We start from the raw sequence: 54,012 nt of genomic DNA, 5'->3' as shown, positions 1-54,012 counted from the left end.
CGATGGAAGCCGGCCCTGAACGCCTTCGCCATCAGCTTCGACGGAAGAATCAACTAAATGCCAACCGTGGATCCACCGAAAATCGGACAGTCCCGAACCGCGCCAGCCCAGGCACCGCCGGCCTTGGACCGGCGGTGTTTCTGATTGCTGGACCGGCGGTGTTTCTGATTGCTGGACCGGCGGTGCTCCTGGCTTCCTAGAACGGGGGTGGGTCTGGTTGCTTGAGCGGATAGTGGACTTTTCCGGTGTCCGCTGTTTCGGTGGTGTATTGCCGGCCCAGCGGTGAACGCCATTCAAGGTCCCCGGAAGGGGACGCATGTTGATAGCTCCAGGCACCGATGGACTTCAGCGCGTGGTGCCGGCGGCAAAGCATCGCCAGGTTGCCGGGGTCGGTGGTGCCGCCGTCCTGCCACTCGATCGTGTGATCGGGCTCGCAGCCTGTGGCAGGGCGGGTGCATCCCGGGAACCGGCAGGTCCCGTCGCGGCACTGCAGGTACCGGAGGAGCGCCTTCGGCGGACGATATGCCCTGCGCGCCACGCCCAGCGCCTGGCCGGTGGCGCCGTCCGTGAACAGCAGGTACCAGGCAGGAGCCAGGGCCGCCAGACGCCGGGCGGTTGCAGCATCAACGGGGCCGTACCCTTCGAGTTCAGCCGTCCTAAACCCAACCGCCGCAGGTCCAGCCCCACCAAGATCAGCGGGCCCTGAGGCCACATCGGAGGGCTCGGCACCATTATCGGGATCCGGGTGGCCGCCAAATACCTGCCCCACCGGAATAGTCACCACGATCTCGGGCCGAAACACCCCGGAACCCACCCCGTCAGGCCCACCCAAAAGCTGGTCGGGCCCATCCGGGACAGGGCCGCCAAAGAGACGGTACGCCAGCGCCTCAGCACGAAACTCCGACAACGTACGCGAATCCGCAGCACCGCCAACTCCGGAATCAGCGCCAGGTCCGGAAACAATGCCGGCCCCACCAGCGGCGCCGTGCCCAGGAAGGTCCCTGAGCTCCGCAGCCCGCGCGCTGGCCAGCCGTGCATCATGATCGAGCCCGTTATAGATCGCCAGCCCAACCTCCGCAGTGAGGACCGCCGAGAGCGTGCACATGCCGTCCGGCTCGGCCCGGAACCATACGCCACGCTCCCGTTGGGCCGCCTGCTTGCGGGCAGCGAGGCTTTCGGGATGAAGCTGTTCACGCATCCGCCGCAGGCAGGCGCGTAGTTCAGCGGGCGTTCGCCTGCGGCCGTGCCGGGTCCGGGTGCGCCGCAGCGCAATCGATGCGAACCTCTCGGCCAGCCCGGCAGGGAGGGAACGGGCCTGATCGAGAATGATCCGGGCGTGCGCATCGGAAATTTCGCCTGCCTCAACCGCTTCGAGGACTTCCCAATGGGTTGTGGTCAGCTCCGCTGCATCATTAAGCACCCGCGCAGCCGTGCCCTCCGACAGCGCGCACGCAGTGGACACTTCGGTGACGGCGAGCGCATGGGCCTCGTTCCCGCCAAACCGTACCGGCTGGCTTTCCTGCCGCCCGGGAGCTTCCTCCGCAACAGCTTCCTCGACCCGGGCAAGGGCGCCCTGCTTCACGGCCGTGCCCCAGGCGATAAGCCTGTCAGCCGCCTGCACCATACGGACCGCACCATCCGCCGTCAGGAAGGCGGGAAGCGGGAAGCTCACCGTCCCGGCCAGAAGCGAATCCTCCCGGTCCGTGAACTCCAGAGCCGGAACCCACGCCTCGTCATCGATGACGAACGACTCAACCTCCACGCCGCACCTCCCTCCCGGAACACCACCAGCCCCTCCTCTTTGGGCCACTTTCAGACTAGGAGGAGGGTCTGACATTTATGCCTACCCTCGGATTGCGACGACGACTGCCCGTTCTGCCAGACTCCCCAAAACCAATGTGAAAACTTCCCCGGTGCGGCCCGGCATCACTGATCTAGGCGCGCGCCGCCACCACTCCCCTGCCGGGGATCGCTCCGATCAGCTGGCGGGTGTACTCGTGCGCCGGGCTGCCCAGGACCTCAGCCGTGGTCCCGATCTCCACCAGCTGTCCGGCGCGCATCACAGCGACACGGTTGGAGATCTGTTCAACCACGGCAAGGTCGTGGGAGATGAACAGGTAGCTCGGCCCGTCCCGCTCCTGCAGGCCGGCCAACAGGTCCAGGATCTGCGCCTGCACGGAAACGTCCAGGGCCGAAACGGCCTCATCCAGGACCACCAGCTCAGGACCCAGGGCAAGGGCACGGGCGATCGCCACCCGCTGGCGCTGGCCACCTGAAAGCTCAGCAGGCCGCCGTCCAGCAAAAGAAAAAGGCAGCTGCACCGAATCCAGCAGCTGCGCCACCTTGTCCGCCCGGTCCTTGGCACTGCCTTCGCCGAAGGCCCGGAGCGGCTCACCGATGCTGTCTCCCACGCTGAACCGGGGGTCCAGGGATGCGAACGGGCTCTGGAACACCACCTGGAACCGGCGCCGCAGCAGCCGGAGCTGCTCGCCCTTCGCCGACGAAAGATCCACCCCGTCGAACAACACACTGCCCGCCGTCGGCTTCTCCAGCCGCAGCAGCAGCCGGGCCACCGTGCTCTTGCCGGACCCCGACTCGCCCACCAGGGACAGCGTTTCGCCGCGGTGGATATCAAAGGAAACGTCGTCCACCGCCGTGATGCTTCCGGCGCCGCCGCGGGTCCGGGGCAGTTTGAACTCCTTGCGCAATGACGTTGCCGTGACCAGCGGAAGAGCGTCCGCAGGCGGCGCGGCTGCGGCAACTGCCTTGAGCCGCCGCGGTGACAGCCCCGGCGCGGCCGCAATCAGCTCGCGTGTGTAGGCCTCCTGCGGGTTCGCGAGCACGGATTCCGCCGGCCCCTGCTCCACAATCCGGCCATGTCGCATCACGATGATCCGGTCTGCACGGTCCGCCGCAACACCCAGGTCGTGCGTGATCAGCAGGACCGCCGTGCCGCGCTCGGCGGTCAGCAGCGCAATGTTGTCCAGGATCTGCCGCTGAACGGTGACGTCAAGGGCGCTGGTGGGCTCGTCCGCAATCACAAGCTTGGGCCGGGCCGCGAGCGCCGCGGCGATCAGGACCCGCTGCCGCATCCCGCCGGAAAACTGGTGCGGATACTGCCGGGCCCGCGCTTCCGGGTCGGTAATACCGCTCTCAGCCAGCAGCCGCACCGCGGACTCGCGGGCCGCCTTCCTGGACTGCAGCTTGTGGATGGTCAGCGACTCCGCCACCTGGTCCCCCACCTTCTGCAGCGGGTCCAGCGAGGCGGTGGGATCCTGTGGGATCAGCCCGATCTCCTTCCCCCGTACGCCCTGCCACTCCTTCGCAGTCAAGCGGCTGAGGTCGGCGCCGTCGAACCGGACCTGCCCGGCGTCGCGCCGCGCGTTGCCGGGCAGCAGGTTGATCACCGCATGCGCTGTGGTGGTCTTGCCCGAGCCGGACTCGCCGACGATGGCCACCACCTCGCCGGGATACACCTGGAAGCTGACGCCCCGGACGGCGGGCTGCGGCTGGCCATCCACCTCGTAGCTGACTTCCAGGCCCTCCACGCTGAGCAAAGGGACCGCGTTGGCGCCGGTGCTGGTCATCGGGAGCTCCTCGCCGTGGTCAGGAAAGCGTGGGAAAGCCGGTTGGTGGCGAGTACGACGGCGGCAATCACCAGGCCGGGCAGCGTCACCAGCCACCAGGCGGCCACGAGGTAGTCGCGGCCGCCTGCCACGAGTGACCCCCATTCCGAGGCTGGCGGCGGGGCGCCGAAACCGAGGAAGCTCAGGGACGAGATGGACAGGACCGCCATGCCGAACTCCAGGGCGGACAGCGCCAGGACGGGCCCTGCGGCGTTGGGCAGAACGTGGCGGAGCAGGATGGAGTGCCACCGCACCCCGGAGGAGCGGGCAGCTTCAACATAAACGGCCGTTCCCACGCGCAGTGTTTCGGAGCGCATGATGCGCGCGAAGTTGGCGATCGAGGCCACACCGACCGCTATGGCGATGTTGACCGTGCCGAATCCCAGCACGGTAATCAGGGCCAGGGACAGCAGCAGGCTGGGAATCGCCAGCAGCACATCCATCACGCGCATGATCGCGTCGTCCACCCAGCCACGGGCGGTTCCTGCCAGCAGCCCCAGCAGCGAACCGGCCACCAGGCCCACCGCAACAGCCACTGCGGTGGCGGCCAGGGATGTGGCCGAGCCGTGGACCACGCGGGAATAGAGGTCCCGGCCCAGGCTGTCGGTTCCGAACCAGTGCGTGGCCGACGGCGGTTCGAGCCGGTCGCCAGGTACCCCGTTGTCCGGCGCCCACGACGTGAAAGCGGTGGGGAAGGCTGCCCACAGCAGCACCGTGCCGAGCACCAGGACGGCCAGGACCAGTCCCGGATTCCGGCCGGCGTAGCGGGCGGCACGGACAAGGCGGCGGTGGGGCTCAGCGCCTGAAACGGCCGCCTCAGGCGCGGGCGGTTTACCGGCAGCTTGTCCGTCCAGCCTCGAATCCCGCGTCCGCTGCGAACCGGACAAAGCGGTTTCGACGTCAGTGGAGGGATCCTTTACTAGTTGCTGCGACATGCTGCCTCCTAGGCCTTGGCCGTCTTGCCCACGTTGATGCGGGGATCCACGAGCGGATAAATCAGGTCAACGATCAGGCTGGTGACCACAAAGATGGCCGCGGCCAGCACCACCAGGGTCTGGACCACCGGGATGTCCCTGCTGTTGACCGCCGTGACGGTCAGCCGGCCGATGCCCGCCCGGGAAAACACTGTTTCACTGACCACAGCGCCGGCCAGCAGGTTGCCCACCAGGATGCCGAGCATGGTGAGCGTGGGGATGGCCGCGTTGCGCAGGGCGTGGCCGAACTGGATCAGCGTCTCGCTGGCCCCCTTCGCCCTGATCTGCTCGATGTACGGCTCGCCCAGGGTCTGGTGCAGGCTGCGCGAGAGCAGCTGGGCGATCACGGCTGCGGTGGGAATGGCCAGGGTGAGCGCCGGCAGCACAAGGCTGGCGGCGCCGTCGTTCCCTATGGCAGGGAACAGCCGCAGCCGGAATGAGAACAGCTGCAGCAAAAGCAGCCCGATCCAGAACGTGGGCAGGGCGATGCCCAGCGGCGGCAGCGAGCCGAACACCTGCCGGACCCAGCGGTTCCGGCTGAAGGTGGCGGCGATGGCCAGTGCGCTGCCGAGCAGCACCGCCAGGGCAAACCCGGCGATGGCCAGCCTGATGGTCTCCGGCAGGACCTCGCCCACCGCCTGTGTGGCTGCCACGCCGTTCTTAATGGAGACGCCAAAGTCGAGCTGGAGTGCCTTGACCAGCGCTATGACGTACTGCTCGTGGAGGGGCCGGTCCAGCCCGTATTCGCTCCTGAGCTTCTCCACCAGCGCAGGGTCCACCGCATTCTGCTCATCGCCGCTGGCCATGATGCTCACGGCGTCCCCGGGCAGCAGGTACAGGATAAAGAAGGAGACGGTGTACGCGGCCCAGAGCACAAAGGCTCCCTGGAGCAGGCGTTGCCCGATATAGCGGATCATCTGGTGGCTACTTGCTGAGCCAGGCGTCGTAGAAGTCCAGGCGGCTGGAGGCTTCGAACTTCAGGCCGTGCACCTTCCCGCTGGCCGAGATGGTGGTGGACAGCTCGTACAGCGGGATCGAATGCGCGTCCTTGATCAGGGTTTCCTGCGCCTCGTCCACAAGCTTCTGGCGCGCGTCCTTGTCCAGTGCGGCTGCCTGGTCGGCCAGGACGGTGTCCACCGGCAGTGCTTCGCGGAGGTTGCTGCCGCCGCGGGCGGTGTTGGAGGCGAAGACGGTCCGGAGGACGTCCGGGTCGCTGCGGGTCAGGTTGCCGTAGGAGAAGTCGTAGTCCTTGTTGGCCTGTGCCGCGGTCACGTCGGCGATGGTGGTGAACTTCAGCTGCAGGTCCACGTCCACCGCCTTCAACTGCTGCTGCACCAGTTCCAGTACTTCCTTCGGCGACTGCCAGTACGTCACCAGGAAGGACAGTTTCTTCCCGTCCTTTTCGCGGATGCCGTCCCCGCCCGGCTTCCAGCCAGCGTCGTCCAGGAGCTTCTTTGCGCCCTCCGGATCGTGCTCCAGGAGATTGCTGAGGTCCGTGAAGAACGGCGTGGTGTGGGACAGGACGCCCTTGGCCGGCTGGTCCGCCTCGGTGAGCAGCGTTTCGGTGATTTCCTCCCGGTTGATCGCCTTGGAGATCGCCTGCCGCACCGCCGTTTCCTTCAGCTTGGGGCTGGATTCGTTCGAGTACAGGTTGTACACGACGCCCGGGTTTGCCCGGGTTTCGTTCCAGAAGCCGTTGCCGTCGAAGAGCTTGGCGTCCGCGGCCGAGATTGCCGCGGTGGCGTCGATCTGGCCGGACTGCAGGCTGCCGGTGCGGTTGCCCGCCTCCGGGATGATTTTGAACGTGACGGTATCAAGGTACGCCTCGCCCTTGTTGCTGTTCGTGGACGCCGGCCAGGCGTAACCGGCCCGGCGCGCCAGGACCGCTTCCTTGTCCACCGTGTAGCTCTGCACCGTGAACGGCCCGGAGCCGGAGAACTTGCCGGCGCAGCGGTCGGCTTCACTCAGGGCGGCCGACGCCGGGGACAGCAGTCCCAGCGTGAACGTGGACGTGGCCTGCAGGAACTGGGCATTCGGCTTGGAGAAGTCCACTACCACCGTCCTGGCGTCCTTGACCGTGACGGCCGTGACGTCGCTGAGGTAGGTGGATCCCAGGGTTGCCTTGGCGCCCAGTGCCTTGATGGCCTCGAAGTTCGTCTTCACCGACGCCGCATCAATGGGCGCTCCGTCAGCGAAGGTTGCGCCGTCACGGAGCGTGAAGGTGAAGCTGGTGGCGTCCGCGTTGGCCTCGAACTTCTCGGCCAGCCACGGGACAATCTCGCCCGTGGACGAATCCTGCGAGGTCAGGGATGCCACTGTCTGCCGGGCGATCGCGATGGCGTCGTTGTTGCCCACCTGCTGCGGATCGATGCAGCCGCGGTCCACCGAGACGGCGAAGTTCAGGTTGCCGCCCGCCGCCGGGGTGGCGTCGGCACTTTGCTGCGATCCGGCGTCGGCCGCTCCTGCGCACGAGGACAGCAGGAGGGACGCCGCGCCCAGGAAGGCCACCACGACGGCGGACTTCCGGGCGCTGCGGAACGTCGAGGTTCCGGAGGGGTTCAGGCGGTTCATGCTACGTCTTCGCTTTCTTGGCGGCGGGCAGGCGACAGGTCGCCGCGCCGGTGGGTGAGAGGGGCGCGGAGGCCCAGGTTTTCGCGGAGGTTGGTGCCCGGGTATTCGGTGCGGTACACGCCGCGTTCCTGGAGCCGGGGCACCAGGTGGTTGACGATGTCGTCCAGGCCGGTGGGGACAATCCAGGGGGTGATGTTGAACCCGTCCACGGCACCGGAGTGCGCGTATTCGGTGAGCAGGTCCGCGACGTCGTCGTAAGATCCCACCAGGCCGCGGCCGTTAATGACCGAGCGCTGGGAGACGAACTGCCGGATGGACTGCCCCTTCTCCGTGGCCTCGGCCCGCCATTCAGCGGCGAGTTCCCTGGCGCTCTTGCCGTGGAAGGCGTTGCCGCGGGTGGCGTTGGTGACGTCAACCACCGGGTCGATGTCCGGGAGCGGGCCGTCGGGATCGTATTCGGTGAGTTTCCGGCCCCAGAACTGCTCGAGGTAGGCGATGGCGGTCTGCGGGCTGACCTGCTGCTCGCGGACCCACTGGTGCTTCTCCTCGGCTTCCTTGGCGGTGGGCGCGAGGATGAATTCCTGGCCCGGGAAGATCTTGACGTCGTCGGCCGGCCTGCCTGCCTTCAGCGTCCGTGCCACGATGTCCTCGCGGAACTTCCTGGCCTGTTCCAGCCCTGCGTGGCGGGAGAAGATGACGTCCGCATTCCGGACGGCAAAGTCGCGCCCGTCGGCTGAATCGCCGGCCTGGAACAGCACCGGATGGTACTGGCTGGAGCGCGGCAGCCTGCCGGTGACCTCGACGTCGAAGCTTGCGTCCTGGCGACGTACCTGCGTGATGGCGTCGTCGGCCAGCCACCTCCGGGACTCGCGGGACCCGGCGATTGCGCCGTCAGCCCAGGAGTCCCAGATGGCTTTGGCCGTCTGGACGAACGCTTCGGCCCGGACGTACCGGTCCTCGTGCGCCAGGAACCCGCCGCGGCGGAAGTTGGCCCCGGTCCAGGCGTTGTCCGTGGTGACGATGTTCCACGCGGCCCGGCCGCCGGACAGCAGGTCCAGGCTGGCCAGCCGGTGGGCGAGGTCCGCGGGGTCGTTGTAGGTGGTGTTCTGCGTGGCCACCAGGCCGATGTTGGTGGTCACCGCGGCAAGTGCTGCGAGCGCCGTTTGGGCGTCCGGCCGGCCAGCGACATCCAGTTCGTGGATCCTGCCCAGGTGTTCGCGCAGCCGCAGTCCCTCGCCGAGGAAGAAGGCACTGAACAGGCCGCGCTCGGCGGTCTGGGCCACCCTCCGGAAGGATTCGAAGTCGGTCTGCGAGCCGCTTTCCGGTGCACGCCAGACCGTGGTGTGGTTGACGCCCTGGAAGAAGACGCCGAACTGGATGGTGCCGTCGCCGTCGATGCGGGAAGTGCTCATGAGGGTTCTCCCTAGTGGGCCGCGGCGGCGGCGTAGCGGTTGGCGGGGCGGGTCAGGCCGAAGGATTCGCGCAGCGTGCATCCCGGCGCGGGTGCGGTGATGATGTTGGCGCGGCGCAGTTCGGGCAGGACCGCGGCTGCCAGTTCCGGCAGTTCGGTGTCCAGCACCGCCGGGTGGATCCGGACGCCGTCGCTGTCCTTGAACAGGGCTGCGAGGAGATCCACCAATCCGGCGGCGTTGCCCACGTAGCGGGCTCCGCCGGTCCAGCGCTGGTGGGCATCAAGCTCCTCGAGCCGGTCCGCGGCGCGGCGGCCGCGGGAGTCCAGCACGACGTCGAGCTCCACCAGGGTGCGGGCCGCGCCTGCCTCGCGGGCTGATGCAGCGGCGGCAGCGAGTCCCTCGAGTGTTGCGGCGGATACGAGCGCCACGTCCGCTTCGACGGCGGGCAGCAGCGCAGCAACAGCGAACACCGGCAGCTGCCCCTGCAGCGGGCGGGGAATGATCGAGGGCCCCTTGACCGAGAACCGGCTGCCCTCAAAATCGGCGTAGTGCAGCTTGTCCGCGTCCAGGTACCGGCCGGCGGCCGCGTCGCGGATGACGGCGTCGTCCTCCCAGGAGTCCCAGAGCCGGCGTGCGGTTTCGACGACGTCCCGCGCCTCGGACTGCACGTCCGCCTCCGCGATGGCGTCCCTGCCCACGGACCGGGATTCCTGGACGGTGTTCTCCACATTGACCAGCCAGCCGGCGCGGCCGTGTGAGGAGTAGTCCAGGCTGGCCAGCTGGGTGGCCACGTGGAACGGCTCGGTGTAGAGGACGCCGGCTTCGGGGACCAGGCCGATGGACCGGGTCAGCGGGGCGCTGAAGGCTGCCCGCTGGATGGCATCGATCCGGCCGGCGATACCAGTGCCCTCGGTGTCGGTGGTGCGGGAATCGCGGAAGGTGGCCAGGTGGAAGCCGGCGATGTCCGCCGCCTGCACGGTCCCGCGGATACGGCTTCCGCTCAGGAGCGTTCCCGGCTCGTGGGCGGCGAAGCGCCACGCAGCCGGGTGGGCGCCATCGCCGTCGAGCTCGATGCCGAGCACGGCGGAGCGCTGGCTGGGTGGAGGTGTGGAAGGCATGGATCCCCTACTGTTCGGGCCGCGGACGGCCGGTACGACATTCGCTTGCCGCTGCTGCGGCCAGGTCTGTTTCCGGAGCACCCCGCCATAAAAATGCCTGAGGGTTGCCGCAGCACCAGCCGGTCCTTCGCGTGCTGTCTCTTGACCTGCGACTGAATCTAGGGGTCCGTGCGGGCGCTCCACAAGCGGCTGGTCTTGCAGCGTCAAGGGCGGAAATGCGGCGTCAACGGGCGCTGTATTCCGTCATTTATGAACCAGTCTTGGCCTGCGTTACCTGGCATTTCGGGAGGTTGAGTCCGGTGACGGCCGGGGTGCGGAGGCGAGGCGGAAATTCGTAGTGTCATCCCATGTCCAAGCCTCCCGTGGTTCCGCTCTCCGTCCTCGACCTCAGCCCGATCTCCGCCGGCAGCACCGCCGCCGATGCGCTGCGGAACAGCATCGATCTCGCCGTCTCCGCCGAGCGGCTGGGCTACAGGAGGTTCTGGCTGGCCGAGCACCACCTGAGCGCAGGAGTCGCCGGGTCCGCTCCGCACGTGCTGTCCGCCCTGGTGGCAGCGGCTACCAGCACCATCCGCGTTGGCACGGCCGCCACCATCCTGGGCAACTACCGACCCATCCAGGTGGCTGAGAACGTGGGCACCATTGCAGCGTTCCACCCGGGCCGCGTGGACCTGGGCTTCGGGAGGTCCGGGGTACCCAAGGCAGGGCTTCCCCATGCCGCCGGCGCACCGGCCACCGCTCCGGACGCTCCGGCAGACACCGCAAACCGGATTGTGGACGGGCTGGTGGTCCCGCCACCGCGGCCGCTGTTTGGCAGGGCCTTCCCGGAACGGTTCCAGCTTCAGGCCCGGCTGCTGGGCCGCGTCCCCGGGGATGTGGACAATTTCGAGAACGATGTCCAGGACATCATCGCCTTCTTCGCCGGGACCTACCGCGCGGAAGAAGGCGCGACGACGGCCATCCACCCCGCGCAGGGCAACCCTCCGCAGTTCTGGATCCACGGTTCCAGCGCCGGACCCAGCGCCCGGCTCGCCGGCAAGCTCGGGCTGCCCTACGGGGCCAACTACCATGTTGCGCCCTCGGCAGTCCTCGAATCCGTAGCAGAATACCGGGCACATTTTGAACCGTCCGGCCTTCTGGATAAGCCGTACGTGGCAGTCTCGGCTGACGTTCTGGTGGCCCCCACCGCGGCCGAGGCCGCCACTGTCGGGGCCGGATTCGAGCACTGGGTGCACAGCATCCGCTCCGGCAAAGGCGCCATTCCCTACCCGGCCCCGGAGGACGCCGCCGGGCTCCCGCCGCTGGAACCGGCCGAGAGGGACCTGGTCCGCGACAGGCTGGACACCCGGTTTGTGGGCGACCCCGCGCAGGTGGCCGAGGGGCTGCGCTCCCTGCGGCGGGCCACCGGCGCCGACGAACTCCTCATCACCACCATCGCCCACAGCCAGGCGCACCGCATCCGCTCCCAGGAACTCCTGGCCGCGGCATGGGGCCTGGGCTGACGGAACACTGCTTTCACCCACCAGCACACCTACCGAAGGAGCACCACAATGAGCGAGCAGAACACCCCGGTCGACCCCCAGCTGATCAGCGCCGAACAGGCAGCCCAACTGATCGAGGAGGGCGTCCTCCTGATCGATATTCGCAGCGAAGGCGGCCGGGCCAGCACCGGAAGCGTCCCCGGCGCCGTTGTGGTGGACCGCGAAAACGTGGCCCAGGACTTCGGCCCGGAATCGGACACCAGGCTTCCGCAGGTGACCGGAACCGACCAGAAAATCGTTGTGTTCTGCGGCTCCGTCAACGGCTCCGGCCCCGTGGCGCAGAAGCTCAAGGTGCTGGGCTACCCGCAGGCTGTCCATGTTGACGGCGGATTCCTGGCCCTGCGCGACGCAGGCGTGGCCACGACCGGCCCGGCTGTGGAACCCGCCGCCGTCTAGCCGTGGGCAGCCGCGGCTAAGTGCCGCGGCTGCCAACCCAGCGGTGGCGCCACGAGCGTGGCGAAGTCCGTGATGATCTGCCGGTAATCCTCGATGGAGAACTCGTACGGAAGGTTGATCTGCAACTCGGTGGCGGAGGCGGTCACCGGATCAGCCAGCAGCCCTTCCACGATTTCCTCCGCATTGCCTACCAGGTCCGGCGCGAACAGCGTGCGGCGTTCCCCCTGCGGGGCCAGCGTGCGCTCCTGGCGGCTCTCCCGGTAGGCGCGGTACCGGCCCCGCGTCTCTGCGTCGGCCCCGTCGGTGGGAAGGACCACCCTGCCCACCGCCACGCGCGGCACATGGCGCCCGCGGAAATCCTGGCGGTAGCGCGCAAGGTTGGCCGCCTGGGCCTCCACAAAGACGCTGCTTGCTTCGCCGGACACGATGTTGCCTACCACCAGGTTGACGCCGCTGGCCGCCGCCCAGTCCGTTGATGTGGCGGATCCTGCGCCGTACCAGATGCGGTCCCGCAGTCCTTCGCTGTAGGGCTGCAGCCGCGGCCGCTGGGTGTTGCCCGGGGAATGGATCACCGTATCCTCGTCGCCGAGGAAGCGGCCCTCCAGGTTCGCCAGGAGCCGCTCGATCCTGCGGTGGGAAAAGTCGATACTGCGCCAGTCGCCGTCGAACACCTTGTCCGCGAGGAGTTCCGCGTGCGGAGGGACGCCGGCGCTGAGGCCGATCTGGAGCCGGCCGCCGGAGAGGACGTCCGCCGTCGAAATATCCTCGGCCAGGCGGAAGGGGCTTTCGTACCCGATGGGGATGACCCCCGTGCCCAGCTCGATCCGGGATGTCCGCTGGGATGCGGCCGCCAGGAAAACGGTGGCGGCGGAGATGCCATGCTCCAGGTGGCGTTGCCGGACCCAGGCCCCGTCATAGCCCAGCTGTTCGGCGAGCTCGAACAGCTGCAGCGTCTCCTCCAGGCCCTGGCCGGGCGCGTGGTCGAGGTAGTTGCCCGGGGTCAGGAAGCTGACGGACTGCAGGCCGGAGTCGTGAGGCGTTGATGATGTCATGGTGTTGCTTTCTCGGTAGGGGCGGTTCTTGTGGAAGGTGCTGATATCCGGCGCCGGGCAACGGCGTCCCGGATCCAGTCGAGGGCTCCGGCCAGGATGGCGATGGCGGTGAGGACGGCGCACAGGACGATGGCGTGGTGGAAGGCACCCCTGAAACCGGTGTCCGGCAAGGCATTGAGGAACAATCCGGCGATCGCCGCCGAGCAGAGTGCCGCGGAAAAACGCTGGCTCAACTGGTAGAAGCCTGCGGCCACACCTGCTGCCCCGCCGGGTGCGTGGCCCAGCGTGAGTGCCTGGTTGGGTGCCACCACCAGGCCGGTGGCTACTCCCTGGACCAGGCCGACGGCGGCAACCGCCACTGCGGCTGCCGCATTGTCCAGGCCCTGGACGGCCAGGTCCTTGAGGACCAGGGTGGCCAGTGATGCCGCCAGGGCGAACACCACCCCGGCCCGGCCAAAGCGGCCCAGGAACCGCCAACTCTGGCTGGACGCCAGCAGCATCCCGGCGGCCTGCGGGGCGAGGATTCCGGCGGCTGCCAGCGGGGCGAGGCCGGTTCCGGACAGGAAGTAGAAGGCCGTCAGGGCCGCCATGGCGGCGCCGACGCCGAACTGGCACAGCGCCACTACGGTGCCCAGGAGGTAGCCCTTGGACCGCACCAGTTCCGGGCTGAGCAGGGGCATGCGGCCACGGCGGTGGTACAGGAACTCCCAGCCGGCGAAGCACAAGATGGTGCCTGCCCCGGCCGCCAGCCACACAAGCGAGGACCCTTGCGTGCCGTACACGGCAGGGGTCAGGAAGGCGATGACCGCGGAGCCGAGCAGGAGCGCACCTACGGCGTCAACGGAAGGCCTGCGGCGGTTGTTCCGGGCGGACAGGGCATCGGCGGCCTTACCACCGGGCAGGAGCCTGATGGCCAGCGGGACCAGGACAAGGACCAACGGCACGTTGACCAGGAAAAGGACGCGCCAGCCGGCGTCCGCTCCGGCGGCAGACAGGATCACCCCGCCGATGAGCGGGCCGCAGACCGCCGCGTAGTAGCCCAGGGCTTTGGCCCGCTGGGCGCCGGTGTAGAGGTCCTGCAGGAGTCCGAGGACCTGGGGATTGAGGCAGCCGGCGCCCAGGCCCTGCAGGAGCCGCGCCGCAATGACCACCCACGGGTCGGAGGCCAGGCCGCCCACCAGGCTGAAGACGCCGAACACCAGAATGCCCGCGACGAAGAGCCTGCGGCGTCCCAGCAGGTCCCCCAGCCGGCCCGCCGGGACCAGCGCGATGCCGAAGGCCAGTGAGTAGCTGGCCAGGATCCACTGCACCTGGGCGGCGTCGGCCTGGAGGGTTGCCGTCATGGCAGGTACGGCGAGGATGAATACTGACTGGTCGAGCAGGGTGATGAATCCTGCGGCGAGGCAGAGCCAGAGCGCGGTGCGGGCCTTGCCGGTTGCGGCCTGCCCGCGGAGGTTCTGTCCGCGGAGGTTCTGTCCGGGCAACGCAGGAGAGGCCCCCGTCGCCGTCGTGCCTGTTGCCGAAGTCTCTGTTGCGGTCCACCCCATATCCGGACTCTAGAGCCGGCTCCCGGGCCGGCGGGCATCGTGAGACCGCCCATTAACTGCCGTTACCGGGCGTGACGAAAGTGGCCGGGCCGCCGTCGTGTTTTGACGTGGAGCGCGTGACGCTGCGACGTTCCGGTACATATATCGACACCCGGGGCAATACGGCTTAAGCCACTTTGGGGCAGGCGGTTCCGCGGCCCTAGCGTGTGGCCATGACCGTTCACGAGTCCGTCCTTGACGCCATCGGCGATACCCCACTGGTGCGGCTGCGCCGCCTCGGCGAAGGGCTGCGCCCCAAAGTCTACGCCAAGCTTGAGTTCCAGAACATCGGCGGCAGCGTCAAGGACCGGGCCGCGCTGTCCATGATCCGGGCCGCCGAACGCGATGGCCTGCTGGCTCCCGGCGGAACCGTAGTGGAGGGGACCAGCGGGAACACGGGGATCGGTCTGGCCCTGGTGGCCGCGCACCTTGGCTACCGCGCGGTGGTCTTCGCCCCTGCCGCCACTGCCGCCGAGAAGATCCGGCTGCTGCGCGCCTACGGTGCCGAGGTGCACCTGGTGAGTGACTTTGTGCCGCGCAGCCACCCGGGTCATTTGGCCAACCGCGCTGCTGCCTTTGCAGCTGCCACGCCCGGGGCATGGCTCGCGCAGCAGTACGACAACCCGGCCAACCCGGCGGCCCACGAGGTGTCCACCGGCCCTGAGATCTGGCGTGACACCGCCGGCAGGGTGACGCACTTCGTGGCCAGTGTGGGCACCGGCGGGACGATTTCCGGAACGGCCCGGTTCCTCAAACATGCCAGCGGCGGTTCTGTGCAGGTGATTGCCGCGGACCCGGACCACTCGACCTACGGCGGCGGGGACGGCGGTGCGAAGTACGTGGAGGGTGCGGGCCATGCCCTGCACCCGGATTCAACCGAGGACATCTGGCCGGAGGCGTTCGACATCGCCCTGGTGGACCGCTATTTCCGCATCACGGACAAGGAGTCGATCCTCACCGCGCGCCGGGCAGCGCGCGAGGAGGGGCTGCTGATCGGCGGCACGTCCGGCACTGCTCTGGCCGCCGCGCTTCGCCTGGCTGAAGAGCTGGACGAGGGCAACACGGTGGTGGTGATCATCCCGGACTCGGGCAGGAATTACCTGTCGACGTATTTCGACGACGTATGGCTCACCTCCACAGGATTCTGCGCATCGGAGGCAGCTGCAGGGACTGTGGGCGCCCTGCTGCCCGACGCCTCCGCCGGTGTGCAGCTTCTGGCCACCGGCCTCACGGTCAGCGCGGCGGCCCGGGAACTCACCCGCCGCGGTGTGCCTGCTGATGAACCGGCGTTCCTGGCACTGGACCGGGGCCGCAGTTTCGGGACGGTCCACCCTCGCGAAGTGACGGCCGCGGTGACGGTCCGTTCCCTCGCCGCCGTCGGGCAGAGTGATCCGCTGGCGGCGGACGAACCGGCGGCGCTGCACGGCATCCCGTTCAGTCTGGTGGGAACCGGAACGGCCGTGGCGGACCTCGCACTGGAAGCGGGGCAGTTGGTGGCGGTCCTCGTGGACGGCAGGATTGCGGGAACGGTTGTCAGGAGCCAGCTGCGTCCACTGGCACTGTCTGAGTCGTAGGCGCCTTCTCCGTCAGTGCATAGTGAAAGACCCTGCCGTCGAGGGTTTCCAGGCCGCCGCGCGGTTCAACCCTGAACCATTCGTGGCCGGCGACGGCCTGCGCCCAGGCATCCGCCTCCTCCCAGTACACTTCCCCGGACCGGCGGTCCGGGTGAACGTGCATGGCCACTGAAATCACGAAGGGCGCCTCCTCGAGCGAGGCCCGCTGGGCGAAACAGACAACGTCGACGCTGACCCCGTGGTTGACGCACGAAGGTTTGCGGGCCATGGCGGTGGCGGCGCCCTCCACACCGCCCTCCCGGATGTCCTGCCACGCGAGGGAGTACATCTGGCGCCGGAGCAGGGAGAGTTCGTCGCCGCAGGTCGCCTGGATTCTGCGGGTGAGTGTTCCGATCATGCCTGGGTTGGGCGCCGGACCCGCCTGCGCGTGCCGGACTTGGCCGGTGTCATGCGACGCTCTCCAGCCGGCTGATGCGCGGCTCTACCCCTTCGAAGTAGCTGCCCTTGAAGAAGAGCAGCGGCTCGGCGCCGTCCCGCGCCCCCAGGGCGCGGACAGCACCCACCACGATGGTGTGGTCGCCGCCGTCGTATTCCTCATGCAGCTCGCAGTCCACCCAGGCGAGCGCCTGGTCCAAAGCGGGGTTGCCCAGCGGTGAAGCGGAGTAGTCGACGCCGGCGAACTTGTCCGTGCCCGAACGGGCGAACTGGCCTGCCAGGTGCTGGTGCTCGGCGGGAAGGATATTCACCGTGAACCGTCCGGCCTGGCGCAGCAGCGGCCAGGTGCTGGAGCTGCGGGCCGGGCTGAACGTGACCAGCGCCGGGTCCAGGGAAAGGGAAGAAAAGGACTGGCAGGTGAATCCGGCGGGACCGTTGTCCGTGGCCGCGGTGATGACCGTCAGCCCGGAGGCAAAGTGGCCCAGGACGTGGCGCAGGCGCTGCGGGGTGAGATCAAAATGTTCCGTCATGTTCTTTCCTTTCGAGACCGGTGATTCAAACCAACCACCCGTAAGCGTGCTGTTCAATCGGTGGTGAAACGCACTGACGCCCTAGGCAATATGGGGTCACAGCCCGAAGCACGGAGTAACGAAAGGGGTGCCTGACCAGCGGCTTTGGTTCAGGCCCGTGCCAGGCTTAGTAACCCCGAGGGTCAGTCGCAGGGCCCCTCGACCGGCATGGCGCCGGCTGGAAGTAGTGACCGCTTAGCCACAACGCCACCTTGTTGCCGATCTCTGCGCCCTGCACGTCGGCGGTGCGGAAGTGGATGCCGCCCCAGACGCGGGCATCAACGATCTCCTGTATCGCCGCAGAGAATCCGTCGAAGTGCCGTGGCTTGCCCGGGAAGCGGCTGGAGTTCACGTCGAAGGCGACCTCGTCCGTGCCGAAGAACTCCTGCGCCGCATAAAGAATGGCGCCGCTGACGCAACCGTGACCGGCCGGGTGGTCCGGGAACGGCGGTGTGCCGAGCGGCGGGACGGTCGCTGTCGATGGATCGAAGAGCGGTTTCCAGGTCGGATCGGCTTCCGTCTCCGGATTGCCGTCGGCGCCGGCTTCGCGGATCGCCGCCATCGGACGCCAGAAGTTCCAGTGATACTTGTCGTTCCAGCAGGCGACCGCGCCATCAGCGGCGGCGAGGTTGGTCATTGCGAAGAGCCGGGCTGCGTCGGCCAGGCCGAGTCCGTGCTCCACTGCGAGGCTGCGGAACACTCCGTTCCAGAGTGCCACCGGCGCGGCTTGCCAGAAGATGGCCGCAGTGGTCTGGTCGTCGGTTCGCGTGCTACTCACGAGCGCACCGATCTCCTTGACCTCGTTGAAGTCCGATGCGTACTCGGCACTCCCCAGCGGGTTGGGACCGTCCGAGCGGAATTGGTCGGGACGCTCGATGATGAACGGTTGGAGATTGGCCACCCAGGCGTCCGGATCAAGCGCACCGGGCGCGACGGGACGCCAATCGCCGGGATCGGGTCCGATGCGGAACTCGAACGGGGCCATGAACCCGTCATTAGTCCGCGCGAGGATCATCGCCGCCGCGGCGGCCTCACCGGAAGCGACGCCTTCGTCCTTGTTCGGGCCGTCGGTGACGCCCGCCAGCGTTGCTTCGTATGCAGCGTCGAGGCCAGCTACTTTGTCCGACGGAACCAGAGTGACGAGCACGTGGTGTGCGGCGGTCGCGATCGCCGCATCAAGCGATGCCTCCGGCCCGACGCCGGCCGGGCCGCCGTCGAGCAGATACGGCTGGTACCCGCGGTCGATGGCGTTCACTGCGTCGTACACCGCACCCTGAACCATAGCCATGCCGCGGAGCTGGCCGTGCGCCGTGGGACGCAGTGGCGTGACGTGGTCCTGGGCGATGGTGTTCCACTGGATGAGGACGTCCATGTTCGCCGGAGCCGCGTTCCGGGCGTTCGAGGCGCCGGCGCTCGACACTCCCGGTAATACAAGTGCGGCGGTCAGTGCCGGGATCAAGCAGAGCGCCCACCGTCGGCGCGTACCGTTCCTCGAGGTCCGCGATGGTCGCCTGTGATGATCGTAATCATTGTTGTTCGTCATGTCGTCGGTCCTTCCTTCGTCACGGAACCATGTTCAAGCGAACCCGACGGAGGCGACATCTCATGGGTGCCCGACACCCGGGGCACGCGACCGCCCGAGGTCAGCGCGATGCGCAGTCGGTGCGGTTACTCCAAGGGTGATCCTCCGCCGGAGCGTTGTCCAGTGGAAAACGTGTCCGGCAGCCTGGGAGGCCGTGGGCCAGGATGGGTCACAGGCCTGTACAACGAATACCGGCTCAAGGGAGACTGACGCCATGCGCAACCTGACCTTTGCGATGAACCTGAGCGTGGACGGCTACATCACCGCACCCGGTGGCGACCTTGGCTGGAGCGTACCGAGCGATGAGTTGTTCCAATGGTGGTCCGACCGGGTGGGGGCGACGGGCCTGTCGCTGTACGGGCGCAAACTGTGGGAGACGATGAGCTCCCACTGGCCCACCGCCGACCAGCAGCCTGGCGTCACACCTGCGCAGATCGAGTTCGCCCGCCGCTGGCGGGACATGCCGAAAGTGGTGTTCTCCTCGACGACCAGCACGGTGGACTGGAACACCCGCCTGGTCACCGGCGACGCGGTCACCGAGATCACCCGCCTCAAGGCCGACGACGGCGGCTCCATGGACATCGCCGGTGCCACACTGGCCGCTGCGCCCATGCGGGCCGGGCTGATCGACGAGTACGTGCTCGTCACCCATCCGGTCCTGGTGGGCGGCGGCACCCCGTTCTTCACAGCCCTGGACAACTGGGTGAACCTGAACCTGGTGGAGACCAGGACGTTTCCCGACGGTGTGGTCCTGACCAGGTACGAGACCCGGCGCTGAGTTCCCCAACCCGGATCAGCGCGGGCTCAGGACAGCCAAGGAGTAGCCGGGCTTTACAGCCTAACTACTTAAAGAGACAATCTAGTCATGAATGTTTCGAAGTCAGATCCGCACGCCACGGGAAGCGAGGACTGGCCAAGTGATTGGCTCCGCGCCACGCTGGGCTTCCTTGCCCTCCGCGCATTGTCGGCCGGGCCATCGTACGGATACGCGATCATCAGCGAACTCGAGCGCCATGGGTTCGGCGCCATCAAGGGCGGAACGCTGTACCCGCTCCTCACCCGGTACGAGACCGCCGGCCTGGTAACCACGGAATGGCGGGCCGGCGATGGCGGACCGGGCCGCAAATACTTCGCACTGACGGATCAGGGCCGCGCCGAACTTACCCGCCTGAGTGCTGAGTGGCGACGTTTCACCACCATCAGCACCGACTACCTCAACCCCGAGCGCCTCACGAAGGAGATCTCCGCATGATGCAGCAGACCAGCGACAAGAAATGGTTCGACCAGCTCGTTATGGAGCTTCGCCTGCGCCAAGTGCACGGGAGCGCCATCGGCGACACCATTGCAAGCGCCAAGGAGCTCCTCAATGACACCGGCCAACCGGCCGAGGAAGCGTTTGGGTCAGCCCGGGACTACGCTGCCGCCCTTGAACTCCCGTCCGCGCCGAAACACGAGTGGGTTCGAAAAGCACTCTGGCCGGCCCTGCTCGGGCTCCTGGCCTTCCTGCTCTTCAATCAGGCAGTGGTGTCCTGGATGCGGCAGGAACTGCTGCTGGTTTCACCTGAACAGCTGATCCTCCTCGCCACCCCAGTCGTCCTGATAGCCTTCCTGCCGCTCTACCTCGACGCCGTTATCCGGCGAATCTGGGTCTGTGTCGGAATCACCGCGATCTGCATGCTGTCAGGCCTCCTTTCGGCCTTCGCAACCCCCACAAACCGGGCCGAGGCATGGCTCGCCATTGACCCGTTGCCGTGGCTCATCGGCAGCGCGCTCGTCATGGTGGCTCTTTCCATCCGGAACACCGTCCGGTCGCTTCACTCTGAGGACGACGACGACATCACCAATCCGCTTTCCGGGCCGACGGAAAGCACCGGAACGGGTGCGGGGGTAATCGTTCAAGTGACTAACTGGCTGTTTCCCATCCTTGCCCTGGCCATGCTCGGCCTCGCGTCAGCATTCAGCTAAATCAGCGGGATGCAGGCGTGCGCGGCCCGTAAGAATTCGACCTGCAACAACACACAGCGCAACCATGGGAAACACCGCTCAACGGCTTTGGGCTGCTGAATTTGCTGATCGTATCGTTGGCCCATGACCTTCATTGTCCGCCGGGCACGCCCCGACGAATACAAGAACATCGGACAACTCACTTTGGCCGGATTCGGCCACCTGGAACCCGGCGGGTCCCTCCCGGACGAGGAACGCCTCGCTTTGCTTCTGGACTCCCAGGGCCGCGACGAGCAGGGCGTGCTGCTCGTTGCCGAGGGGACCGACGGCGGCCTCCTCGGGACGGCCAGCATCTTTCCCCACGGCGTCCCTTACGCCCGCCAGGCCCGGGAGGGTGAGGCGGAGTTGCGGCTGCTCGCAGTTCTTCCGGCAGCCCGCAAGCAAGGCCTCGGCGCGGCGCTCCTCGAGGAAGGGGCCAACATAGCCGCTGAGTGGGGTGCGGAACGGCTGGTTCTGGATACCGGCCGCGGGGCCCGGCGGGGTGCAAACGACGAAAGCCGGGACACCGCCGTCGTCTGATGGTGTGAAGGATCCCCCAAGGATACTGTGGGCGGATGGAGATGCGCCTCGAGGTTGTGCAGGTACCTGTGTCCGATGTGGACCGGGCGAAGTCCTTTTATACAGAGAAGCTCGGATTCGTGCTTGACCACGATGTCGAGCACATCCCGGGCATGAGGGTGGTTCAGCTGACGCCGCCAGGCTCACCCACGTCTGTGGTCATAGGTACGGGAATGACGAGCATGACGCCCGGCAGCCTCGAGGGACTGCAGCTCGTGGTGCCGGACATTGACGCTACCTGCAACGAACTGGTGGGCCGCGGCGTCGATATCAACGACGTCCAGGACATGGGCGGCGTGAAGTTTGCCTACTTCGCTGACCCGGATGGCAACCGCTGGGTCCTCCAGGGCGCTACGCCTCCCGACGTCAAGCGTTCGCATTTGGACGGGCAGCCCGGATAGGCCGGCGAAAGTGTCGCGTATCTTTGTCACCGGTTCCGCCGACGGTCTGGGACGTGCCACCGCGCAATCCCTCCTGGATCACGGCCACCAGGTGGTTGTGCACGCGCGCAGTGACGCCCGCGCCGGCTAATCTACCTCAGCAGCGGCATGCACCGCGGCGGCCGCGCCCAGCTCGACGGCCTCGACCAGGCAACGGCGAAGGTGACCTACTCGGACAGCAAGCTCCATGTCACCGCCCTTGCAGCCGCCGTCGCCCGCTTGTGGCCCGGGGCCCTCAGTAACGCCGTCGATCCGGGCTGGGTGCCCACCAGGATGGGCAGGCCCGGCGCGCCGGATGACCTGCGCCTCGGCCACCTCACGCAGGAGTGGCTCGCCACCAGCGAGGACCCGGCGGCGCTCACGAGCGGCGGCTATTGGTTCCACCAGGAACGGCACAAGACGCACCAAGCCGCTACCGGCGAGCGGTTCCAGACTGAGCTCCTGGACTATCTGGCCCGCGTTACCGGCGAGCGCCTTTCCCAGCCTTAAGGGTTGCTGCTTCCCTGCCGCTTTGCTCCGTCCGGGAATCCAAACCACGTGGTCAGCGCTTCGCCAAGGCCCGCATCAGTCCCGTCCCCCACCCATGCCACGTGCCCGTCGGGCCGGATCAGCACGGCGGCGGGAGCGGTGACCTCGCCCAGTACCGGTAGCTCCCAGGACCCGCCATAGTGCGCATCAACCAGCAGGACCCGGTCCGGCTGCGGAGTGTTGCCGAAGGTCCCAGGCTCTCCGAAGTTGAGGAGGACGGGCCGCGCCTGGTGCAGCAGCGAGTAGACCGGCAGCGGACCGCCCGGGGTGACAAGGTCGACGTCAGGCATCCGGCGTCCCAGCAGCGGATGGCCCTCCCCAAGGTTGTACCGGATGTCCAGGCCGGACTGCATCGCGGCAAACCTCTTGCGCGGTTCCTCCATGTCGAGGAGCTCGGCGACCACCTCTGCCGCCGCCTTGATCCGCGGGTCAGGCCGGCGGAGCACCGACTGCGCCATCGTGTTGCGCAGCACCCTGGCGGCCACGGGGTGGCGCTCCGCATGGTAGCTGTCAAGAAGGCTTTCCGGTGACGTTCCGTTGACCACCTGCCCAAGCTTCCACCCCAGATTCACCGCGTCCTGCACACCCGTGTTCAGGCCCTGCCCGCCATCGGGGGCGTGCACATGCGCGGCGTCGCCGGCCAGGAGTACCCGCCGGTCCCGGTAATTGGCCGCCTGCCGGGTCATGTCCGTGAACCTGGAAATCCACGTAGGGTTATGGGCGCCGTAGTCAGTCCCGCATACGGCGACAAGCGCATCACTCAACTCTCGGAGGGTGGGTTCGCTGCCGGTCCCTACGTGCTCCTCAGTCACCATAACCCCCACCGGGCCGCTGTCCGCGTAGACCACCTGGCCGTCCCGGATCTCGTACTCCCGCCGGCCAAAGGAGTGGATGCCAAACGCATTCTGGTGGACGCCGAACTCCGGCTGCCCGGTCATCTCCACCTCGGCAATCAGCGCGCTGGTGGTGGGATCCCAGCCGGGGAAGTCGATGCCCGCCGCTTTGCGGACGAGGCTCCGGCCGCCGTCGCACCCCACAACATATTCGGCCCGCAGCGTCCCGCCGTCGGAAAGTTCGACGGCGGCGCTGTCGCCGTCCTGCGCGAGTGCCGTCACGTCCCGCCCGCGGTAGACGGCCACCCCCAGTTCCTCCACCCAGCCCGCCAGAATGCGTTCGATGTGGTTCTGCCACAGGCCAAGTCCGTAGGGATGGCGGGTGGGAAAATTGCTGATATCAAAGCGGGTCCCGGCGAACCCCACCACCTGCGCCACCTGCCCCTCCGCCAGGAACCGTCCGGCGATGCCGCGCTGATCCAGGACTTCAATGCTCCGAGCGTGGAGCCCGCCTGCCCGCGCACCGGCAAGGTCCTGGCTGGGACGCCGCTCCACGATCGCCGCGTCAACGCCCGCCAACGCCAACTCGCCGGCCAGCATCAACCCGGTGGGCCCGCCGCCTACGATCACCGCTGCATGATCAGTCATCACGCTTGCTCCAGTTCTCCCGGTTGAGGCCTCTGCGATTATGCGGCCGGGCCCGGGCCTTGCCGCAAGCCCCACCCCAGGCGATACATTGGAAATGGAAGGAGTGTCCGTCTCCTCTTCCGTCTGCCGATGTACCCGGTCAGGCTTAACCGGCAAAGGAGCAGGCGTGGACACCCGCAAACTCAAGTATTTCCTCGCCGTGGTGGACCACGAGGGGTTCAACCGCGCGGCGGAGCACCTGCTCATCGCCCAGCCCTCGCTGAGCCAGACCATCGCCAGCCTGGAAAAGGACCTGGGCGTCCCGCTCTTCCACCGGATAGGGCGGAAGGCCGTCCTCAGCGAAGCCGGCAAGGAACTGGTGGGCCCGGCCCGCCTGGTCATGCGCGACCTGGACGCCGCCCAGTCAGCGGTCCAGGCCCTGCGTGGCATGCGCAGCGGGCGGCTGGACATCATCACCATGCCCTCCCCCGGCATCGAGCCGCTCACATCCATGATCGCGGACTTCACCAGGCTCCACCCCTCCGTCCGGCTCAACGTCAGCGCCGCCTTCACGCCCGAGGAAGTCATCGACTCCGTCCGCAGCGGCAGCACGGAGATCGGCCTGGCCGGCTCCCCCACACCCATCCGGGTCCCCGGCGTGGAGGTCCTGGAACTCGAGCGCCAGCCCCTGATCCTGATCGTCAATCCGCAGGCGGACACCTTTCCCGCCGATGGAACAGCCGTCCAGCGTGACCACCTGGGCGGCCACCGGATCATCGCCAGCCAGCGCGGCTCCCTCATGCGCTGGCTCGTGGACGACGCCCTGGCGCACGGCATCAAAGTGGAAATCGTGGTCGAAGTAGCCCACCGGACTTCCATCCTCCCGCTGGTACTGGCGGGCGTGGGCCACGCGGTGATGCCGTCGTCGTGGGCTCCCACCGCCCGCAAGGCGGGCCTGCGCACCCTGCTCATCGAACCGGTGCACCACCTCGATGTCGCCGTCCTGAGCCGCAAGGAAAACCTCACGCCCGCAGCCCGGGCGTTCCTCGACGTCGCAGTGCGGCACACCGACGCCACGGCCGATAGATAGGCACTGCCTATCAGGCGTATCGAAACTAAGTCTTGGACGCTGCCGGGGCCCAGCCCGTCTACTTGAAGAGGAAGAACAGTGTGACCCCGCTAACAGGCCCACTGCAAACACTCAATGAGGAGACTGGCACATGAGCGCCACCCAGAAATTCAGCATCGCTTCAATCCCCGCCGACGGTGTGGGCAAGGAAGTTGTTTCCGCAGGCCGCCGCGTCCTGGACGCCCTGGCCGAGAACTCCGGCGGCAAGTTCACCTTCGACTGGACCGAGTTCCCCTGGGGCTGCGGTTACTACGAAAAGACCGGCCAGATGATGGATCCCAAGGGCCTGGAGGCCCTCAAGGACTTCGACGCCATCTACTTCGGCGCCGTCGGCTGGGAGAACGTCCCGGACCACATCAGCCTGTGGGGCCTGCGCCTGAACATCACCCAGAACTTCGACCAGTGGGCTAACATCCGCCCCGTGAAGTTCCTGCCCGGCGTCCAGTCCCCGCTCCGCAAGGCAGACAACACCGAGCTCGACTGGGTTGTAGTGCGTGAGAACAGCGAAGGCGAGTACGCCGGTCTGGGCGGACGGAACCTGAGCGGCCGCGGCCCCGGCAACGAGGTTGCCCTGCAGACCGCACTGTTCACCGAGAAGGGCTGCGAGCGCATCATGCGCTTCGCCTTCGACCTCGCCCGAACCCGCACCGTCAAGAAGGTTTCCTCGGTGACCAAGTCCAACGCACAGCAGTACGGCATGGTCCTGTGGGATGAAGTCTTCAACCGCGTGGCCCTGGACTACTCGGACGTCCAGACCGAAAGCGTCCTGGTGGATGCCATGAGCGCCAAGTTCATCCTCAAGCCCGAGGACCTGTCCGTGGTGGTGGCCTCCAACCTGAACGCGGACATCCTGTCCGACCTCGGCTCCGCCCTTGCCGGCAGCCTGGGCCTTGCCGCCAGCGCCAACCTGAACCCGGAGCGCCGCTTCCCGTCCATGTTCGAACCGGTCCACGGCTCCGCTCCGGACATCGCCGGCCAGGGCATCAGCAACCCCATCGGCGCCATCGCCTCCGCCGCCCTCATGCTGGACCACTTCGGCCTGCACGAGGAAGCACGCAAAGTGGAGGCCGCCATCGAAGCTGCCACCGGTTCCGGCCACCTGACCCGCGACGTCGGCGGGGACGCCAGCACGGACGACGTCACCGAGGCGATCATCAAGGCGCTCACCCTCGCGCCCGCCGCCGTCTAAAGCGGAGCTTTCCCGCGGAGGTCCAAAGCTAAGCGGCGTCCCGAGGGCCCCGACACGAGCTTGCGAGTGTTGGGAAGGGACCTCCGCGGGCGGCCCGCCAGCCGCCGTCGTACGTTCCCCTTTCACATTTCTTCAGCTACAACTCCAGAGACGTTCCACAACGAGGTAGGAATCATGGATCACAGCATCACCGCGGGACACGCGACCCCCGCCCCCAAGACGCGTTGGTACCGGCAACTGTACTTCTGGGTACTGATTGCCATCGTGGTCGGCATTCTCGTCGGCTGGCTCGCGCCAAGTGTCGGCATTGCCATGGAACCCATCGGGACCACCTTCGTTGATGCGATGAAGATGCTCATCGGCCCGATCGTTTTCCTCACCATCGTGGGCGGCATCGCCAGCGTGGCGGACCTGAAAAAGGTGGGCATGACGGGCCTGAAGGCCCTGACCTACTTTCAGGTCGGCACCATCCTGGCCATGGTCTTCGGCCTGGTGGCCATCAACATCTTCCGGCTGGGTGACGGCGTCAACGCCGATGCGGACAGCATCGAGACCTCCGAGTCCGCCGCGAAGCTGATCGACGCCGGAGCGAATCAGGAATGGTGGCAGTTCCTCACCCACATCATTCCCGAAAGCATGGTTTCCCCGTTCGTTGAGGGCAACATCCTCCAGATCATCTTCATCGCCGTGGTTTTCGGCATCGCCCTGAACGCGATGGGCAAGGTGGGTGCCCCCGTGCTCGACGGCGTGCAGCGCCTCACCGGTGTGATGTTCAAGATCCTCAGCTTCATCATGAAGGCCGCCCCGATCGGTGCCTTCGGTGCCATGGCCTACGCCGTGGGCAAGTTCGGCGTCTCATCCCTGACCAGCATGGGTGGACTGATCGCCCTGTTCTACATCACCTCCATCCTCTTCGTGGTGATCGTGCTCGGCTCCATCATGGCCTTCCTGAAGCTAAACATCTTCAAGATGATCCGCCACCTCAAAGAGGAGTACATGCTCATCCTGGGCACCTCCACCGCCGAACCGGCCCTCCCGGGCCTGATGCGCAAGCTCGAGCACGCCGGCGTCAAGAAGGAAACCGTGGGCCTGGTTGTCCCCACCGGCTACAGCTTCAACCTCGACGGCGCAGCAATCTACCTCTCCCTCGCTGCCCTGTACATCGCCCAGGCCACCAACACTGACCTGTCCATAGGCGAGCAGCTGGGCCTGCTCGCCGTGATGCTCCTGACGTCCAAGGGTGCAGCAGGCGTTGCCGGCGGCGGCTTCATCGCCCTCACCGCCACGCTCACCACACTGGGCACCATTCCCGCCGCAGGCATCATGCTCATCTTCGGCATCGACAAGTTCATGTCCGAATGCCGGGCCCTGGTGAACTTCACCGGCAACGCGGTGGCCACCCTCTTCATCGCCTGGTGGGACCGGACCCTGGACGCAGACCGTGCCCGCCGTGTCTTCAACGGCGAAACCGTGGAGCCCATGCCCACCGAGGACCCGATCCACCTGAACGAGGTCACCGACCTCGACGACGACCTCACCGAGTACGGCCACCACGCGCCCCGGCATCCGGTCACGGATGACCCGGCACCCAGGGACGTGGCCGGCGCCGGGCCGGGCAGGCCTGCCGACCACATCTCCCGTGACCGCCGCCCCGCCTACTCGGAGACCGTCTGACATGACCGCAACAACCGCACCGCACGTGATCCGCGCCCTCATCGCACCTGACAAGTTCAAAGGCAGCCTCACCGCCGCCGAGGTGGCGGACGCCCTGGCCTCAGGGCTCCGCTCCGCAACCGGTGCTGCCAGCGTCTCCGGCGGGGCCGGCGCGGTCCACTGCGAACTGCTTCCCCTGGCGGACGGAGGTGACGGCAGCGTTGATGCCGCCGTCGCCTCCGGCTTCGGCCGCCGCAGCTACACCGTGGCTGGACCCACCGGCCAGCCGGTCCAGGCAAGCATCGCGTTCGACGGCGTCACGGTGGTTGTGGAGGTAGCGAACACCTGCGGGCTCGGGCTGCTGCCCGACGGAAAGCTGGAACCATTGGAGGCCTCCAGCCGTGGCTTCGGCGAAGCCATCCTGTTCGCCCTCAGCTTCAACCCCGCCCGGATCATCCTGGCCCTCGGCGGCAGCGCCAGCACCGACGGCGGGATGGGAATGCTCGCGGCCCTTGGCTACAGCTTCAGGGACGCCAACGGCCGGCAGCTTTACGGCAGCGGGCGCGCCCTGGCGCAGATCCACACCGTCACGCGGACTGCGCTACCGGAACTGGGCGGCACCGAGCTCATCGTGGCGAGCGACGTCCATTACCCGCTGAGCGGCCCATCCGGCGCAGCTGCGGTGTTCGGACCGCAAAAAGGTGCCGGCGCTGCTGAGGTTGCCGCCCTCGATCAGGGCCTGGAGCACTTCGTGGCCAAGATGTCCGAAGCGGGATTCGAAGAGGCTGCGGCGCTGGCAGAACATGAGGGCGCCGGCAGCGCCGGCGGCATTGGCTACGCCTGCCTCCTGCTCGGGGCGCGGCAGGTCTCGGGGGCCGATTACTTCCTGGACCTGCTGGATTTCAACACCCGCAAGGACGGCTGCGACATCGTCATTACGGGCGAAGGCAGCATCGACGAACAGACGCTTGCCGGAAAGCTGCCCGCCGCCGTCGCCCGGCGTTCCGGCACCCGGCCGATCATCGCCGTCGCGGGCCGCTCACTCCTCCCGAGCGACCGCTGGCAGGAGATGGCCCTTTCGCGGGTCTACACGCTGGCTGAATACACGGACCGGGACTCCTCGAAGGACCCGGAACTTTCAGCGGGGCTGCTGAAGCAGATCGGGCAGGATATTGGCGCGAGCTTGCTATAGCGCTTGAACCAAATGATTGCTCCGTAATTGCCCTTCCCAGGCGGGATAAGGGGCAGCTACGGAGCAATCGTTGTTTAAAGTGCGGTTACCAGGCCTGGTGTTCGCGCGTCAGTCCGAAGGGGACAGCCTCACTCAGGGCCACGGTGAACTTGTCCACGCCGAGACGGGTGACCAGGATGCCGTGCCGCCTTCCGGCGAGGGCGTGGGCCTTGGCGGCGGTGACGGCGGCGTCGAGCTCGTTGTCCATGCTCTGGCGGTCGGCAACAGTCAGTGTCAGCGGAAAGTTCATGGGTCAAAACCTTTGTGGATGGGGGTGGGGGACGGATCAACGCCTGCGCTCCCCAAGGCTGCAGATGAAGTAAGGCATCTTAGTACCTCGCCGTCCATGGTGTCCTACGCTTCACACCGCCAACAACTTTAGATAAAAGCCGCAGGTCAGCGAGGGATACCGCTTTCCAGTACTGCGCCAATTATTGGCCGTATAGGGGCGTGAATTAGAGTTGGAACAGGGTGGAAGCTGTCCAGGACGGCTCCGATACCCCTGAACACCGCCACGCGGCGGAACCAAACGCAGCAGCGCAACACCATACGCGTGCCACGAACCGACAAGGATCCCGCCATTTCCACGGACGCTCTCTTCGGCAATCTCACCCGGATCCGCAACGTTCTCCTTCCCGCATCCGCCCGCACCCGGATGAACACCGGCCGCGGACTGCTGGGCGGATTCATCGTGGTGCACCTGGTCTTCCTGGTGTTCGCCGCATCGCTCTCGCTCCGGGGTGAGGCCTTCAGCGACACATTTATCTACCGCGACTGGGCCATGGCCGGATTCAACGAGGCCAACCTCACCGGCGGTCCAAGCCCCTGGGTGTACCCCATCCTCGCGCTGATCCCCATGGCCATCGCAGGGGCCGCCGGGCCCGGGCCGTTCTTCTTCCTGTGGGTCCTGATGACCACGCTCCTCAACGGCTGGGCCCTGCTGAAGCTGACCAACCGCGGCCGTGACCACCAGGCCATTCCCGCCGGCTGGTGGTGGCTGGTCTTCACCTTCCTCATGGGCTGGCTCGGCTTCGCCCGCGTGGACGGCCTCACCGCGCCGCTGGTCCTGGTTGCCCTCGCCTACGGCGTGGGCCGGCCGTTCATCGCCTCCGTCCTGCTGGCCGTGGGCACCTGGGTGAAGGTCTGGCCGGCCGCCGTCATGCTGGCGCTGTTCGCGGTGGTGAAGAACCGGATCCTGGTGGTGCTTGCCGGAATTGCGACGTCGGCGGTTGTAGTTGCGCTGGCCGCTGCGGTGGGCAGCCTCCCGAAGCTCCTGAACTTCCTCACCCAGCAGGGCGACCGCGGCATGCAGCTCGAAGCCACCTTCACTACCCCGTGGCTCTGGCTGTCCGTCCTGAACATCGGGGATTCCCGGATGTACATGAACACGGACATCAACTCGATGCAGGTGGACGGACCCGGCACGGCGCTGATGTCCGTGCTGATGCAGCCGCTCCTGATCCTCGCCGCGCTGCTGGTGGCCGGCCTGACCTTCTGGGCCCTGCATAACGGCAAGCTCAGCGGCGGCGTGGACCGCACCGAACTCCTCCTGGCCGGCGCCCTCACCCTTGCCACCGCGTTTGTGGTCTTCAACAAGGTGGGCTCCCCGCAGTTCATGGTGTGGCTCGCCCCGGCTGTGGCCGTCGGACTGGCCCACAGCTGGCGCGAATGGCGCGTTCCGGCCGTCATGCTGATCGTCATCGCCGTGGCCACGTACTTCATCTATCCCCTGTTCTACGACGCCCTCAGCCACAACAACCCGTGGATGGCGCTGGTGCTGACCATTCGCAACGTCCTCCTGGTGGTCCTGTTCCTGTGGAGCGTACGGCGCCTGTACTTGCTGGGCAAAAAGACGCCGGCAGCCGCTCCCGCGCTGAAGGAGTCCTAAGATTTCCACGAAGTTTTTCGACCGGCTGGTCAGCGTCCGCACCAGGGTCCTTCCCGCGAAGGTGGTGGACTGGTTTTCGCGCCCTTCCAGCGTGTGGTGGGGTTTCGCCGTCGTACACCTCTACTTCCTGGGCTGGATGGCGTCCTTCTTCCTCAGCGGCGGCACCTTCAGCGACACCGAGCAGTACCGCCAGTGGGCACAGGACGGGTACAACCCGGAGGACCTCGACGGCAAGATCAGCCCCTGGGTGTACCCCGTGCTGGCCCAGATCCCCATTTTCCTGGCCAACATCGCAGGGCCCAGCCTGTACCTGCTGGTCTGGTTCCTGATCATCACCGCCCTCAACGCCGTCGGACTTGTCTTCCTCACGCGCGGGCCGCGGAAGGCCAGCGGCATCGCCCCGGCCTGGTGGTGGCTGTTTTTCACCGTGTTTATGGGCTTCCTCAGCTTTGCCCGGGTGGAGGGCATCACCGCGCCCATCGTGCTGATTGCGCTCCTCTACGCGGCGCAGCGGCCGGTTGTCGCCGGCGTCCTGCTTAGTATTGCCACGTGGATCAAGGTGTGGCCCGCCGCCGTGCTGGTGCCCATTGTTATTGCCAGCCGGCAACGGATCCAGGTGGTCCTCTCCGGCGTTGCGGTGACGGCAGTAGTGGGTCTGGGGACCTGGCTGTCCGGCGGACTGCCACACATCATGGACTTCCTCCTGAACCAGGGCGAACGCGGCATGCAGCTGGAGGCCACCTTCTCCACTCCGTGGGTGTGGCTGAGCGTCTTCAATATTGCGGGTTCAAAGATGGCCGACAACACGGCCATCAACTCCACCGAGGTCTACGGTCCCGGCGCTTCCCTGGCGGCCGTCCTGATGCAGCCGCTGCTCATTCTGGCCGCCGTGGGAGCTGCCATCCTGCTGGTCCGGGCATTGAACCGCGGCGCCGAGCGGGAGGAGCTGTTCCTCGAAGGCTCGTTGATGATGGTCACGGCATTCATCGTGTTCAACAAGGTGGGTTCCCCGCAGTTCATCATCTGGCTGGCACCGGTGATCATCGCCGGGCTCACGCACGACTGGAACAGGTGGAAGGTCCCTGCAGCCCTGCTGATGGGAATCGCCATGACCACCTTCGTGATCTATCCGCTGTTCTACACCCCGCTGATCCATGCCCATCCGGTAATGGCTGCGGTCCTCACCACCCGCAACGTACTCCTGGTGGTGCTGCTCTGGTGGTCGGTGAAGCGGACCGCCGAGCTGGGCCGCAAGGCCCCCGCTGCGGTGCGGGCCGGCGCCTAGCATTCAGTCCGGCTTGGTCCAGCTTTGTTAGTCCGGCGGGTTTAGCGGCTTCCCAGCTGCTGCCGGCCAGGCTCCTCAGCCCGGACCCGCCGGGCTTCACGCTTGGCCAGGAGCCACCTCCAGCCCCGCCGCGCCAGCTCCACGGGTGTGCCTTCAATAAGCAGTTTCCGTGTATGCACGTCGAGGAATAGAAGGTAGAACGTAAAGGCCAGTGCCGCCACGAACGCCAGCGACGAGGCATCAATGGGCAGTTCCACGAAGGACCACACAGAGAGCTGGTCCTGCGCCCCGAACACCACAAAAAACGTCACACCCACGTAAAACGACCTGATCTGCCAGTCGTCACGGATTCCGGTGACGGCCAGGAACGGCACAAACCAGAGGATGTACCAGGGCTGGATGATGGGTGAGAGCATCACAACGGCGGTGAAGGCCAGGGCCATCCGGCGCACCACCCGCGAGTAGTCGCCGCGGAACATCAGCAGCAAAACCAGTCCGATGGCGGCATACTTCATGCCTGTCCGCAGCACGGTGGCGAACGTCCCGCCGGGCAGCCCCAGCACGTTGCCCAGGAACTCCACCTGCTGGCCCAGGAAGCCCGACGGCGAATAGCCCGTGTAGCCCGGCGTGGGGTCCATGATGGCCCAGGTCCAGCCCAGCCCCAGGTTGTACGGGATGCCGCTGAGGGAAAGCGTGGCGAAGCTGATGCCCGCCGTCGCGCCCCACATCAGGAACTTGCGCGGCCAGGTGGCCGAGGCGCCCGCCCACATCAGGCCTATGAACGGCAGAAGGAGCACGGTGATCGGCTTGATCCCGATGGACGCGGTCACCAGGAGAATGCCCACCACGTACCGGCGGGTGGCTGCGAAGTAAACGCCGGCGACGGCAAGACCCACCATTAGCGCGTCATTATGGGCGCTGGCGATGAAGCTGATCAGGAACAGGGGGTTGGCCACGGCGATCCACAGCGCACGGGCTCCGTTGATGCCGTGCAGCTCGGCCAGCTTGGGCACGTAGATGACGCAGAGCAGGACGCCGGCCCCGGCCAGCAGCCTGAACAGCAGCACCGAAACGTCGGGCTGCGCGCCGGTGAGCCCGACGACGGCGCGCGCCAGCCACAGGAAGTACGGGCCGTAGGGTGTCCTGTTCTCCGCCCAGGCGGGGTCCGCCCCGAGCGAGAACCAGTTGTTGAGCGTGGAGATGCCCACCTCATACGGGTTTTGGCCCTCCATCACCAGTCGGCCCTGGCCCGTGTAGGCGTAGACGTCGCGCGAGAAGACGGGCACGCAGAAAAGCAGCGGCAAAGACCAGGCGGAGATGGCGATGACAACGGACCGAAGCGAGGATTTTCCCCAGTCAGCGAGCCGCTGCCCCAGCCGCAGCCACGACCGCATCAGCACCATGGCCCCCACCGTCAGCAGCACGGTGGACACGGTTACACCCCAGCCTTCGGTGCGGAGGGCGATGACCACCGGCTGGCGGATCATGGGGGAGCCGTTGGCGATCCACCCGGTGCCGATGGAGCCGACAAACATCATGAGGGAACCGAGGAGCCCCTCGATGGTTGCCACGTAGGCGCGGCGTTTGGCGGGCTCGGCTGCGGCGGTGGCCGGCGAGCCCTGCCGGCTTTCCGACGTCCCGATGTGTGCACCGCCTGCCGTCATGATGTGTTGGTCCCCTACTTCGTTACGGCGCTGGTTGCACCAGCAAAAAGGCCGCCCTGCAACCCGGCTATTTTACCAGCCGGGTTTCCCGCTGCTCCTCGATGACGGAGCGCCGGAAGCCACAGTTTGGCAACGGGCGCAGGTGCAGGTTACTGCGCGGCTCCGCGTAAAGTTGAGGAGTTGGGCCCGCGGCACGCTGCCTGTGCCCGGCCAAATCTTCTTGTCCCGGCGCAAGGAAGCGCCGTCCTTCCTGACCACCCACGTCCTTGCGAAGGCGCGCTGTTCCCCTCTGCCGCGCTTCCGAAGCCTGATTGGAGCCGGACCATGGCTGTTTCCACCGCCGAGAACAGGGCGCTCCCGCCCCGGCAACTGCAGTCCGTGCGTGCCACGCTGCGCTCTCCGCGGCGGCTGAAGACGGAGGCGCTGGCCGGGCTGGTGGTGGCGCTGGCCCTCATCCCCGAGGCCATCGCCTTCTCCGTCATCGCGGGTGTGGACCCGCGGATCGGCCTCTTCGCCTCGTTCACCATGGCGGTGACGATCTCCTTCGTGGGCGGCCGTCCGGCCCAGATCTCGGCCGCTACCGGAGCCGTGGCGCTGGTGATCGCTCCCCTGATGCGCAGCCACGGCCTGGACTACCTGATTGCCGCCGTCATCCTGGCTGGCGTCTTCCAGATCCTCCTCGCCCTGGCCGGCGTCACCCGGCTCATGCGCTTCATCCCCCGGTCCGTCATGGTTGGCTTCGTCAACGCGCTGGCCATCCTGGTCTTTATGGCCCAGCTCCCGGAGCTGATCGGCGTTCCCTGGCTTGTCTACCCTCTCGTCGCCGCCGGCCTGGTGATCGTGGTGGGCCTGCCAAGGATTACGACGGCGGTGCCCTCGCCCCTGGTGGCCATCGTGGTGCTCACCGTGGTTGCCGTGCTGGCAGGCCTGGACGTGCCCACCGTCAGCGACAAGGGTCAACTGCCGGAAAGTCTGCCCGGATTCTTCCTGCCGAACGTTCCCCTCACCTGGGAGACCTTCCAGGTGCTGGCGCCGTTTTCACTGTCCATGGCACTGGTGGGCCTGCTCGAATCCCTGATGACCGCCAAGCTGGTGGACGACATCACGGACACGCGCTCCAACAAAACCCGGGAATCGTGGGGGCAGGGTGTCGCCAACATCGTCACGGGTTTCCTCGGTGGCATGGGCGGCTGCGCAGTGATTGGCCAGACGATGATCAACGTCAAGGGATCCGGGGCGCGCAGCCGCGTATCCACCTTCCTGGCCGGCGTCTTCCTGCTGGTGCTCGTGGTGGTGCTGGGTGACGTGGTGGGCCTCATCCCCATGGCAGCGCTGGTGGCCGTGATGATCTTTGTCTCCGCCATCACGTTCGAATGGCACTCCATCGCCCCGCGGACGCTGCGGCGGATGCCGAAGTCGGAAACGGCCGTCATGCTGATCACGGTGGGCGTGGTGGTGGCGACGCATAACCTCGCCATCGGCGTCGGCGTCGGCGTGCTGGCAGCCATGGCGATGTTTGCCCGGCGGGTGGCCCACTTCGTCACGGTTGAACGGACGGTGCTCGAGGTCAACGGTGAGAACGTTGCCACATACACGGTGGACGGCGAGCTGTTTTTTGCCTCGTCCAACGATCTTTACATGCAGTTCGAGTACGCCCTCGATGCGGAACCGGAAATCAGCCGGGTGGTGGTGGACCTGCATGCCTCGCATCTGTGGGACGCCTCCACCATTGCCGTGTTGGACGCCGTGACCGAAAAGTACCGGCGCCACAGCCGCGAAGTGGAACTGCTCGGCCTCAACTCGGCCAGCGTCCAGATGCGCGAACGGCTGGCGGGCAAGCTCAACGCCGGCAGCTGACAACCCGGGCTGTTCCGGCCGGCTCAGCCCATCCGGTCGCTGCGGGCCACGCGGTTCCGGCCCAGTGACTTGGCGTTGTACAAGGCGCCGTCGGCGGCGGCGATGAGCTCGTCCACATCAGTTGTGCCGGCGTCGTACGCGGAAATCCCGTAGCTGGCGGTGGGCATCTCCATACCTTCCGCTGCCGGTGCCGCGGCAAGCCGCCGGCTGATTTCCTCGGCTACCGTTTCCGCCCGTTCAGCAGTGGTGCCAGGCAGCAGGAGGACAAACTCTTCTCCGCCGTACCGGGCCACCAGGTCCGTGGTCCGAACGGTGGCGGTGCACGCATCCGCGAAGGACTGCAGGGCCACATCCCCTGCGGCGTGGCCATAGGTGTCGTTGACGGACTTGAAATGGTCCAGGTCGGCCAGGATGAGCGTGCCCGATCCGCGGGTGATGGTACGGTCGGCCACCTGCTCGGCCGCGAGGTCCAGGAAGGCCTTGCGGTTGAGCAGCCCGGTGAGGTCGTCCCGGGAAGCCACCACGCGCAGAGCCCTGGTCTGCTGTTCGCTGCTGAGCGCTGCCATGCTGAACGAAACCACCACCAACAGCACCATTGTCACCAGGGTGGTGACTGCGGATCCGAAGACCGTGGTGAACGTGGGGCCGTTCTGCCCCTCCACCATAAAGGCCGCCCAACGCAGGAAATAGAAGGCGGACAGGCCCCCTGCCGCCACCGCCATGGGGATCCGGACGCGCGAATACCCCGGCTCCAGCCGCCACAGCTCCCGGGATGCCAGGCCGACGGTCAGGCCCATGGCTGCCAGGAAAACCGGTCCACCGGACCAGGTGTTGGTGGCCGGGTTGTCCACAACGGAGGCAATCAGGGTGACCAGCGGAATACCCGAAAAAGCCCACTTGATGGGCGGGACCGTCCGCAAGGAACGCGCGCCCGCCCACACCGCGATGCCGCCGTGGACGAGCAGCACGTTGCCCAGCGGGTTTGCCCAGACCTGATGCGGGGTACGGTCCAGCAGAAAGCACGCGGATCCGGAGAGGAAAAATATCAGCGCCAGGCACCACCAGCCACTGTATGGCGAGCGCGTGGTCCGGTAAGCGGAAAAGTAGAAGAGGAACACCAGAACCAGTGCCATCAGGCCAAACGCGATTCTCAGGGTCGCGGTGTCCAGAACCATGTAACCGAAGTCCCCCCGAGATGCGGAAAAGCGTGCCGACCCCCAGTATTACACTGCGGCGCGAGGCTGTCAGGCTAATCCGTCCCGCTGTCCAGGGCCTAAGGTTGCCAGACAGCCAGCAGGACCACCCGAAAGGAAAATTTCATGCTCCTTCTTTTTGGTTTCAAGACAGTGCTCAAGGCCCTCCGCGGCAAGCCGGCCACCTGCCAGTATTGCCGCTCGTTCGTTCACCACCACCTCGAAGAGCGGGCCACCAAGTTCACGCTCTTCTTTATCCCGGTGTTCACAACGTCGCGGTCCTACCAGATCACCTGCACGAACTGCGGCTACGTTTCGAGAATTTCTGCACGGGAGAAGCGCGCCCTGGAAATGCAGCGGTAGGCGGATCTCCGCCACCGCTCCACCGGGTGGTTCGCCGGATTTGGCTCTGGTGCATCCTGCCGCGCGCAGTTACAGTAGGACGCGGATCCGCACCCCACAATGGAGGTGCCGGAAGCCAGCAGGCTCCAAATAGCGGGACCCGTTGCCGGTCCCTCGCGCGGGAAGGGAGGTGTTTCTGATGACTGTTACAGCCGTGTGCCCACAGCGCTCCGCAACCATCATCCAGAACCTTCCCCTGTACCGCACCGGCCCCGCCTGACCTCTCCGCGGAGCGCCAAACACCAAGGCCGCAAGCGGCCGGTGCGCAGGGGCTATCCCCCGAGGTAACCCAAGTGAACACTTCTTCAGGCAGCGCCCTGGACAGCACCAACATCCAAATCAACGGCCCGCTCCTTTACGGTTTCACCCCCGCCGTCGCAGAACACTTCCAAAAACACCCCCTTCCCCGCGCGACCGAACCGGGCAGGGTGGTCCGGGTGGACCGCAACCTGTTGCTCGTGGCGGCCGGCGCGGACCTGCTGCACCTGCCCTATCCGCTGACGGGCGAAGCGGCCGTCACGGGTGACTGGGTGTGGCTCGGCCCCAACCGGGCCGGCGAGCGCCAGATCCTGGGTGTCCTTCCGCGCCGCTCGGAACTCAGCCGCAAACGCGCCTTCGAGGACTCCTCCGAGGCGCAGGTCCTGGCCGCGAACATGGACATGGTGGGCGTGGTGGTGCCCGTGGACCGGCCGCTTACGCACAACCGCCTCGAGCGCACGCTCGTCGCCGCGTGGGACTCCGGCGCCACTCCCCTGGTCATCATCACCAAGGCGGACCTCGCCGAGGTGGCGGACGACGTCGTCGGCAAAGTCATTCTGCAGGCGGCAGGCGTGGACGTGGTGACCACATCCGCAGAGAACGGTGACGGCGTCGACGAGCTGTTTGCCCACATCCCGGCCGGCGGCACCATCGTCCTCCTTGGTCCGTCCGGCGCCGGCAAATCCACGCTCATCAACGCAATGGTGGGCCGCGAGGTCCAGCACACCGGAGAGGTGCGTTCCGGTGACTTCAAGGGGAAGCACACCACCACGTCGCGCGAACTCGTGCCTCTTCCCAACGGTACGGTCCTGATGGACACGCCCGGAGTGCGCGGCTTCGGACTGTTCGACGCCGAGGATGGCATCGGCGAGATGTTCGGCGACGTTGAGGCGCTGGCCAGCCAGTGCAGGTTTGCTGACTGCGCCCACCAGAGCGAGCCCGGCTGCGCCGTGCGGGAAGCCATCGCCAGCGGCATGCTGGAGGAACGCCGCTGGCACAACTACCTGAAGCTGCAGCGCGAGCTGGCTGCCCTGGCCCGCCGCAGCGACGCCGCGGCGCAGCGCGCCTACCAGCGGGAGTGGCACCAAAAGGTGGTGGCGGCGGGGAAGTCCCAGCGGCTGGCCGAGCGGGAGACAGCCGAGCGGAAGGACCGGTCGGGCCGCAAACGGCGCTGACGGCGTGGCGCGCGCACCCGGGTAGTAGGGTTCCGTCATGGACATCATCCTGGTACCCGGTTTCTGGTTGGACGCCTCATCCTGGGAGGAGGTGACGCCTGCCCTGGACGCCGCTGGCCACCGGACGCATCCGCTCACGCTTCCCGGCATGGAGTCCGTGGGCGCGAGCCGTGCCGGGATTGGGCTCCGGGACCACATTGACGCAGTGGTGGCCGCCGTCGACGCCCTGGACGGCAAGGTTGTCCTCGTGGGGCATTCGGGCGGCGGTGCCATCATCCACGGCGCGTTGGATGCCCGGCCGGAGAAGGTGGCGCGCGCCATCTACGTGGACAGCGGCCCCCTTGGGGAAGGCGGCGTCATCAACGATGAACTGCAGGCCGACGGCGACGACGTGCCGCTTCCACCGTGGGAGGGCTTCGAGGACGCAGACCTCACCGATCTGAATGACGAATTGCGCGACGCCTTCCGAGCGCGTGCCATCCCCCAGCCCAAGGGTGTGGCCTACGGCCAGCAGCACCTGACCGACGAGCGCCGCTACGGTGTTCCGGCCACTATCATCGCCTGTGAGTTTCCGTCCGCCATGCTGAAGGAATGGATCGACGGCGGCCACCCCTTTGTTGCCGAACTCGCCCGGATGCGGGACGTCGAGTACGTGGACCTCCCCACCGGGCACTGGCCCCAGTTCACCAAACCGGCGGAATTGGGCCGCGCCATCCTGGCTGCGGTGGTGCGGACGCGGTGACGCCCCCGCTGAGAGTCCAGGCAGGCTTACGGCCGCGCCTGACCCGGCGGGCGGCGGGCGGAGGGCGCAAAACTGTTGCAACCCGGCTGTTCACACGGCGTTCAATTACCAGTATGGCGTTCTCGTAATTCGGCGTTACTTCGTGGTTATTCGATATGGGTGTTCTCGATATCCCCCAACACTTCCGCGAAGGACATCATGCGTTATCCCACCCTGCCCGCCCTGGGCATCCTGAGTTTCAGTGCCCTGTTTGCGCTTACCGGCTGCCAGGCTCCGGCCACCGAACAAGCCAGTGCCGTCGCCGCTCCGATCACCATCGCCACTATTCCCCTGGGCGACGACCCCACGCAGGCCAACCCCATCGAAGCCTTCGCCGAGTTGCTTGAGGCAGAAACCGGCCGCGAGGTGGAGGTCACGGATGTACCGGACTACCTCAGCGTCGTCGAAGCCATCCGTGGCAATCACGTAGACATCGGAATCATGAGCGGCTTCCCGTCCGCGCTAGCGGTGAACACCGGCGAGGTTGACTCCCTGATGGCGTGGGCCGGAAGCGAGGACCCCGTCTCCACCTGCGTCGTGCTGGACGGCTCGCCCGTCCAGCAGCTCGAGGACCTGCGGGGCAAAACCGTCGCATTCGCAGACCAGGCATCGAGCTCCGGGTACTTCATGCCCGTGTACATGCTGCACGAGGCAGGCCTGAAGAAGGGCGAGGACTACGAAGCCATCTTTGCCGGCGGCCATGAAGGCAGCTTCGCCGCCCTGAAACAGGGCCAGGTGGACGCCGCCTGCACTGCAGTCATGCTCACCGAACTCGGTGCACCGATGTTCCCCTTTGCCGACGGCGAGTGGCGGGGCGTCGGGCAGAGCCCCGCCATGGACGTGATGGGCAGTGTCCTGGCGCGCCAGTCGCTGGACGGTGAGACCCGCGCACTGTTGCAGGAGGCACTGCCGAAGGTGTTTTCCGAGGCGAATGCGGAGGCGCTCGGCGCGCTCGGCAAGGGCTTCATCGGCCTCGAGGAAATCATGGACCCGAAGCCGGAAATCTTTAAGTCCTTCGCCGACATTGCAAGCGTTGCCGACGTGAAGCTTGAGGACCTCGGCTGATGAGCGCCCCCGTTACGAGTAGCGCCGGACCCTCCGTAGAGCAACTGCGGCAGGCGCTTCCGTTGGTCTCCGTCCGGGACCTGGAGGTGGCCTACACCAGCGCGCCAGTCCTGGCCGGAGTGAACCTGGACGTCCGCCCGGGCGAAATGGTGGCCCTCCTGGGAGCATCGGGGTCGGGCAAGTCGACACTGATGAAAAGCCTCACCGGCTTCGCGCCCATCACCGCAGGCAGCGCCCGGGTGGCGGGCTACGACATCACCAACCTGAGCCGAGGCGACCTCCGGAAGCTGCGCTCCGACGTCGGACAGGTCTTTCAGCAGTTCAACCTTATCCCGCGCCTGAGCGTGCTCACCAACGTCCTCACCGGCGCCCTGCACACCGCCGGAGCCATCAACCTGGCAGGCGGGTTCAGCTCCGAACACCGCCGTCTGGCCATGCACTACCTGGACCGCGTGGGGATCGCGCACAAAGCCAAAGAACCGGGGCGGTCCCTCAGCGGCGGCCAGCAGCAACGGGTCGCCATCGCCAGGGCGCTGATGCAGCAGCCCCGCGTCATCCTCGCCGACGAACCGGTCGCGTCCCTGGACCCGAAACTGGCCGACTCGGTACTGGAACTGCTCCGCGGGATCGCCACCGAGGACGGCATCCCCGTCATGGTCAGCCTGCACGTCCTGCCGCTTGCCCTCACCCACAGCGACCGCATCCTGGGACTCAGGAACGGCCGGATGCTGATCTCGGCCCCCACGGCCCAGCTCGATGCGCAAGAACTTTCGGTGCTTTACAGCGAAGAAGGAGAAGCCCGTGACCACCGCGCATGACACCCAAGCCGCGGAAAAGGTACCGGCAGAGGCACTGGACCCGGCCGACCGGCTGCGCCTGGAGCGGGCGTTCACGGTGCCGCGCGCGCGGTTCCTCGCCGGCATCCCCGTAGCCCTGATCCTGCTGGCCTGGTCCTTCTGGGGCGCGGAGTTCAACTTCGCCAAGCTCGGCGAAGGAAGCGTCAACATGGGCGAATTCCTCGCCCGGCTCTTGCCGCCGGACTTCTCGAAGTTTGGAACCATCGTCGCGCTGTTGGTCGAAACACTGCAGATGGCCATCGTGGGAACTGTCCTGGGCGCCGTCTTCTCCTTGCTGGTCGCGTTCACGGCGGCATCCAATATCGCCCCACGCTGGCTCTACTACCCCGCCCGCTGGCTCATGAACATCATCCGCTCCGTGCCGGACCTGGTCTTCGCACTCATGTTCGTCTCGGCCGTGGGGCTCGGGCCGTTCGCCGGCATCCTCGCCATGACCCTTGGATCCCTGGGCTCCATCGGGAAAATCTTCGCCGAAGCCATGGAATCGGTGGACCGCGGACCCGTCACCGCCATGGAGGCCGTCGGGGCGTCCAAGCGCCAGGTCATCCAGTACGGCATCGTCCCGCAGGCAGCACCCCTGCTCGTCTCCTACACGCTCCTGCTCTTCGAAGGAAATGTCCGCGGCGCCACCATCCTCGGCCTGGTCGGCGCCGGCGGCATCGGCTTGGAGCTCACCACCGCCATGCGCATGTACGACTACGGGCACCTCAGCGCCATCATCATTTGCATCATCGTGCTCGTCACGGTCATCGACCAGGGCAGCGCGCTTATTAGAAGGAAAATCACATGACAACACCCACCATCGACATCGAACTCAGCGCACCGGTCAATCTCCGCGACCTCGGCGGCATCCCCATCGAAGGCGGTGTCCTGCGCGAAGGCCTGGCCCTGCGCGCCGACGACCTTACCGTCATCACCGATGAAGACGCCCGCGCACTCGTGGCCAACGGGCTCACCACCGTCATCGACCTGCGCACGAACGACGAAGTAGGGGTCACCGGCCGCGGCCCGCTCGCCAACCACCCTGTCACATACCACCACCTCCCTCTTATGGCGAGCATCAGCGCAGGAATGCCTGACGGCGATTCGCCCGTCATCGAGCACGCCGCCATGGGTGCCATGTATGCCCGCATGGCGGAAGGCGCTGCGCCGCAGCTCGCCACCGCACTGGGGATCATCGCCCTAGCACCCGGCGCCACAGCTTTCCACTGTGCGGCAGGCAGGGACCGCACCGGAGTCCTGGCAGCAGCCCTCCTGCTGGCCCTCGGCGCCGCAGACGATGACATCGTGGCCGACTACGCCCGCACAGGCACCAACATGGCGGCGATCATGCAGCGCATGAAACCCACCATGGGTGCACTGATGGCCCGTCTCGGCTTCGACCTGGACGCCATGAATACCGTGACAATTTCCGAGGAGCCGATGGACATCTCCATGCACATCATGCTCACGCACCTGCGGGAACGGCACGGCGATGCTCTGGGACCGCTCCGCGCCGCGGGGCTGAACGACGGCATCATCACCCGCCTCCGGGAACGGGCCCTGGCGTGACAACACTCCTGCAGGACATCGGTTCCCCGGCGCGCACCCCGCGCCGGGGACCCGGTCGGCCCCGCAACGAGAACATCGACGACCGCGTCCTCAGCGCCGTCCTGGAACTCATCGATGAACAGGAGGAAGTCACCGCGGCGCGGGTCGTGAGACGGAGCGGAGTCAGCCGGGCGGCGCTGTACCGGAGATGGCCATCGCTCACCACCCTCCTCGCGGCAGCCCTCGACGTCGGCCGGGAAGTCCCGCCGCCCATCCCCACCGATGCCAACCTCCGCGACGCCATCCTCGGTTCACTCCTCGACGCAACCGTTGGCACTGCCCAGGTGAGCTACCCGGACGAAAGGTTTCGCCAGCGGATCCGGCTGGCCATGGCGGACCGCAACCTGCAAAAGGCATATTGGACCTCGCATGTTGCACGACGGCGTGAGCCCATCGAGGACGCGCTCCGTGCCGGCGTTGAACGCGGCGAGCTCCGGGCCGACCTCGACCCCGAAGCCTGCTTCGACCTGATCGCGGGCGTCTTTTACTACCAGTTCGTTGTCCGCGGCGACCACCTGAACGATGAACATACACGGGCACGCTGCCGGTCAGCCCTGGAAGTTGCCTGGCGTGGCATGCTGCCGACGTGTCCGGCATGAGTCCGCCGCGCTGTCGTCATTGTCTGCCTGCCGCTGTACACTCAACGTATCGAACATATATTCGAACTAAGGTGTGTTGTGGGCGTTATTGTCGGTCCCCGTGTGATAGATGCGGGTCTCTCTTTGCAGCTGGCGTGGGTGTCTCCGGTGACGGTGGCTGCCGGTTATCCCTCGCCCGCCCAGGACTACTTCGACGGGCGGATAGACCTGAACGAGCACCTGATTAAGGACATCACCAGCACCTTCGTTGTCCGGGTCACCGGCGACTCCATGGAGCGCGCCGGCATCAGCGACGGCGACGAACTCATCGTCAACAGGGCCCTTGAGCCCAAGGACGGCTGCGTGGTCATCGCCGTTCTGGACGGGGAGCTGACGGTGAAGCGGCTTCGCCTCACCGCCTCGGGTGTGGTGCTGCAGGCCGAAAACCCCAAGTACCCGGACATCAGGGTTTCAGCGCTCAGTGAACTGACTATCTGGGGTGTCGCCACCAGGTGCCTGCACCATGTCTGAGGGACACCCATGACACGGCCGGCAATCATGCGCCAGCTGCCCGAAATCGCCCACGTGGACGTCAACTGCTTCTACGCCAGCGCCGAACGCGCCTTTGACCCCTCGCTTGAGGGAAAACCACTGATAGTGCTCTCCAACAACGACGGCTGCGCTGTCACCCGTTCCCCCGAGGCAAAGGCACTCGGCATCGGAGTCGGCGAGCCCTGGTTCAAGCTCGCACCGCGGGCCAAAGAATGGGGGCTGATTGCGAAGTCAAGCAACTATGAGCTGTATGGAGACATCAGCGCCCGCGTGATGGAACTGCTGGGACGCTATTCCGCGTGGCTGGAGGTCTACAGCATCGACGAAGCCTTCCTGGGGGTCAAAGGCACACCGGAGCACCTGCTGCAGCTTGGCCGTACCATCAAGATTGCCGTGGCCCGGAATGTGGGCGTTCCGGTCTGTGTGGGAATCGCCCGCACCAAGACCCTGGCCAAGCTGGCCAACCAGTGGGCCAAGCACAATCCGGCGTTCGGCGGTGTCTGCCGCTGGGATTCGGTGCCGCCCGAGCAGCAGGAAGCGTTGATGGCCAGGCTCTCTGTGATGGAGATCTGGGGTGTGGCAGCCCGGATCACCAGACGCCTCAACGTGATGGGCATCCACTCCATCCTGGACCTCAAGCGCGCGGACCCGGTCCGGATCCGCGAGCGCTTTTCGGTGGTGATGATGCGGACCGTGCTTGAGCTGCAGGGGACACCGTGCATTCCCATGGAAGAGGAGCGCGTCGGCCGCGACCAGCTGATCTTCTCGCGCTCCTTTTCCACCCCCATCACCACCGCCCACGACGTACGGCAGGTCCTCAGCGTCTATGCCCAGATGGCCAGCGGCCGGCTGGCGAAGCACAAGCTGCAGGCAAAACTCCTCACCGCGTTCGCCGGGACATCCCCTTTCAACGCGAAGGAAACGTCCTTTCCGTCCGTCTGTATCCGGCTGCCCATGCCCACGGCCGATCCCGTCATCCTAACCAAAGCTGCCCACGCGCTGTTGCCCGCCATTATCGACGGCACCAAGTACGCGCGCGCCGGCATCATGGTCACGGACCTGCGGCCCAGCGGCAACCAGAAGCCACTGGAATTATTTGAGAATCCGCATGAGGAAAGGCGCATCGGGCCACTGCTGGAGGACATCACCCGGCGCTACGGCCGCGGCTCCATTGGCCTCGGCCACGCCGGGATCCGCGGCGGACCGGACTGGACCATGAAACGCGGCATGCGCTCCCCCAGGTACACCACCCACTGGAACGAACTCCCGCTCGTCAAGGCAGCGTAGCGTGACCCGGGGGGAAGCACCCCCGGGTCACGCTGGGCTTACGCTTCGTCCTCGGCGACCACCGGATCCTCGATCAGCAGCGCCGTGCCCTGGTAAGCCCCAAGCTCGATGAAGAAACTGTGCAGGTCGTCCACCTGCCCCACGGTCTCCTCGGTAAAGAGGTCCTGAACCTGCGCGCCCGCCTCCAGGTGCGTGGAGTGGACGCTGCCGGTGATGCTTTCACCGGAGAAGTTCAGGACGGTCACCTGGATCTGCCCGGACGCCAGCCGGTGCACCATCACCAGCAGGCCCCGGTGGGATACGTCCGGAACGTCCAGCAGCAGGCTGGTGGCGATCCCCCACTCTTCACGTACCTTGAGGATTTTCTGGAGCCGCCGCGCGAAGGACTGGTCGTCCTTGAGCTGCTCCGGCAGGGGACCGTACAGGCTGCGCGCCCTGGGCATCCCGGAAGCCGAGACGATGGCTTCGGCGTTGGTGCCCATCAAGTCGTGGGCGCCCCGGTTGATCCACCGGGTGTCGCCCTGCGAGGTGAGCTCCCCCACCTGCGCCCGGTCAAGCGTTGTCATACCCACCATGTCCCAGCCCGACAGCGCGAAGACCCCGGGCTGCAGCGCGTTGTACATGGCCAGCAGCAGGTGGGCTTCCCGCACCGTCCCGATCTGTTCGTCGGTCAGCGTCGAGATGTCCTTGATGCCCAATGCAGCAGTGATGACGCTGACGGTGGTGCAGGCGATGCCGTTGGTGGTGAACACGGCGTTGTACGGCCCGTTTTCGCCCGTGAGCGCGGTCCGGAGCGTGTCCTGGACATGTTCTGTCAGCTCCGTGCCGGTCAATTCTGAACCGCCCAGCTGGTAGACGTCGTCCTTGTGCCGGGTGGCGAAGTGCACCAGTTCGTACGTCAGTTCATCGTGGTTCTGCAGAGCGTGCACCAAAGAGGCCTGGTCCACACCGATCTCCATCGCCAGCTTCAGGGTGAGCCTCAGGAACTCCGTGTCCTGGGTGACCAGGGCGTAGTGGTAACCGGGCCTGGTGATGAAGTCGTAGGACAGGTCCGGGCCGGTTTCAGAGGTTGCCTTGATGTCATCGATCGTAAGGTTCAGTTCCTGGAACGAGAACCCGCCCACCTTGCGCACCATGCTGCCGATGAGCTGGTTGGCGGCCTCCGAAAGCGGGTGCCCTTCGGACCAGCCGGGCTGTTCCTCGGCGCTCTTTTCCACTCCCAGGAAGCCGTTCGCATCCAGCCGCAGCGCGCCCGTGCCCAGGTCCAGCAGCGAGTGCAGTGCATCGCCCACCACCAGGCGCATGCCCGAGAAGGTTGGGTCCAGCCAGTTAATGGAGGGCTGCCCCGCCTTGAAGTAGTGCAGGTACACCCAGCGCCGCTTCTGGCCCGTGGTGTCCACGATGGCGCGGGTGGCGCTCCAGTTGGTTTCCTTCACGCCGGGTTCGTAGAAGATGACCCGCTGCAGCTTGCCGATGATGTACCCGGCCTTTTGCAGGGCCTGCTCGGCATCGGGGCTGATGTTGACCGAATCCTCGCCCGGCGGGACGTCCGGCAGCAGGTGCCAGTCCGATTCCGGGATGTCGATCATGTGGTAAATGCCGGGGTAGTCCCGGTAATTCATCTCAGCAAGCCGGAAATCCGCACCCTTGCCCGTGTGCCCCGGAACAATGTCATCGATGATGGTGCCGTCGTGTTCGCCAGCCACCTCGCACATCCGGCGGAACTCGTCCTCCGAGCCGAACAGCGGATCGATGGCCATGCTGATGCGGTCAAAGTGGCCGTCCACGCTGGGCGTTTCGGCCCACCCCTGCAGCCCGCCGGCCTTTTTGACCGGGCCGGTGTGGATGGCGCGGATGCCGATCTCCCTGAACGTCTTCCACAGTTCCGGGTCGCCGAGCGCCCCCAGGAAGGATTGTCCCGGCGTCGTCATAAAGGACAACGGGTAGGCGGTGAACCACACCGAGGCGCGTTCGACGGCGGCCCGCGGGTTGGGGTGCGCGAAGGAGTGCTGCCACATGCTCGCCTGCCCCGACAGCTGCCGGGCAAGGACATTGGCGTCGCCGAGCATGGCCTGGTTCCTCAGCCACTCGACGTAGGTTTTGTTGAGGCCGTCCAGTTCCAGTGACGGCGCGTTGGCGAAGTACTGCCGGCGTCGGGCCACAGGGCGCAGGGCTTTGGGCCGTGCCGGATAGAACTGCTCATCGAAGGTGATTTCCGGCGCTTCCGGGGTCTCCAAGAGTTCCGCAGCTTCCGCTGCCTCCGCTTCGGTCACACCGCCGGTTTCCTCCGCTGGCTCCACCGCATCCCCCTCAGAGACGCTGGCGGTAGCTTTTCCCAGTTCAGACACTGAGTTCCTCCCTCAACTCGACTGCATTCCACTCTGCCATGATTCAACCGCCGGCCGAACGGCGCCGTGCGATGAATTTCCGGTGAGTGACGGCTCTAGGTGTCCGTACCCGCAGAACCGGCAGACATGCACGGCGTGCCGCGGAACCTCAGCGTGCGGGGGCGGACAGACCGTGGAACCGCCTTGACAGGCAGATTGCGGGCGCCAACAGTTGAGAAGGCCGCCACCCGTCCCCACTGGAAAGCTGAATTATTGAAGAACTGGGCAGGAAACCTCGAATACTCCTCGGCCACCGTCGAGCGGCCGGAGTCGCTGGCGGAACTGGCACGGATCGTGGAGCAGGCGGGCCGGGTCAAGGCCCTGGGATCACGCCACTCCTTCAACCGGGTAGGGGACACCGACGGCGTCCATGTGCTGCTCGACGCCTTGCCCCGGCACATCGCCCTGAACCGGGAAGACGGCACCGTGAAGGTCAGCGGAGGTGTCAGCTACGGCGCCCTGTGCCGCACGCTGGAACAATCAGGTTTTGCCCTTCACAACCTGGCCTCGCTGCCGCACATCTCGGTGGCTGGGGCGGTGCAGACGGGAACCCACGGCTCCGGGGTGGACAACCCCTCACTGGCCGGCGCGGTCCAGGCCATCGACCTGGTGCGGCCCTCGGGCGAAACCGTCAGGCTGTCCCGGGCGGACGGTGACGAGTTCCTGGCCAGCGTGGTGGGCCTTGGCGCCCTGGGAATCGTTACCGGACTTGAACTGGCCGTCCAGCCCAGCTTCCGCATGCGCCAGCGGGTGTTGGAAAACCTGCCGTGGGAACGGGCACTGGCAGACTTCCCGGAACTGATGGCGAGCGCCTACTCCGTGAGTCTCTTTACGGACTATGCCGGCGAAACGATCAGCCAGGTGTGGCTCAAAGCGCTGGACTCCGAGCCGGCCTTGACCGATCTTTTCGACGCCACCGCCGCCCACCATCCCCGGCACCCCTTGCCCGAGATGTCCGCCGGGAACTGCACCGTCCAGCTGGATGAGCCGGGGCAGTGGCTGGACCGGCTGCCTCACTTCCGGCACGAGTTCACCCCCAGCAAGGGAGAGGAACTCCAGAGCGAGTTCATCCTGCCGCTGGAACACGCGCCCGCCGCACTGCAGGCGGTCCGAGGCCTTGCAGACAGACTGGCACCGCTGCTGTTTGTCTCGGAGATCCGGACCGGGGCAGCGGACGAGTTCTGGCTGAGCCCCTTCTACCAGCAGCAAAGCGTGGCCCTGCACTTCACCTGGAAGCCGCTGCAGCCCGAGGTGGAAGCCCTTCTTCCGGATCTCGAGGACCTGCTCAGGCCCTTCAATGCCCGGCCGCACTGGGGAAAGCTGTTCTCCCCCGCCGGCCACGACTGGGAGTCCCTGTACCCCCGCTTCGCCGGGTTCCGGTCTTTGGCGTCCGGGCACGATCCCGAGGGCAAATTCCGCAACGGGCAGCTGGACGCCATCTTCGGCGTCCCGGCGGCGAGCGCCCGGTAACGGAGTCGAACGGTTCAGTTGGCTACTGGTCCTGCCACCCTGATGGCGGCGGCGCGTCCAGGAACGTGGTGACAACGTCCAGCACCAGCGCGGTCCTGGACAGCCCGAAAAAATGTGTGGTGCCGGGAAAGACCGCCAGTTGCGAGGCCGGCACACAGTCAAAGTCGCCGTTAACATCTCCCCCGCGCAGCTGCAGGAACCTCACGGCATGTTCCAGCTTGACCATGTCGCAATCGCCCACCGTCATCAGCGTGGGAGCGGCTATGCCGCGGATTTCGTCATCAGTCCAGCCGCCGGCGCCGGTATCGTAGCCGCCGAGCTTGTCCAGCAGTCCCTGCAGGTGTTCAAGGTCGGGGTGCGGCGAGACAGCCAGGTAGCGCTGTTCCATCGGGGTGCCGGCGATCATGTCCACAGTCATGGAGGCCACCGCCTCGGCGTTTCCGCCGCGGTCACCCTCGGGCCGGAATGACACCGACGAAATGATGAGCTTGCGGACGAGTTCCGGATGGTTGACCGCCAGGTGCAGCGCGACCGCACCGCCGACGCTGAAGCCAAAAACATCCACCGTGCGAACGTCAAGGTGTTCAAGGAGCCCGATCACATCAGCCGCAAGGTCGCCGGTGTTCAGCGGGCGGTCGATGTCGTTGGTCCGGCCGTGACCCTGGAAGTCTGCGGCGATGACCTTGCGACCCTCGGACAAACGCGGAATCAACGCGCCGAACTGCTGTTCAATGTCGAACAGCCCGCCATGCAGCAGCAGCAGCGGCGTGCCGCCGGAGCCGTGCAGCTCGTAGTACATCTGCAGTCCGTTGACGGGGGCGTACCCGGTTTCGGGGGCTGCCGTCACCTGGTCAGACATGTCATGGTCCTCCGTCCGCTTTTCGGGCCATCCTAGACCGGCCGCGGTCCTCGCGTCAGGTCCTTTCGACGGCCACGGCGGAAGTAGCCTTAGCCGGCACCCTCCACCCGGCGGAACCGGATCCGGGCGCCAATGGGCACCTGCCCTGCGAGGTCCAACTGGTGGTCCACCACCACGCCGATGACGGGGTAGCCGCCACTGACAGGGTGATCCGCAAGGAACAGGACCGGCATCCCCTCGGGCGGGACCTGCAGCGCGCCGGACACCGTGCCCTCGCTGGGGAGCTCCCCCTCCCGGCTTCGCCGAAGCGCTTTGCCCGCCAGGCGCATCCCCACCCTGTTGGACCGTGGCGTGACCTCCCATTCCTGGCTGTAGAACGATTCCACCTCGGCGGCGTCGAACCAGTCCTCGCGCGGCCCCGGCACCACGTCCAGCACCGTCACGCCCTGGCCGGGAAAGCCCGGTTGCAGCTCCGGGCTGCTGACGGTCCCGGACACGGCGGCGTTGCCCGTCGCGACGATATCTCCTGCCTGCAGCGGAGCGGGCCCGAGGCGGGACAGGGTGTCGGTTGAGCGGCTGCCCAGCACTTCTTCCGCCGCCACGCCGCCCAGAAGGGCGAGGTAGCTGCGGAAGCCCTGCTGCGGCGCACCCACTGTCAAAACCTGGCCATCAAGCAGCGCGAACGGCTCAGCTGCGGCTATATTCCTTTCAAGGTACACATCCGGATTGTCCTCGTCACCGACTGATTGCGTGAGAGTGAGCTGCCCCGGCGCCCCCGTAACAGCCAAAATCTGGTCACCGACAGCCTGCACCTGAAGCCCTCCGGCAACGGTCTCCACGCCGGCGGCTGACGGCGGGTTGCCCACCAGCCGGTTGGCGCGGCGAAGGGAGGAACGGTCCAGGGCGCCGGCGGCACCCACCCCAAGGCCGGTGTGTCCCGGCCGGCCGAGGTCCTGGACCAGGCTCTGCAGCCCCGGCGACAGGATGCGCAGTCCCGACACCACCCCGGGCACCCGGGCGTCATCCCCCTGGGCGGCCGGGGCGGCCACCTCAACCAGTTCCCGGACAGACCGGAACTGGACCCGGTCCCCGGGAGCGGCGAGCGCCGGCTGCTCCCTGCCAAGGTCCCACATATGCGCGGCCGTCCGGCCGATCAGCTGCCACCCGCCGGGCGACTGGCGCGGATATACGGCAGAGTAGTTCCCCGCGAGCGCCACTGAACCGGCAGGAACAACTGTCCGGGGCGAGGAGCGCCGCGGAACGTCAAGCTTCTGGTTCTCGCCCACCATGTATCCGAAGCCGGGGGCGAAACCACCAAAGGCTACGGTCCAGACCTGTCCGGTGTGCGCCGCGACCACCCCGTCCGGGCCCAGACCTGTCAGCCGCCCCACCTCGGCGAGGTCTTCGCCGTCGTACACCGCGTCAATGGTCACCAGCCTGCCCTCCGCCCGCACCCGGACCGTCAGGTCCATGGCGAGCAGGAGCTCCGGCATGCTGCGCGCCGAGCGCGGTGAGTCCGCCATCACCAGCACCGTTTCGGCGGCTGCAAGGACATCCACCTGCCCTGGCAGCGGCTGCGCCAGCAGCAATGCCTGCAGGGCCAGTACATCCGGAAGCCCGGAAAGCTCGGCGAGAACCGCCGTCGTGCCCACCGCGCGGACGGACAGCACCTTCGATGCCAAGGACGGGACTGGGGATGCCGGCGGGCCGGCAGCAGGCGGCGTGGTCTCCATAGGAACTTCATGGTACGCGGAACGCCGGTGGTGGTGGATTGTTAGGATGGAGTCATGAACCGCCGCCTTGCCGCCCTGTCAGCTGTCCCCCTGTTGCTGCTGCTTGCCGGCTGCGGCGCCGTAGAGGAAGCCGCCGGGAATGCTGCCAGCGACGCCGCCTCGAAGGTGGCCACTGCTGCCGCTGACGAGGTGAACCGGCAGGTCTGCGCAGTGATCCAGGACGGCGTGGTGAGCGTGGAGGACAAGCGGGTGCTCGGCGGATTGGTTTCAGCCGCCCGCAGCGCCGGCGTTCCGGCGGAAATCACGACGCCGCTGGGCCAGATCGCGGAGGCCGGGGACCAGGTGCCGGCCGAGTCCGTCCAGGCGCTGAAGGATGCCTGCGCAGCCTAGTCACCGATAGGTTCTTTACCTTTTAGTGTCGTGGCCAGTGTGCCGCGGTGAACTGCGCCCTTGGCGCAGTCATCCTTCGTCCGGCTGGTCCACGCCGCGCAGCCCGTTCCCACGGCCGCCATGGGGGCGGCGCACGTTCCTGTGCTCCGGGGCAACGAACGGAACCACTTCCGGGTCCCGGCCGGGCGGCAGCGCACGAACGAACTTCGAGAGCTCCTTCTGCAAAACCGTCCAGGCGATATCCGGATCATCCGGGTAAGCGTCAATTTCCGCCTGCCGCGCAGCCTCAAGTGCCGCCAGGCCTGCCGGGGTGAGCTCTACCCTGAATTGGCGGCGGTCTGCCGAATGGCGGTTCCTGCTGATATGCCCCGACGCTTCGAGGCGGGTGAGTACCCTGCCCAAAGTCTGGCTCTGAACCCGGACCACTTCCGCGAGCTGCTCCTGGTTCAGGGGTCCGGCTGCCAGCCCTTCGAGCGCTATCACGGCGGCCCGGGTCAAACCCAAGGGTGCCAAAGCATCATCCTGACGCCGTTGGACCAGTCGCGCCGCCAGCGTAATAAGGCGATAGCTGTTCCGGGCATCCGGATCGAGATTGCTGGTCATCGGCCGCGGCCTTCCTGTAGGTGGCGATTGCGGGTGTCATCACCCCTTTATGCGTCGCTACCTACCTACAATAAGCATGCTTAGCATCTTATTCGCAAGTAGGCTTACTATCGCCTCGGCCTGCGGGGCCTAAAGCCGGCCGCAAAAAACTCACCCCCTTGCAAATCAAATGGGAAGTGTGCTTAGTATCTAAGTAGTAACCATGCTTACTAACTACAGCCAGCACTGCTGGTTCTTGATCGCCAGCTGACCCTTCTCCGAAAGAGAGCATGATGACAGAGAACCAATGGCCCCAGACGCCCAACCCCGCCATCTCGGACCCTTACGCTTCTGAGGTGGATGGGAAAGACACCTTCACCACCTCGGGCACACCGAATCTCGGCACCGGCTCCAAGAAGCAGGCTGCCAAGGAAGAGGCTTCGAACGTTGCCGGCCAGGCAGCCTCGGCAGCCCAGGGCGTGGCCCAGACGGCAAAGGAAGAAGCAGCACACGTCGCTTCAGAGGCTAAGTCCAGTGCGCAGGACCTGCTGTCCCAGGCGAAGTCCGGGCTTTCCAGCCAGGCCGGTACGCAGCAGCAGAAGGCCGCGGAGGGCATCCGGACCATCTCCAGCCAGCTGCACAGCATGGCCGAGGCTCCGGAGCAGCAGGGCATTGCCAGCGACCTGATCCGGCAGGCTGCCCAGCGCAGCGAATCCGTGGCTTCCTGGATTGAAAACAAGGATGCAAGCTCGCTGCTGAACGAGGTCCAGACCTTCGCCCGCAACAAGCCCGGCACCTTCCTCCTGCTCGCCGCAGGGGCAGGCATCCTCGCGGGCCGCCTGACCCGCGGCCTCACCGCAGGTGCCACCGGTTCCCAGGGCGGAGCCGCGCAGTCCTACCCAACCCAGCGCCCGGTCGCAGCCCCGCAGGCAGCACCGCTCCGGCAGGAGACCGTGTTCGCCGCAGGAAGCGACGCGGACCTGTACGACGAGCCCGTTGTAGGCGCTGGAGCACCCGTCTCCACAGCATCCCTGCCCTCCGGCACCGCCGAAGACACTCCCCTGCGGTTCGAGGATGACCCTTATGAGTCGAAGGAAGGACGCCACCTGTGAGTAGTTCTATTCCGGAGCCTGCTCCGAGTGCCGCGCATGTGAAGGCGGATAACGCGTCGTTGGGTGAGTTGCTGGGTGATGTCACCCGGGACCTGTCCACCCTGATGCGCCAGGAAGTAGAGCTGGCCAAGGCCGAACTGAAGGAATCCGCCACCAAGGCAGGCAAAGGCTCCGGCATGCTCGCCGGCGCCGGCGTCGCCGGGCACTTCGTCCTGGTCTTCCTGTCCCTGGCCCTCATGTTCGCCCTGGGCGCGCTGATGCCGCTGGGCTGGGCCGCCGTGATCGTCGCCGTAATCTGGGGCATCATCGCCGCGGTCCTGGCCGCGATCGGCCGCAAGGAACTCAAGCAGATCAAGGGCATTCCGCAGACCAGCGAGACACTCTCCGAAATCCCCCCAACCCTAAAACCAGGTGAGGTA

Annotated in this window: 52 protein-coding genes and 1 riboswitch; of the genes, 32 read left to right on the top strand and 20 right to left on the bottom strand. The window is 66.6% G+C overall.

The annotated features are described in order from the left end of the window. Window positions 1-200: hypothetical protein (locus ACFVYC_RS20800; protein ID WP_387553843.1), on the top strand; the 200-nt coding region annotated here is incomplete at its 5' end. Here ACFVYC_RS20800 and ACFVYC_RS20795 read toward each other — a convergent pair. The 7 genes from ACFVYC_RS20795 to ACFVYC_RS20765 all read right to left on the bottom strand — a co-directional run bounded on the left by ACFVYC_RS20795 (window position 197) and on the right by ACFVYC_RS20765 (window position 9,701). Next, window positions 197-1,762 carry a DUF222 domain-containing protein gene (locus ACFVYC_RS20795; protein ID WP_387553841.1) on the bottom strand — a complete coding sequence of 522 codons (1,566 nt, stop codon included), beginning with the start codon at window positions 1,760-1,762 and terminating at the stop codon, window positions 197-199. The two genes, ACFVYC_RS20800 and ACFVYC_RS20795, sit on opposite strands and share 4 nt — an antisense overlap. Window positions 1,763-1,934: 172 nt before the next feature. Next, window positions 1,935-3,587, bottom strand: a complete 1,653-nt coding sequence (locus ACFVYC_RS20790) for a dipeptide ABC transporter ATP-binding protein (RefSeq protein WP_387553839.1) — start codon at window positions 3,585-3,587, stop codon at window positions 1,935-1,937. Beyond that, window positions 3,584-4,561 (bottom strand): ABC transporter permease, encoded by a 978-nt coding sequence (locus tag ACFVYC_RS20785; protein ID WP_387553837.1) that lies wholly within the window; start codon window positions 4,559-4,561, stop codon window positions 3,584-3,586. The genes ACFVYC_RS20790 and ACFVYC_RS20785 overlap by 4 nt, the downstream gene beginning before the upstream one ends. 8 nt (window positions 4,562-4,569) lie before the next feature. Continuing rightward, entirely contained in the window at window positions 4,570-5,517 is a 948-nt protein-coding gene (locus ACFVYC_RS20780) for an ABC transporter permease (RefSeq protein ID WP_387553835.1), read from the bottom strand. Between the two features lie 7 nt (window positions 5,518-5,524). Further along, window positions 5,525-7,171, bottom strand: a complete 1,647-nt coding sequence (locus ACFVYC_RS20775; protein WP_387553833.1) for an ABC transporter substrate-binding protein — start codon at window positions 7,169-7,171, stop codon at window positions 5,525-5,527. Beyond that, complete coding sequence (locus ACFVYC_RS20770) at window positions 7,168-8,583, bottom strand: NtaA/DmoA family FMN-dependent monooxygenase (RefSeq protein WP_387553831.1); 1,416 nt, start codon at window positions 8,581-8,583, stop codon at window positions 7,168-7,170. The genes ACFVYC_RS20775 and ACFVYC_RS20770 overlap by 4 nt, the downstream gene beginning before the upstream one ends. Window positions 8,584-8,594: 11 nt before the next feature. Further along, window positions 8,595-9,701, bottom strand: a complete 1,107-nt coding sequence (locus tag ACFVYC_RS20765; RefSeq protein WP_387553829.1) for an LLM class flavin-dependent oxidoreductase — start codon at window positions 9,699-9,701, stop codon at window positions 8,595-8,597. A 36-nt stretch (window positions 9,702-9,737) separates the two neighbouring features. Next, a riboswitch (SAM riboswitch) is annotated at window positions 9,738-9,848 on the bottom strand. A gap of 200 nt (window positions 9,849-10,048) precedes the next feature. On the opposite strand from ACFVYC_RS20765, the gene ACFVYC_RS20760 reads away from it, so the two are divergent. Continuing rightward, window positions 10,049-11,203 (top strand): LLM class flavin-dependent oxidoreductase, encoded by a 1,155-nt coding sequence (locus tag ACFVYC_RS20760; RefSeq protein WP_387553827.1) that lies wholly within the window; start codon window positions 10,049-10,051, stop codon window positions 11,201-11,203. Window positions 11,204-11,251: 48 nt separating this feature from the next. Further along, the gene (locus ACFVYC_RS20755) at window positions 11,252-11,638 is read left to right on the top strand and encodes a rhodanese-like domain-containing protein (protein ID WP_387553825.1); all 387 of its coding nucleotides are present in this window, start codon (window positions 11,252-11,254) and stop codon (window positions 11,636-11,638) included. On the opposite strand, the gene ACFVYC_RS20750 is transcribed toward ACFVYC_RS20755, so the two are convergent. Beyond that, complete coding sequence (locus tag ACFVYC_RS20750; RefSeq protein WP_387553823.1) at window positions 11,635-12,690, bottom strand: LLM class flavin-dependent oxidoreductase; 1,056 nt, start codon at window positions 12,688-12,690, stop codon at window positions 11,635-11,637. The two genes, ACFVYC_RS20755 and ACFVYC_RS20750, sit on opposite strands and share 4 nt — an antisense overlap. Next, entirely contained in the window at window positions 12,687-14,237 is a 1,551-nt protein-coding gene (locus ACFVYC_RS20745) for an MFS transporter (protein ID WP_387553821.1), read from the bottom strand. The genes ACFVYC_RS20750 and ACFVYC_RS20745 overlap by 4 nt, the downstream gene beginning before the upstream one ends. Before the next feature lie 212 nt (window positions 14,238-14,449). On the opposite strand from ACFVYC_RS20745, the gene ACFVYC_RS20740 reads away from it, so the two are divergent. After that, a complete protein-coding gene (locus ACFVYC_RS20740; protein ID WP_387553819.1) occupies window positions 14,450-15,850 on the top strand; it encodes a PLP-dependent cysteine synthase family protein in 1,401 nt (466 codons plus the stop codon). Here ACFVYC_RS20740 and ACFVYC_RS20735 read toward each other — a convergent pair. The 3 genes from ACFVYC_RS20735 to ACFVYC_RS20725 form a co-directional block, all read right to left on the bottom strand. Further along, window positions 15,810-16,247 carry a hypothetical protein gene (locus ACFVYC_RS20735; RefSeq protein WP_387553817.1) on the bottom strand — a complete coding sequence of 146 codons (438 nt, stop codon included), beginning with the start codon at window positions 16,245-16,247 and terminating at the stop codon, window positions 15,810-15,812. The genes ACFVYC_RS20740 and ACFVYC_RS20735 overlap by 41 nt on opposite strands. Before the next feature lie 49 nt (window positions 16,248-16,296). After that, a complete protein-coding gene (locus ACFVYC_RS20730; RefSeq protein WP_387553815.1) occupies window positions 16,297-16,815 on the bottom strand; it encodes a flavin reductase family protein in 519 nt (172 codons plus the stop codon). A gap of 166 nt (window positions 16,816-16,981) precedes the next feature. Beyond that, complete coding sequence (locus ACFVYC_RS20725) at window positions 16,982-18,274, bottom strand: vanadium-dependent haloperoxidase (protein ID WP_387553813.1); 1,293 nt, start codon at window positions 18,272-18,274, stop codon at window positions 16,982-16,984. Window positions 18,275-18,650: 376 nt separating this feature from the next. Between ACFVYC_RS20725 and ACFVYC_RS20720 the strand changes: the two genes are divergently transcribed. The 7 genes from ACFVYC_RS20720 to ACFVYC_RS20690 all read left to right on the top strand — a co-directional run bounded on the left by ACFVYC_RS20720 (window position 18,651) and on the right by ACFVYC_RS20690 (window position 21,927). Then, window positions 18,651-19,214 (top strand): dihydrofolate reductase family protein, encoded by a 564-nt coding sequence (locus tag ACFVYC_RS20720; protein WP_387553811.1) that lies wholly within the window; start codon window positions 18,651-18,653, stop codon window positions 19,212-19,214. Between the two features lie 87 nt (window positions 19,215-19,301). Beyond that, complete coding sequence (locus ACFVYC_RS20715) at window positions 19,302-19,688, top strand: PadR family transcriptional regulator (protein ID WP_387553809.1); 387 nt, start codon at window positions 19,302-19,304, stop codon at window positions 19,686-19,688. Further along, window positions 19,685-20,401 carry a hypothetical protein gene (locus ACFVYC_RS20710; RefSeq protein WP_387553807.1) on the top strand — a complete coding sequence of 239 codons (717 nt, stop codon included), beginning with the start codon at window positions 19,685-19,687 and terminating at the stop codon, window positions 20,399-20,401. Before ACFVYC_RS20715 ends, ACFVYC_RS20710 begins: the two co-directional genes overlap by 4 nt. 123 nt (window positions 20,402-20,524) lie before the next feature. Beyond that, window positions 20,525-20,959, top strand: a complete 435-nt coding sequence (locus tag ACFVYC_RS20705) for a GNAT family N-acetyltransferase (RefSeq protein WP_387553805.1) — start codon at window positions 20,525-20,527, stop codon at window positions 20,957-20,959. A gap of 35 nt (window positions 20,960-20,994) precedes the next feature. Further along, complete coding sequence (locus ACFVYC_RS20700; protein WP_387553803.1) at window positions 20,995-21,399, top strand: VOC family protein; 405 nt, start codon at window positions 20,995-20,997, stop codon at window positions 21,397-21,399. 10 nt (window positions 21,400-21,409) lie between these two features. Then, window positions 21,410-21,529, top strand: coding sequence for an SDR family NAD(P)-dependent oxidoreductase (locus ACFVYC_RS20695; RefSeq protein ID WP_387553801.1), 120 nt, complete (start codon window positions 21,410-21,412; stop codon window positions 21,527-21,529). A 17-nt stretch (window positions 21,530-21,546) separates the two neighbouring features. Then, window positions 21,547-21,927, top strand: coding sequence for a hypothetical protein (locus tag ACFVYC_RS20690; protein ID WP_387553799.1), 381 nt, complete (start codon window positions 21,547-21,549; stop codon window positions 21,925-21,927). Here ACFVYC_RS20690 and ACFVYC_RS20685 read toward each other — a convergent pair. Beyond that, entirely contained in the window at window positions 21,924-23,447 is a 1,524-nt protein-coding gene (locus ACFVYC_RS20685; protein WP_387553797.1) for an FAD-dependent monooxygenase, read from the bottom strand. The two genes, ACFVYC_RS20690 and ACFVYC_RS20685, sit on opposite strands and share 4 nt — an antisense overlap. Before the next feature lie 166 nt (window positions 23,448-23,613). Between ACFVYC_RS20685 and ACFVYC_RS20680 the strand changes: the two genes are divergently transcribed. From ACFVYC_RS20680 to ACFVYC_RS20665, 4 genes are all read left to right on the top strand, one after another. Further along, window positions 23,614-24,516 (top strand): LysR family transcriptional regulator, encoded by a 903-nt coding sequence (locus ACFVYC_RS20680; RefSeq protein WP_387553795.1) that lies wholly within the window; start codon window positions 23,614-23,616, stop codon window positions 24,514-24,516. Between the two features lie 130 nt (window positions 24,517-24,646). Beyond that, window positions 24,647-25,744, top strand: coding sequence for a tartrate dehydrogenase (locus tag ACFVYC_RS20675; protein ID WP_387553793.1), 1,098 nt, complete (start codon window positions 24,647-24,649; stop codon window positions 25,742-25,744). Between the two features lie 174 nt (window positions 25,745-25,918). Further along, window positions 25,919-27,418, top strand: coding sequence for a C4-dicarboxylate transporter DctA (gene dctA, locus ACFVYC_RS20670; protein ID WP_387553791.1), 1,500 nt, complete (start codon window positions 25,919-25,921; stop codon window positions 27,416-27,418). Window position 27,419: 1 nt separating this feature from the next. Beyond that, on the top strand, window positions 27,420-28,589 hold the full coding sequence (locus tag ACFVYC_RS20665) for a glycerate kinase (protein WP_387553789.1): 1,170 nt from the start codon (window positions 27,420-27,422) through the stop codon (window positions 28,587-28,589). Window positions 28,590-28,674: 85 nt separating this feature from the next. Here ACFVYC_RS20665 and ACFVYC_RS20660 read toward each other — a convergent pair whose 3' ends face one another. Then, complete coding sequence (locus ACFVYC_RS20660; RefSeq protein WP_387553788.1) at window positions 28,675-28,878, bottom strand: hypothetical protein; 204 nt, start codon at window positions 28,876-28,878, stop codon at window positions 28,675-28,677. A gap of 405 nt (window positions 28,879-29,283) precedes the next feature. On the opposite strand from ACFVYC_RS20660, the gene ACFVYC_RS20655 reads away from it, so the two are divergent. Both ACFVYC_RS20655 and ACFVYC_RS20650 read left to right on the top strand, forming a co-directional pair. Beyond that, the gene (locus ACFVYC_RS20655) at window positions 29,284-30,516 is read left to right on the top strand and encodes a glycosyltransferase family 87 protein (RefSeq protein ID WP_387553847.1); all 1,233 of its coding nucleotides are present in this window, start codon (window positions 29,284-29,286) and stop codon (window positions 30,514-30,516) included. Window positions 30,517-30,577: 61 nt separating this feature from the next. Further along, the gene (locus ACFVYC_RS20650; protein WP_387553786.1) at window positions 30,578-31,801 is read left to right on the top strand and encodes a glycosyltransferase 87 family protein; all 1,224 of its coding nucleotides are present in this window, start codon (window positions 30,578-30,580) and stop codon (window positions 31,799-31,801) included. A gap of 41 nt (window positions 31,802-31,842) precedes the next feature. On the opposite strand, the gene mptB is transcribed toward ACFVYC_RS20650, so the two are convergent. Then, entirely contained in the window at window positions 31,843-33,465 is a 1,623-nt protein-coding gene (gene mptB / locus ACFVYC_RS20645; protein WP_387553784.1) for a polyprenol phosphomannose-dependent alpha 1,6 mannosyltransferase MptB, read from the bottom strand. Between the two features lie 324 nt (window positions 33,466-33,789). On the opposite strand from mptB, the gene ACFVYC_RS20640 reads away from it, so the two are divergent. Further along, on the top strand, window positions 33,790-35,322 hold the full coding sequence (locus ACFVYC_RS20640; RefSeq protein ID WP_387553782.1) for a SulP family inorganic anion transporter: 1,533 nt from the start codon (window positions 33,790-33,792) through the stop codon (window positions 35,320-35,322). A 23-nt stretch (window positions 35,323-35,345) separates the two neighbouring features. On the opposite strand, the gene ACFVYC_RS20635 is transcribed toward ACFVYC_RS20640, so the two are convergent. Continuing rightward, window positions 35,346-36,497, bottom strand: coding sequence for a GGDEF domain-containing protein (locus ACFVYC_RS20635; protein WP_387553780.1), 1,152 nt, complete (start codon window positions 36,495-36,497; stop codon window positions 35,346-35,348). Between the two features lie 144 nt (window positions 36,498-36,641). On the opposite strand from ACFVYC_RS20635, the gene ACFVYC_RS20630 reads away from it, so the two are divergent. The 10 genes from ACFVYC_RS20630 (at window position 36,642) to ACFVYC_RS20585 (ending at window position 45,060) form a co-directional block, all read left to right on the top strand. Continuing rightward, window positions 36,642-36,878 (top strand): zinc-ribbon domain-containing protein, encoded by a 237-nt coding sequence (locus ACFVYC_RS20630; protein ID WP_387553778.1) that lies wholly within the window; start codon window positions 36,642-36,644, stop codon window positions 36,876-36,878. 332 nt (window positions 36,879-37,210) lie between these two features. Further along, window positions 37,211-38,350: a ribosome small subunit-dependent GTPase A gene (rsgA, locus tag ACFVYC_RS20625; RefSeq protein ID WP_387553776.1), complete on the top strand. Its 1,140-nt coding sequence runs from the start codon at window positions 37,211-37,213 to the stop codon at window positions 38,348-38,350. 37 nt (window positions 38,351-38,387) lie between these two features. Next, the gene (locus tag ACFVYC_RS20620) at window positions 38,388-39,092 is read left to right on the top strand and encodes an alpha/beta fold hydrolase (RefSeq protein WP_387553774.1); all 705 of its coding nucleotides are present in this window, start codon (window positions 38,388-38,390) and stop codon (window positions 39,090-39,092) included. A 198-nt stretch (window positions 39,093-39,290) separates the two neighbouring features. Further along, entirely contained in the window at window positions 39,291-40,196 is a 906-nt protein-coding gene (gene phnD, locus ACFVYC_RS20615) for a phosphate/phosphite/phosphonate ABC transporter substrate-binding protein (RefSeq protein ID WP_387553772.1), read from the top strand. After that, window positions 40,196-41,014, top strand: coding sequence for a phosphonate ABC transporter ATP-binding protein (locus tag ACFVYC_RS20610; RefSeq protein WP_387553770.1), 819 nt, complete (start codon window positions 40,196-40,198; stop codon window positions 41,012-41,014). The genes phnD and ACFVYC_RS20610 overlap by 1 nt, the downstream gene beginning before the upstream one ends. Then, window positions 40,998-41,843 (top strand): phosphonate ABC transporter, permease protein PhnE, encoded by an 846-nt coding sequence (phnE, locus tag ACFVYC_RS20605; protein ID WP_387553768.1) that lies wholly within the window; start codon window positions 40,998-41,000, stop codon window positions 41,841-41,843. Before ACFVYC_RS20610 ends, phnE begins: the two co-directional genes overlap by 17 nt. Next, entirely contained in the window at window positions 41,840-42,604 is a 765-nt protein-coding gene (locus tag ACFVYC_RS20600; protein WP_387553766.1) for a tyrosine-protein phosphatase, read from the top strand. Before phnE ends, ACFVYC_RS20600 begins: the two co-directional genes overlap by 4 nt. Continuing rightward, complete coding sequence (locus ACFVYC_RS20595) at window positions 42,601-43,242, top strand: TetR/AcrR family transcriptional regulator (protein ID WP_387553764.1); 642 nt, start codon at window positions 42,601-42,603, stop codon at window positions 43,240-43,242. The genes ACFVYC_RS20600 and ACFVYC_RS20595 overlap by 4 nt, the downstream gene beginning before the upstream one ends. A 78-nt stretch (window positions 43,243-43,320) precedes the next feature. Then, window positions 43,321-43,752 (top strand): LexA family protein, encoded by a 432-nt coding sequence (locus ACFVYC_RS20590; protein WP_387553762.1) that lies wholly within the window; start codon window positions 43,321-43,323, stop codon window positions 43,750-43,752. Between the two features lie 9 nt (window positions 43,753-43,761). Continuing rightward, window positions 43,762-45,060 (top strand): Y-family DNA polymerase, encoded by a 1,299-nt coding sequence (locus tag ACFVYC_RS20585; protein WP_387553760.1) that lies wholly within the window; start codon window positions 43,762-43,764, stop codon window positions 45,058-45,060. A gap of 38 nt (window positions 45,061-45,098) precedes the next feature. Here the strand turns inward: ACFVYC_RS20585 and treS are convergent, their stop codons facing one another. Further along, entirely contained in the window at window positions 45,099-47,333 is a 2,235-nt protein-coding gene (gene treS, locus ACFVYC_RS20580) for a maltose alpha-D-glucosyltransferase (RefSeq protein ID WP_387553845.1), read from the bottom strand. Window positions 47,334-47,660: 327 nt separating this feature from the next. Between treS and ACFVYC_RS20575 the strand changes: the two genes are divergently transcribed. Beyond that, window positions 47,661-48,917 (top strand): FAD-binding protein, encoded by a 1,257-nt coding sequence (locus tag ACFVYC_RS20575; RefSeq protein WP_387553758.1) that lies wholly within the window; start codon window positions 47,661-47,663, stop codon window positions 48,915-48,917. Between the two features lie 22 nt (window positions 48,918-48,939). Here ACFVYC_RS20575 and ACFVYC_RS20570 read toward each other — a convergent pair whose 3' ends face one another. Beyond that, window positions 48,940-49,776, bottom strand: a complete 837-nt coding sequence (locus tag ACFVYC_RS20570) for an alpha/beta fold hydrolase (RefSeq protein WP_387553756.1) — start codon at window positions 49,774-49,776, stop codon at window positions 48,940-48,942. An 89-nt stretch (window positions 49,777-49,865) separates the two neighbouring features. Next, the gene (locus ACFVYC_RS20565; protein WP_387553754.1) at window positions 49,866-51,509 is read right to left on the bottom strand and encodes a 5-oxoprolinase/urea amidolyase family protein; all 1,644 of its coding nucleotides are present in this window, start codon (window positions 51,507-51,509) and stop codon (window positions 49,866-49,868) included. A 54-nt stretch (window positions 51,510-51,563) separates the two neighbouring features. Here ACFVYC_RS20565 and ACFVYC_RS20560 point away from each other — a divergent pair, with 54 nt between their 5' ends. Continuing rightward, the gene (locus tag ACFVYC_RS20560) at window positions 51,564-51,899 is read left to right on the top strand and encodes a hypothetical protein (RefSeq protein ID WP_387553752.1); all 336 of its coding nucleotides are present in this window, start codon (window positions 51,564-51,566) and stop codon (window positions 51,897-51,899) included. A gap of 69 nt (window positions 51,900-51,968) precedes the next feature. On the opposite strand, the gene ACFVYC_RS20555 is transcribed toward ACFVYC_RS20560, so the two are convergent. Next, entirely contained in the window at window positions 51,969-52,502 is a 534-nt protein-coding gene (locus ACFVYC_RS20555) for a MarR family winged helix-turn-helix transcriptional regulator (protein WP_387553751.1), read from the bottom strand. A 272-nt stretch (window positions 52,503-52,774) separates the two neighbouring features. Between ACFVYC_RS20555 and ACFVYC_RS20550 the strand changes: the two genes are divergently transcribed. Together ACFVYC_RS20550 and ACFVYC_RS20545 are read left to right on the top strand one after the other, a co-directional pair. Then, a complete protein-coding gene (locus ACFVYC_RS20550) occupies window positions 52,775-53,593 on the top strand; it encodes a hypothetical protein (protein WP_387553749.1) in 819 nt (272 codons plus the stop codon). Then, a partial coding sequence (locus ACFVYC_RS20545) for a phage holin family protein (RefSeq protein ID WP_387553747.1) occupies window positions 53,590-54,012 on the top strand: 423 nt, incomplete at its 3' end. The genes ACFVYC_RS20550 and ACFVYC_RS20545, both read left to right, overlap by 4 nt.

Source organism: Pseudarthrobacter sp. NPDC058329 (assembly GCF_042879835.1).
Lineage (GTDB): Bacteria > Actinomycetota > Actinomycetes > Actinomycetales > Micrococcaceae > Arthrobacter.
The sequence above is the reverse complement of the archived record's forward strand: the minus strand, read 5'-3'. Positions and strand labels throughout refer to the sequence as shown.

Coding starts and splice junctions, on each gene's coding strand:
- ACFVYC_RS20790 (WP_387553839.1), bottom strand. CDS start 3,587: ATGACCAGCACCGGCGCCAACGCGGTCCCTTTGCTCAGCGTGGAGGGC.
- ACFVYC_RS20785 (WP_387553837.1), bottom strand. CDS start 4,561: ATGTCGCAGCAACTAGTAAAGGATCCCTCCACTGACGTCGAAACCGCT.
- ACFVYC_RS20780 (WP_387553835.1), bottom strand. CDS start 5,517: ATGATCCGCTATATCGGGCAACGCCTGCTCCAGGGAGCCTTTGTGCTC.
- ACFVYC_RS20775 (WP_387553833.1), bottom strand. CDS start 7,171: ATGAACCGCCTGAACCCCTCCGGAACCTCGACGTTCCGCAGCGCCCGG.
- ACFVYC_RS20770 (WP_387553831.1), bottom strand. CDS start 8,583: ATGAGCACTTCCCGCATCGACGGCGACGGCACCATCCAGTTCGGCGTC.
- ACFVYC_RS20765 (WP_387553829.1), bottom strand. CDS start 9,701: ATGCCTTCCACACCTCCACCCAGCCAGCGCTCCGCCGTGCTCGGCATC.
- ACFVYC_RS20760 (WP_387553827.1), top strand. CDS start 10,049: ATGTCCAAGCCTCCCGTGGTTCCGCTCTCCGTCCTCGACCTCAGCCCG.
- ACFVYC_RS20755 (WP_387553825.1), top strand. CDS start 11,252: ATGAGCGAGCAGAACACCCCGGTCGACCCCCAGCTGATCAGCGCCGAA.
- ACFVYC_RS20750 (WP_387553823.1), bottom strand. CDS start 12,690: ATGACATCATCAACGCCTCACGACTCCGGCCTGCAGTCCGTCAGCTTC.
- ACFVYC_RS20745 (WP_387553821.1), bottom strand. CDS start 14,237: ATGGGGTGGACCGCAACAGAGACTTCGGCAACAGGCACGACGGCGACG.
- ACFVYC_RS20740 (WP_387553819.1), top strand. CDS start 14,450: ATGACCGTTCACGAGTCCGTCCTTGACGCCATCGGCGATACCCCACTG.
- ACFVYC_RS20735 (WP_387553817.1), bottom strand. CDS start 16,247: ATGATCGGAACACTCACCCGCAGAATCCAGGCGACCTGCGGCGACGAA.
- ACFVYC_RS20730 (WP_387553815.1), bottom strand. CDS start 16,815: ATGACGGAACATTTTGATCTCACCCCGCAGCGCCTGCGCCACGTCCTG.
- ACFVYC_RS20720 (WP_387553811.1), top strand. CDS start 18,651: ATGCGCAACCTGACCTTTGCGATGAACCTGAGCGTGGACGGCTACATC.
- ACFVYC_RS20715 (WP_387553809.1), top strand. CDS start 19,302: ATGAATGTTTCGAAGTCAGATCCGCACGCCACGGGAAGCGAGGACTGG.
- ACFVYC_RS20710 (WP_387553807.1), top strand. CDS start 19,685: ATGATGCAGCAGACCAGCGACAAGAAATGGTTCGACCAGCTCGTTATG.
- ACFVYC_RS20705 (WP_387553805.1), top strand. CDS start 20,525: ATGACCTTCATTGTCCGCCGGGCACGCCCCGACGAATACAAGAACATC.
- ACFVYC_RS20700 (WP_387553803.1), top strand. CDS start 20,995: ATGGAGATGCGCCTCGAGGTTGTGCAGGTACCTGTGTCCGATGTGGAC.
- ACFVYC_RS20690 (WP_387553799.1), top strand. CDS start 21,547: ATGCACCGCGGCGGCCGCGCCCAGCTCGACGGCCTCGACCAGGCAACG.
- ACFVYC_RS20685 (WP_387553797.1), bottom strand. CDS start 23,447: ATGACTGATCATGCAGCGGTGATCGTAGGCGGCGGGCCCACCGGGTTG.
- ACFVYC_RS20675 (WP_387553793.1), top strand. CDS start 24,647: ATGAGCGCCACCCAGAAATTCAGCATCGCTTCAATCCCCGCCGACGGT.
- dctA (WP_387553791.1), top strand. CDS start 25,919: ATGGATCACAGCATCACCGCGGGACACGCGACCCCCGCCCCCAAGACG.
- ACFVYC_RS20665 (WP_387553789.1), top strand. CDS start 27,420: ATGACCGCAACAACCGCACCGCACGTGATCCGCGCCCTCATCGCACCT.
- ACFVYC_RS20660 (WP_387553788.1), bottom strand. CDS start 28,878: ATGAACTTTCCGCTGACACTGACTGTTGCCGACCGCCAGAGCATGGAC.
- ACFVYC_RS20655 (WP_387553847.1), top strand. CDS start 29,284: ATGAACACCGGCCGCGGACTGCTGGGCGGATTCATCGTGGTGCACCTG.
- mptB (WP_387553784.1), bottom strand. CDS start 33,465: ATGACGGCAGGCGGTGCACACATCGGGACGTCGGAAAGCCGGCAGGGC.
- ACFVYC_RS20640 (WP_387553782.1), top strand. CDS start 33,790: ATGGCTGTTTCCACCGCCGAGAACAGGGCGCTCCCGCCCCGGCAACTG.
- ACFVYC_RS20635 (WP_387553780.1), bottom strand. CDS start 36,497: ATGGTTCTGGACACCGCGACCCTGAGAATCGCGTTTGGCCTGATGGCA.
- ACFVYC_RS20630 (WP_387553778.1), top strand. CDS start 36,642: ATGCTCCTTCTTTTTGGTTTCAAGACAGTGCTCAAGGCCCTCCGCGGC.
- ACFVYC_RS20620 (WP_387553774.1), top strand. CDS start 38,388: ATGGACATCATCCTGGTACCCGGTTTCTGGTTGGACGCCTCATCCTGG.
- phnD (WP_387553772.1), top strand. CDS start 39,291: ATGCGTTATCCCACCCTGCCCGCCCTGGGCATCCTGAGTTTCAGTGCC.
- ACFVYC_RS20610 (WP_387553770.1), top strand. CDS start 40,196: ATGAGCGCCCCCGTTACGAGTAGCGCCGGACCCTCCGTAGAGCAACTG.
- ACFVYC_RS20600 (WP_387553766.1), top strand. CDS start 41,840: ATGACAACACCCACCATCGACATCGAACTCAGCGCACCGGTCAATCTC.
- ACFVYC_RS20585 (WP_387553760.1), top strand. CDS start 43,762: ATGACACGGCCGGCAATCATGCGCCAGCTGCCCGAAATCGCCCACGTG.
- ACFVYC_RS20570 (WP_387553756.1), bottom strand. CDS start 49,776: ATGTCTGACCAGGTGACGGCAGCCCCCGAAACCGGGTACGCCCCCGTC.
- ACFVYC_RS20565 (WP_387553754.1), bottom strand. CDS start 51,509: ATGGAGACCACGCCGCCTGCTGCCGGCCCGCCGGCATCCCCAGTCCCG.
- ACFVYC_RS20560 (WP_387553752.1), top strand. CDS start 51,564: ATGAACCGCCGCCTTGCCGCCCTGTCAGCTGTCCCCCTGTTGCTGCTG.
- ACFVYC_RS20555 (WP_387553751.1), bottom strand. CDS start 52,502: ATGACCAGCAATCTCGATCCGGATGCCCGGAACAGCTATCGCCTTATT.
- ACFVYC_RS20550 (WP_387553749.1), top strand. CDS start 52,775: ATGACAGAGAACCAATGGCCCCAGACGCCCAACCCCGCCATCTCGGAC.